The 56871-nt window shown below is 42.2% G+C and carries 61 protein-coding genes, 1 other RNA gene and 1 pseudogene (1 of these 63 only partly in view); 12 read left to right on the top strand and 51 right to left on the bottom strand.

Annotation, left to right across the window (positions count from 1 at the left end):
- A protein-coding gene (locus ACH0QE_RS22925; protein WP_415802740.1) for a carboxypeptidase M32 crosses the window boundary here: on the bottom strand, window positions 1–894 show its 5' portion. It extends 615 nt beyond the left edge of the window; 894 of the gene's 1509 nt are visible here — the first part of the coding sequence; it begins with the start codon at window positions 892–894; its stop codon lies off the left edge, out of view.
- Window positions 895–1018: 124 nt separating this feature from the next.
- Entirely contained in the window at window positions 1019–1252 is a 234-nt protein-coding gene (locus tag ACH0QE_RS22920; RefSeq protein ID WP_415802739.1) for a DUF2249 domain-containing protein, read from the bottom strand.
- A gap of 195 nt (window positions 1253–1447) precedes the next feature.
- On the opposite strand from ACH0QE_RS22920, the gene ACH0QE_RS22915 reads away from it, so the two are divergent.
- The gene (locus tag ACH0QE_RS22915; protein ID WP_415802738.1) at window positions 1448–1582 is read left to right on the top strand and encodes a hypothetical protein; all 135 of its coding nucleotides are present in this window, start codon (window positions 1448–1450) and stop codon (window positions 1580–1582) included.
- Window positions 1583–1617: 35 nt separating this feature from the next.
- On the opposite strand, the gene ACH0QE_RS22910 is transcribed toward ACH0QE_RS22915, so the two are convergent.
- Window positions 1618–3981 (bottom strand): nitric-oxide reductase large subunit, encoded by a 2364-nt coding sequence (locus tag ACH0QE_RS22910; protein ID WP_415802737.1) that lies wholly within the window; start codon window positions 3979–3981, stop codon window positions 1618–1620.
- Between the two features lie 222 nt (window positions 3982–4203).
- Between ACH0QE_RS22910 and ACH0QE_RS22905 the strand changes: the two genes are divergently transcribed.
- The 5 genes from ACH0QE_RS22905 to ACH0QE_RS22885 all read left to right on the top strand — a co-directional run bounded on the left by ACH0QE_RS22905 (window position 4204) and on the right by ACH0QE_RS22885 (window position 7041).
- The gene (locus ACH0QE_RS22905) at window positions 4204–4893 is read left to right on the top strand and encodes a Crp/Fnr family transcriptional regulator (protein ID WP_415802736.1); all 690 of its coding nucleotides are present in this window, start codon (window positions 4204–4206) and stop codon (window positions 4891–4893) included.
- 122 nt (window positions 4894–5015) lie between these two features.
- On the top strand, window positions 5016–5255 hold the full coding sequence (locus ACH0QE_RS22900) for a DUF2249 domain-containing protein (RefSeq protein WP_415802735.1): 240 nt from the start codon (window positions 5016–5018) through the stop codon (window positions 5253–5255).
- A 1-nt stretch (window position 5256) separates the two neighbouring features.
- The gene (locus ACH0QE_RS22895; protein ID WP_415802734.1) at window positions 5257–5472 is read left to right on the top strand and encodes a DUF2249 domain-containing protein; all 216 of its coding nucleotides are present in this window, start codon (window positions 5257–5259) and stop codon (window positions 5470–5472) included.
- A 5-nt stretch (window positions 5473–5477) separates the two neighbouring features.
- Window positions 5478–6722, top strand: a complete 1245-nt coding sequence (locus ACH0QE_RS22890; RefSeq protein ID WP_415802733.1) for a hypothetical protein — start codon at window positions 5478–5480, stop codon at window positions 6720–6722.
- A gap of 13 nt (window positions 6723–6735) precedes the next feature.
- Window positions 6736–7041 (top strand): metal-sulfur cluster assembly factor, encoded by a 306-nt coding sequence (locus tag ACH0QE_RS22885; RefSeq protein ID WP_415802732.1) that lies wholly within the window; start codon window positions 6736–6738, stop codon window positions 7039–7041.
- A 131-nt stretch (window positions 7042–7172) separates the two neighbouring features.
- Here the strand turns inward: ACH0QE_RS22885 and ACH0QE_RS22880 are convergent, their stop codons facing one another.
- The 8 genes from ACH0QE_RS22880 to ACH0QE_RS22845 all read right to left on the bottom strand — a co-directional run bounded on the left by ACH0QE_RS22880 (window position 7173) and on the right by ACH0QE_RS22845 (window position 14901).
- Window positions 7173–7340 (bottom strand): hypothetical protein, encoded by a 168-nt coding sequence (locus tag ACH0QE_RS22880; RefSeq protein WP_415802731.1) that lies wholly within the window; start codon window positions 7338–7340, stop codon window positions 7173–7175.
- A gap of 149 nt (window positions 7341–7489) precedes the next feature.
- Window positions 7490–8632: a THUMP domain-containing class I SAM-dependent RNA methyltransferase gene (locus ACH0QE_RS22875; RefSeq protein WP_415802730.1), complete on the bottom strand. Its 1143-nt coding sequence runs from the start codon at window positions 8630–8632 to the stop codon at window positions 7490–7492.
- Between the two features lie 133 nt (window positions 8633–8765).
- An RNA gene (gene rnpB, locus ACH0QE_RS22870) (RNase P RNA component class B) lies at window positions 8766–9154 on the bottom strand.
- 83 nt (window positions 9155–9237) lie between these two features.
- Window positions 9238–9537 carry a cell division regulator GpsB gene (gene gpsB, locus ACH0QE_RS22865; protein WP_415802729.1) on the bottom strand — a complete coding sequence of 100 codons (300 nt, stop codon included), beginning with the start codon at window positions 9535–9537 and terminating at the stop codon, window positions 9238–9240.
- 321 nt (window positions 9538–9858) lie between these two features.
- On the bottom strand, window positions 9859–10419 hold the full coding sequence (locus ACH0QE_RS22860) for a DUF1273 domain-containing protein (RefSeq protein ID WP_415802728.1): 561 nt from the start codon (window positions 10417–10419) through the stop codon (window positions 9859–9861).
- 126 nt (window positions 10420–10545) lie between these two features.
- Window positions 10546–10923 carry a CotD family spore coat protein gene (locus ACH0QE_RS22855; RefSeq protein WP_415802727.1) on the bottom strand — a complete coding sequence of 126 codons (378 nt, stop codon included), beginning with the start codon at window positions 10921–10923 and terminating at the stop codon, window positions 10546–10548.
- 408 nt (window positions 10924–11331) lie between these two features.
- Window positions 11332–12609, bottom strand: a complete 1278-nt coding sequence (locus tag ACH0QE_RS22850; protein WP_415802726.1) for a ribonuclease H-like domain-containing protein — start codon at window positions 12607–12609, stop codon at window positions 11332–11334.
- A gap of 15 nt (window positions 12610–12624) precedes the next feature.
- Window positions 12625–14901 carry a DEAD/DEAH box helicase gene (locus ACH0QE_RS22845; protein ID WP_415802725.1) on the bottom strand — a complete coding sequence of 759 codons (2277 nt, stop codon included), beginning with the start codon at window positions 14899–14901 and terminating at the stop codon, window positions 12625–12627.
- 198 nt (window positions 14902–15099) lie between these two features.
- Here ACH0QE_RS22845 and ACH0QE_RS22840 point away from each other — a divergent pair, with 198 nt between their 5' ends.
- Window positions 15100–15792 (top strand): Crp/Fnr family transcriptional regulator, encoded by a 693-nt coding sequence (locus ACH0QE_RS22840; RefSeq protein WP_415802724.1) that lies wholly within the window; start codon window positions 15100–15102, stop codon window positions 15790–15792.
- A 92-nt stretch (window positions 15793–15884) separates the two neighbouring features.
- On the opposite strand, the gene hcp is transcribed toward ACH0QE_RS22840, so the two are convergent.
- Window positions 15885–17186, bottom strand: a complete 1302-nt coding sequence (hcp, locus tag ACH0QE_RS22835; RefSeq protein WP_415802723.1) for a hydroxylamine reductase — start codon at window positions 17184–17186, stop codon at window positions 15885–15887.
- Window positions 17187–17409: 223 nt separating this feature from the next.
- Between hcp and ACH0QE_RS22830 the strand changes: the two genes are divergently transcribed.
- The gene (locus ACH0QE_RS22830) at window positions 17410–17883 is read left to right on the top strand and encodes an Hsp20/alpha crystallin family protein (RefSeq protein WP_415802722.1); all 474 of its coding nucleotides are present in this window, start codon (window positions 17410–17412) and stop codon (window positions 17881–17883) included.
- An 89-nt stretch (window positions 17884–17972) separates the two neighbouring features.
- Here the strand turns inward: ACH0QE_RS22830 and ACH0QE_RS22825 are convergent, their stop codons facing one another.
- Window positions 17973–18551 (bottom strand): YppG family protein, encoded by a 579-nt coding sequence (locus ACH0QE_RS22825; RefSeq protein WP_415802721.1) that lies wholly within the window; start codon window positions 18549–18551, stop codon window positions 17973–17975.
- A gap of 191 nt (window positions 18552–18742) precedes the next feature.
- Here ACH0QE_RS22825 and ACH0QE_RS22820 point away from each other — a divergent pair, with 191 nt between their 5' ends.
- Window positions 18743–18940: a YppF family protein gene (locus ACH0QE_RS22820; RefSeq protein ID WP_102263371.1), complete on the top strand. Its 198-nt coding sequence runs from the start codon at window positions 18743–18745 to the stop codon at window positions 18938–18940.
- A gap of 43 nt (window positions 18941–18983) precedes the next feature.
- Here the strand turns inward: ACH0QE_RS22820 and ACH0QE_RS22815 are convergent, their stop codons facing one another.
- The 3 genes from ACH0QE_RS22815 to ACH0QE_RS22805 all read right to left on the bottom strand — a co-directional run bounded on the left by ACH0QE_RS22815 (window position 18984) and on the right by ACH0QE_RS22805 (window position 21160).
- On the bottom strand, window positions 18984–19355 hold the full coding sequence (locus ACH0QE_RS22815; protein WP_415802720.1) for a YppE family protein: 372 nt from the start codon (window positions 19353–19355) through the stop codon (window positions 18984–18986).
- Window positions 19356–19478: 123 nt separating this feature from the next.
- Entirely contained in the window at window positions 19479–19733 is a 255-nt protein-coding gene (locus tag ACH0QE_RS22810) for a hypothetical protein (protein ID WP_415802719.1), read from the bottom strand.
- Between the two features lie 440 nt (window positions 19734–20173).
- Window positions 20174–21160, bottom strand: coding sequence for a DUF2515 domain-containing protein (locus ACH0QE_RS22805; protein WP_415802756.1), 987 nt, complete (start codon window positions 21158–21160; stop codon window positions 20174–20176).
- 123 nt (window positions 21161–21283) lie between these two features.
- On the opposite strand from ACH0QE_RS22805, the gene recU reads away from it, so the two are divergent.
- The gene (gene recU, locus ACH0QE_RS22800) at window positions 21284–21901 is read left to right on the top strand and encodes a Holliday junction resolvase RecU (protein ID WP_415802718.1); all 618 of its coding nucleotides are present in this window, start codon (window positions 21284–21286) and stop codon (window positions 21899–21901) included.
- A 32-nt stretch (window positions 21902–21933) separates the two neighbouring features.
- Complete coding sequence (locus tag ACH0QE_RS22795; RefSeq protein WP_415802717.1) at window positions 21934–24474, top strand: PBP1A family penicillin-binding protein; 2541 nt, start codon at window positions 21934–21936, stop codon at window positions 24472–24474.
- A gap of 30 nt (window positions 24475–24504) precedes the next feature.
- Here ACH0QE_RS22795 and ACH0QE_RS22790 read toward each other — a convergent pair whose 3' ends face one another.
- The 19 genes and pseudogenes from ACH0QE_RS22790 to ACH0QE_RS22700 form a co-directional block, all read right to left on the bottom strand.
- On the bottom strand, window positions 24505–24882 hold the full coding sequence (locus tag ACH0QE_RS22790) for a YpoC family protein (protein WP_415802716.1): 378 nt from the start codon (window positions 24880–24882) through the stop codon (window positions 24505–24507).
- The gene (nth, locus tag ACH0QE_RS22785) at window positions 24882–25532 is read right to left on the bottom strand and encodes an endonuclease III (protein ID WP_415802715.1); all 651 of its coding nucleotides are present in this window, start codon (window positions 25530–25532) and stop codon (window positions 24882–24884) included. Before nth ends, ACH0QE_RS22790 begins: the two co-directional genes overlap by 1 nt.
- A 105-nt stretch (window positions 25533–25637) precedes the next feature.
- Window positions 25638–26345, bottom strand: a complete 708-nt coding sequence (locus ACH0QE_RS22780; protein ID WP_415802714.1) for a DnaD domain-containing protein — start codon at window positions 26343–26345, stop codon at window positions 25638–25640.
- A gap of 175 nt (window positions 26346–26520) precedes the next feature.
- Window positions 26521–26637: pseudogene (locus tag ACH0QE_RS22775) on the bottom strand (amino acid--tRNA ligase-related protein); the annotation flags it as partial.
- Between the two features lie 6 nt (window positions 26638–26643).
- Complete coding sequence (locus tag ACH0QE_RS22770; RefSeq protein WP_415802755.1) at window positions 26644–27825, bottom strand: pyridoxal phosphate-dependent aminotransferase; 1182 nt, start codon at window positions 27823–27825, stop codon at window positions 26644–26646.
- A gap of 106 nt (window positions 27826–27931) precedes the next feature.
- Window positions 27932–28417, bottom strand: coding sequence for a DUF5590 domain-containing protein (locus tag ACH0QE_RS22765; RefSeq protein WP_415802713.1), 486 nt, complete (start codon window positions 28415–28417; stop codon window positions 27932–27934).
- An 84-nt stretch (window positions 28418–28501) separates the two neighbouring features.
- The gene (locus ACH0QE_RS22760; protein WP_084135367.1) at window positions 28502–28672 is read right to left on the bottom strand and encodes a YpmA family protein; all 171 of its coding nucleotides are present in this window, start codon (window positions 28670–28672) and stop codon (window positions 28502–28504) included.
- 263 nt (window positions 28673–28935) lie between these two features.
- The gene (locus ACH0QE_RS22755; RefSeq protein ID WP_415802712.1) at window positions 28936–29766 is read right to left on the bottom strand and encodes an ATP-dependent DNA helicase; all 831 of its coding nucleotides are present in this window, start codon (window positions 29764–29766) and stop codon (window positions 28936–28938) included.
- A gap of 92 nt (window positions 29767–29858) precedes the next feature.
- Window positions 29859–32654, bottom strand: coding sequence for an ATP-dependent DNA helicase DinG (dinG, locus tag ACH0QE_RS22750; protein ID WP_415802711.1), 2796 nt, complete (start codon window positions 32652–32654; stop codon window positions 29859–29861).
- 261 nt (window positions 32655–32915) lie between these two features.
- On the bottom strand, window positions 32916–33302 hold the full coding sequence (panD, locus tag ACH0QE_RS22745) for an aspartate 1-decarboxylase (RefSeq protein WP_415802710.1): 387 nt from the start codon (window positions 33300–33302) through the stop codon (window positions 32916–32918).
- A gap of 23 nt (window positions 33303–33325) precedes the next feature.
- Window positions 33326–34174, bottom strand: a complete 849-nt coding sequence (gene panC / locus ACH0QE_RS22740) for a pantoate--beta-alanine ligase (protein ID WP_415802709.1) — start codon at window positions 34172–34174, stop codon at window positions 33326–33328.
- A complete protein-coding gene (panB, locus tag ACH0QE_RS22735) occupies window positions 34171–35007 on the bottom strand; it encodes a 3-methyl-2-oxobutanoate hydroxymethyltransferase (RefSeq protein ID WP_415802708.1) in 837 nt (278 codons plus the stop codon). Before panB ends, panC begins: the two co-directional genes overlap by 4 nt.
- A 244-nt stretch (window positions 35008–35251) precedes the next feature.
- Entirely contained in the window at window positions 35252–36247 is a 996-nt protein-coding gene (locus tag ACH0QE_RS22730) for a biotin--[acetyl-CoA-carboxylase] ligase (protein WP_415802707.1), read from the bottom strand.
- Window positions 36208–37416 carry a CCA tRNA nucleotidyltransferase gene (locus tag ACH0QE_RS22725; protein ID WP_415802706.1) on the bottom strand — a complete coding sequence of 403 codons (1209 nt, stop codon included), beginning with the start codon at window positions 37414–37416 and terminating at the stop codon, window positions 36208–36210. Before ACH0QE_RS22725 ends, ACH0QE_RS22730 begins: the two co-directional genes overlap by 40 nt.
- Window positions 37413–38552 (bottom strand): N-acetyl-alpha-D-glucosaminyl L-malate synthase BshA, encoded by a 1140-nt coding sequence (bshA, locus tag ACH0QE_RS22720; protein WP_415802705.1) that lies wholly within the window; start codon window positions 38550–38552, stop codon window positions 37413–37415. The genes ACH0QE_RS22725 and bshA overlap by 4 nt, the downstream gene beginning before the upstream one ends.
- Window positions 38549–39265, bottom strand: coding sequence for a bacillithiol biosynthesis deacetylase BshB1 (bshB1, locus tag ACH0QE_RS22715; RefSeq protein ID WP_415802754.1), 717 nt, complete (start codon window positions 39263–39265; stop codon window positions 38549–38551). Before bshB1 ends, bshA begins: the two co-directional genes overlap by 4 nt.
- Entirely contained in the window at window positions 39246–39677 is a 432-nt protein-coding gene (mgsA, locus tag ACH0QE_RS22710) for a methylglyoxal synthase (protein ID WP_415802703.1), read from the bottom strand. The genes bshB1 and mgsA overlap by 20 nt, the downstream gene beginning before the upstream one ends.
- 10 nt (window positions 39678–39687) lie before the next feature.
- A complete protein-coding gene (gene dapB / locus ACH0QE_RS22705; protein WP_415802702.1) occupies window positions 39688–40488 on the bottom strand; it encodes a 4-hydroxy-tetrahydrodipicolinate reductase in 801 nt (266 codons plus the stop codon).
- Between the two features lie 14 nt (window positions 40489–40502).
- On the bottom strand, window positions 40503–40817 hold the full coding sequence (locus tag ACH0QE_RS22700) for a nucleotide pyrophosphohydrolase (RefSeq protein WP_041964555.1): 315 nt from the start codon (window positions 40815–40817) through the stop codon (window positions 40503–40505).
- Window positions 40818–41110: 293 nt separating this feature from the next.
- Here ACH0QE_RS22700 and ACH0QE_RS22695 point away from each other — a divergent pair, with 293 nt between their 5' ends.
- Window positions 41111–41983 (top strand): YitT family protein, encoded by an 873-nt coding sequence (locus ACH0QE_RS22695; RefSeq protein WP_415802701.1) that lies wholly within the window; start codon window positions 41111–41113, stop codon window positions 41981–41983.
- A gap of 29 nt (window positions 41984–42012) precedes the next feature.
- On the opposite strand, the gene ACH0QE_RS22690 is transcribed toward ACH0QE_RS22695, so the two are convergent.
- The 16 genes from ACH0QE_RS22690 to aroC form a co-directional block, all read right to left on the bottom strand.
- Entirely contained in the window at window positions 42013–42690 is a 678-nt protein-coding gene (locus ACH0QE_RS22690; protein WP_415802700.1) for a zinc metallopeptidase, read from the bottom strand.
- A gap of 61 nt (window positions 42691–42751) precedes the next feature.
- On the bottom strand, window positions 42752–43549 hold the full coding sequence (ypjB, locus tag ACH0QE_RS22685; protein WP_415802699.1) for a sporulation protein YpjB: 798 nt from the start codon (window positions 43547–43549) through the stop codon (window positions 42752–42754).
- A gap of 69 nt (window positions 43550–43618) precedes the next feature.
- Complete coding sequence (locus ACH0QE_RS22680) at window positions 43619–44221, bottom strand: DUF1405 domain-containing protein (protein WP_415802753.1); 603 nt, start codon at window positions 44219–44221, stop codon at window positions 43619–43621.
- Between the two features lie 253 nt (window positions 44222–44474).
- A complete protein-coding gene (locus ACH0QE_RS22675; protein WP_415802697.1) occupies window positions 44475–45233 on the bottom strand; it encodes a menaquinol-cytochrome c reductase cytochrome b/c subunit in 759 nt (252 codons plus the stop codon).
- A gap of 68 nt (window positions 45234–45301) precedes the next feature.
- Window positions 45302–45976: a menaquinol-cytochrome c reductase cytochrome b subunit gene (qcrB, locus tag ACH0QE_RS22670; protein WP_102263395.1), complete on the bottom strand. Its 675-nt coding sequence runs from the start codon at window positions 45974–45976 to the stop codon at window positions 45302–45304.
- Window positions 45977–45979: 3 nt separating this feature from the next.
- Window positions 45980–46486: a ubiquinol-cytochrome c reductase iron-sulfur subunit gene (locus ACH0QE_RS22665; protein ID WP_102263396.1), complete on the bottom strand. Its 507-nt coding sequence runs from the start codon at window positions 46484–46486 to the stop codon at window positions 45980–45982.
- A 156-nt stretch (window positions 46487–46642) separates the two neighbouring features.
- Window positions 46643–47098 (bottom strand): YpiF family protein, encoded by a 456-nt coding sequence (locus ACH0QE_RS22660; protein ID WP_415802696.1) that lies wholly within the window; start codon window positions 47096–47098, stop codon window positions 46643–46645.
- Between the two features lie 465 nt (window positions 47099–47563).
- Entirely contained in the window at window positions 47564–48118 is a 555-nt protein-coding gene (locus ACH0QE_RS22655; protein WP_102263398.1) for a ReoY family proteolytic degradation factor, read from the bottom strand.
- Window positions 48119–48160: 42 nt separating this feature from the next.
- Complete coding sequence (locus ACH0QE_RS22650) at window positions 48161–49426, bottom strand: tetratricopeptide repeat protein (protein ID WP_415802695.1); 1266 nt, start codon at window positions 49424–49426, stop codon at window positions 48161–48163.
- An 85-nt stretch (window positions 49427–49511) separates the two neighbouring features.
- Complete coding sequence (locus tag ACH0QE_RS22645) at window positions 49512–50417, bottom strand: hypothetical protein (protein ID WP_415802694.1); 906 nt, start codon at window positions 50415–50417, stop codon at window positions 49512–49514.
- Window positions 50418–50563: 146 nt separating this feature from the next.
- Entirely contained in the window at window positions 50564–51856 is a 1293-nt protein-coding gene (gene aroA, locus ACH0QE_RS22640; protein WP_415802693.1) for a 3-phosphoshikimate 1-carboxyvinyltransferase, read from the bottom strand.
- Window positions 51857–51873: 17 nt separating this feature from the next.
- On the bottom strand, window positions 51874–52980 hold the full coding sequence (locus tag ACH0QE_RS22635) for a prephenate dehydrogenase (protein WP_415802692.1): 1107 nt from the start codon (window positions 52978–52980) through the stop codon (window positions 51874–51876).
- A gap of 13 nt (window positions 52981–52993) precedes the next feature.
- The gene (hisC, locus tag ACH0QE_RS22630) at window positions 52994–54097 is read right to left on the bottom strand and encodes a histidinol-phosphate transaminase (protein ID WP_415802691.1); all 1104 of its coding nucleotides are present in this window, start codon (window positions 54095–54097) and stop codon (window positions 52994–52996) included.
- Window positions 54098–54201: 104 nt separating this feature from the next.
- Window positions 54202–54558, bottom strand: coding sequence for a chorismate mutase (gene aroH, locus ACH0QE_RS22625; RefSeq protein ID WP_415802752.1), 357 nt, complete (start codon window positions 54556–54558; stop codon window positions 54202–54204).
- Window positions 54551–55645, bottom strand: a complete 1095-nt coding sequence (gene aroB, locus ACH0QE_RS22620) for a 3-dehydroquinate synthase (protein ID WP_415802690.1) — start codon at window positions 55643–55645, stop codon at window positions 54551–54553. Before aroB ends, aroH begins: the two co-directional genes overlap by 8 nt.
- Window positions 55646–55647: 2 nt before the next feature.
- Window positions 55648–56820 (bottom strand): chorismate synthase, encoded by a 1173-nt coding sequence (aroC, locus tag ACH0QE_RS22615; protein ID WP_415802689.1) that lies wholly within the window; start codon window positions 56818–56820, stop codon window positions 55648–55650.
- Window positions 56821–56871 lie beyond the last annotated feature (51 nt).

Genomic DNA, 56871 nt, shown 5'->3' with positions numbered 1-56871 from the left:
CGACTGTGATTCATGGATTCCCATCGATGTACCTGAACTCAAAGGAGTACCGACTAGCTCTTCAGAAATATTTTGTTCATAAAGAGCGTGGCCGCCTTCATGAATTGTACCGAAAACAGCAGTCCTGAAATCTGATTCATCATATTTCGTCGTAACCCTCACATCTCCAGGGTTAAGCCCCATCGCAAACGGATGGACCGTTTCATCAAGACGTCCAGCATCAAAATCATAGCCCATTTGTTTCAGGATTTCGAGGCTAAATCCACGCTGCTTGTCTTTAGGAAAGTGCTTGAACAGGAACTCTGTTTCAGGTTTAGCTGTCGAACTGGAAATTTGCTGTACGAGTGGGACAATTTTTTCACGGAGATCTCCAAATACCTGATCCAGGACCTCGGCAGTGACACCAGGCTCATACATATCTAGCAGAGTATTATATTTATTGCCCTCATATCCCCAGTAACCAATGAATCTCTTAGTAGTCTCTACTAGTTTTTCAAGATAGGGTCTGAACATTTCAAAATCGGACTCAGCCTTCGCTTCTTCCCAAACTGATTCTGCCTTTGATTGAAGAATCACAAAATCACGATATTCATCTGCAGGAATTTTTTTATTACGGTCATAATCCTTCCTGCACTCATCCAGTGTTTTACGGGTAATTTCAGATAGACTTTGTTCATTTGATAACCTTGCTATGTATGATGCCATTTCTTCTGAAGTTGACATGTTAAACAGTTCGGAAGAAAGTACCCCGATCACTTCAGAACGCTGCTCTGCTCCTTTTTTCGGAGCTCCTGTCCTTAAATCCCAATAAATCAATGAAAGTGCCTCACCATAGGCAACCATTTTTTTGACATAATCCAAAAATTTCTTTTCTGTCTGCTTTACTTCACTCATCAAATTCACCCCATTTTTCTCTTTCCTGTTTATCTTATCATACTTTTCTGAAATTTAGTTTTACGAAAAACAAAAACAACAGGCGAACCTGTTGTTTCAGAATCAGAAGATGTTTTTTTATTTGTTACTTCGTTTTACCGATTGCCACTCGCCATGTTTCTGGGCCTTCTTCAAGATACTCCCATGAAAATGCTTCCGGACGCTCCATCATGAATTGGTATTGCAGCGGTCTAGGGTCATGATCATTGACGATCTGCATGAATTCTCCCTTTTCCAGAGAATCAAAGTTTTGGAATATTGTAGGGTGTTTTTCCCGTGGTGCATAATCAGGTACATTGATAATAACGTTGAAAGTCATTTCCCTCTCTCCTTTAAGTTCTGATTTTCTTTACATTCACATTATAAATCTCCTATATTCCCCTTGTAGTGAGCGTGGTCACTGTTTAACTATGACTTCTTTCATTCAAGAAATAAGCGTCCTACAGAGATCTTGCCCCAAAAAAAGAGGAACTTCTCCTTCAAGAGAGAACTCTAAAATGAGGAGGGGATTTTTGTGAAAGAGTTAGTAGGCAGGTGCGATCGTTGTGGAAAAGAGATTTTTTGCATGGATGGTTTTTTGAATGGGGTACATATAGATGGAAAAGTGCTTTGTTTTGAATGTGAAAAAGAAGAGGAACAAAAATCATAATAAAAACCGCAAAGCGATGCTTTGCGGTTTTCCTATTATTCTTCATCAACAGCCAAATCTTTTACTGGCAGCTGTTCTCCTTCTTTATGTGTCACTTTACGGAGGTTGAAGAGTGCTTTTACGCTGAATATTGCTAGTGCAGCAACACCAATCAAGAAGATTGTATCTGGGATTGCTCTCAGCGTCAGAAGCATTTCAACCGTTTCCTGCTGCAAGAACTGAGATGAACGTGAAGCTGCATAACCGTTGAAGTATGCCTCTTTTAACTGTAGGTATCCCACTGGCAGCAAGGACAGGAATACCATGCCAGCCAAGCCTGCGTTCAGCATGATAACGATGAATTTAACCCACCTGTCACTCCACTTTTCAGGCTTAACGATATTGCGCAATGAGTAAATCAATACTGCGCCTGCGAACATACCATACACACCCATCATTGCCGCGTGGCCGTGGGCAGGTGTCAGGAATTGTCCGTGCTCAAGGAAGCTGACTGCAGGCAGGTTGATCAGGAAGCCCAGTACCCCTGCACCAACCAGATTCCAGATTGCTACTGAAATCAAGAACCAGAATGTACCTTTGTAAGGGAAATCCACTCCCCCATCCCTCATCATTTTGTACTGTTCATATGCTTCCAGAATGAGCAATGTCAACGGAATGACTTCAAGGGCTGAAAATACAGAACCCAGTGCGATCCAAGCCTCTGAAGAACCATTGTAATAATAGTGGTGACCGATACCGATGACACCTGCTCCCATCAGCAGGATCAACTGGAAGTATAATGCTTTTATTGTTGATTTTTTCGTGACAAGCTTCATTTGGACCATCAAGAAACCAATGACGACTACTGCAAAAACTTCGAAAATACCTTCTACCCAGAGATGAATGATCCACCAGCGCCAATAGTCAGCAAAGGTATAGTGAGTACCTGGATTGATCATGAAAGCAAAGAAATAAAATGCTGGTACGGCAATCGCTGAGTAGAACAACAGGTGAATCAAGCCGCCTTTGTCGGATTCCCTCTTCAAACCACTCTTGATGCCACGGAAAACTATGAATAACCAGATCAGCATTCCGGTCGCAAGAATGAACTGCCATATGCGTCCTAGCTCAAGGTATTCCCAGCCCTGGTGGCCCAGCAGGAACCAATTGTTTCCCAAGTAACCGTTAGCACCGAGCCACTGGCCAATCATACTGCCTGCTACAAGAACAACCAATGCCCAGAAAAGGATGTCAACAAGTAATCCCTGGCGCTTTGGTTCATGACCGCCCACGAGCGGAGCAATGAAAATTCCCATTCCGAGCCATGCTGTCGCAATCCAGAAAATAGCGAGCTGCAGATGGAAGCCTTTTGTAATGTTGAATGGCAGGATATCATGGACCCATTTCATTCCAAAGAAGCTATCAGGCTCGATATAATAGTGCGCCAGCAGCGCTCCAAACATTGCCTGAACAAAGAACAGCACAGATACAACTGCGAAATACTTACCTGTCTTCAATTGTGAAGAAGTAAGCGGTAGCTTCCTCAAGTCTATTTTAGGGAAGTTCCCAGCTGTATAAGCTTCTTGCATCCCCAGGTGATAGCGATAGAAGACAAACAGGATTAAGCCTACGAACAGAATCAATATGGTTACGCTCGCACCGCTCCACCAGATTGCGGAGAATGACATTGTGTTTCCTGCGTCTTCATAATATGGCCAGTTATTTGTATAAGTGATTTCATCATTGGGTCTTTCTGTACTTGAAAGCCAAGCTGTCCAGAAAAAGAAATCAGCGATTTGTTCAATCTGGTCTCCCTTCGAAACCCAGGCGCGCTCACCGTCCGGCATATGCTTTTCCTGGATTAACCCTGGTTTCAGACCCCACTGGTCACCTTCAGTAAAAATAGTATGATAGAATTCCCTTACCTTTTCATGTCCATATATTTGCGCATCTGTCAGCACCAGCTTATCAGTATCCGGCATATAACGGTTTTCACGCATTTCCTTCATGACATTGTCTCGGATGATCGTTTGTTCATCCTTAGTCAAATCTTTATACTTTTTACTGTATTTTTCTTGTGACCTGAAGTCATGCATACCATCAGTATAAATCTTCAGGGCCTCTGCCGTATAATCAGGCCCCATATAGGATCCCTGCCCTAATACAGTTCCATAATCCATCAAACCATATTTCTGGAAGACAGCCTGCCCTCCCATGATACTCTCTTTTGTTAAAATGACCTCTCCTTTTTCGCTTGTGACTTCAAGCGGCCGCGGAGCCATATCTTTAAAGATCCAGTATCCTCCTGTCAGGAGGACTGTAAAGCTAAGTAATAATGTAATGATAAGTACGGATTTCAACAGTGAGTTTCTATTTCTTTTGACCACTGCCTTCGTGGATGTTCCATGCTGGATTTCCATCTACCATACATCCCCTTTCCCTGTTTAATTTACAACTTAAGCATAAAGAGAAACAGATGTTGAGTTTGTGAAGTTCCTCATTTGTCAGGTGTGATTTTTCCCACAGGAATGATAATTTTTTTCATAAAAACGTCAAAATATGATTCAGGTCACTTAGCCTTCCTGGATAGCTTGGTAAAATTCATGTAGATAGTAAATCCAAAATATAGAGGAGCAGATTGAATGCATATATCCCAAATCAGACAGCAATTGCAAGAAGTTCCTATTTTCAAAGAATTATCACCAGAGGAGCTGGATCCGATTATTGAAATCGCCCAGCCAAGATTCTTTAAAAATAAAATGTATGCATTCATGCAGGGAGATCCGCTTGACCGGGTTTTCTTCATCTATTCAGGGAAGGTGAAAATTTATAAAACCGACTCCTCAGGAAGAGAACAAATCGTTTCAGTCCTTGAATCCGGTGAAATGTTTCCTCACGCTGGTTTCTTCAGGAAAGGGCAATACCCTGCACACGCGGAAATAATGGAAGACACACAGATGATCATCGTGCCGATCTCAAAATTCGAGGAAATCCTGGTTGCCTACCCCGAACTTTCTATTAAGTTATTCCGAGTACTTGGCGAGAAAATCGTCGACCTGCAGGCCAGACTCGAGGAGCAGATTCTTCATAATACGTATGAACAGATCATCATGCTGCTGCTCCGCCTTTGCAAGACAAATGGAGAAAAGAAGGAACATGGATTTAAATTAACGACCCATTTTACCAATAAAGAGTTCGCCAACATGATCGGTACTTCTAGAGAAACCGTCAGCAGAACCATCAACCATTTAAAAAAGAAAGATTACCTAAGCACGGATCCTGAAGGCTACTATTTGATTGACCATGAAAAATTGCATCAGGAATTGTTTTAGCCGGAAACCATAGGAGCTTGAAGGAAATTTTTTTGCTGTTAAGTGACGCGTATCACGGAAGAAATGAATGAAAATGATTATCATTTAATCATACCAACTATAGTATCGAGGAGCTGAATGATATGGAACACAGAACGATTGAATTGGATGTGCGTGAGGATATCAATAACAAGCTGGAGCCCTTCCAAAAAATCATGGAGGCTATTGGCGAACTGCAAATGAATGACAGCCTGGTCCTCCATGCTCCGTTCAAGCCTGTCCCGTTATATGGTGTGTTAAAAGCAAAGGGTTTTGAACACGAAGTCGAAAAAATCGAAGCAAAACATTATAAAATCACTTTTACCAAAAAGGGAGGGAAATAAGATGATACTGGACAACAGAGGCCTAGAACCGCCACAGCCGATGATGAGGACGCTGTCAAAGCTGGAAGAGCTTGAGGAAGGACAAACGCTTATCATCATCAATGACCGCAGACCGATGTTTCTGTTCGAGCAGCTGGATGAGCTAGGTTATCTTTATTTGACTGAACAGCAAGAAGATGGCAGCTATCGAGTGACTATTTCCCGAAAAGCGGGGTGATTCAAATGTTTCAGCAAAGCAGTGGTAACGAAACAAATATCAAGCTTCCTTTTTCATTCATCGGCTTCAGCATGCTGGCGTTAATCCTTTCACAGCTATTGATCCTGCTGAACGGAGACCTTCTTGTTTCCGGCGTGTTCCGATTGCCGGCAATCTGGTCTGCTGCACATCTGTTCGTACTTGGCTGGGCCCTGATGGTCGCTATGGGCGCTATGTACCAGCTGGTACCTGTCGCCTTTCTGACACCGATTTGGAATGAGAAGTTCGGCTTCTGGCAATTGGCGGTAACGACTGCAGGCATCATATCTTTCGCAGCAGCACTGTACCTTAGCCCACAGGATGCCCTAGTTCCAGGAATCCTGACATTGTTCGGAATTTTGATGTTCATTTTCCAGATGTTCATGACGCTTAAAAGCCAGGCAAAACCAAATATCTTAACTTTGTTCGTCGGCACTGCACTTTTTTCTCTCCTGGCTACAATTTCTCTTGGTATCACACTGGTCCTGAGTATGAAGACAGGATTTGCTTCGGAATATTATCAAGCTATTTTTAAAACCCATATCCTGCTGGGTACAGTTGGCTGGTTCTCATTCTTGATCTTTGGCTTTTCTTATAAGATGGTGCCGATGTTCTCACTTTCACATGGTTATTCCATGAAACCTGCACCATATGTATTCGGTGTTTATGTTGTTGGAATGATCATTTTGATCTCTTCGTTCATAACGGGCAGCCATCTGTTTGAAGTGTTGGGAACTCTTATGCTATTTGCCGGGTTCATGCTTTTCACCTGGCATGTCAAAATGATCATTGAAAAGCGTGTGAAGAAGAAGCTTGACCGCCCCTTCATGTTCGCCTTATTCGCGATTGGCTGCGGGGCTTTAATCCACTTTGCCGCTTTTGCTGGAAGTGCCGCAAATCTACTTTCAAAAATGGCAGGGCCTATCATTTTATTATATCTAGTCGCCTGGATTGCATTCAGTATCATTGGTTATCTATATAAGATCGTTCCATTCCTGTGGTGGACTCATAAATACAGCAAGGAAATCGGCAAAAAGAAGGTACCTGCGTTAAAAGACATGATGGATGAGAAGCTGGCACTGCCGCTTTTCTTCATGTTCACTTCCGGTACGATCCTTCTATTACTTTCATTCATTGTCAAGCTGATGCCTGTCTTTTACATCGGCCAGGGATTGATTGTTTTCGGGGCTGTCCTGTTCAGCTATATTATCGCCAAAGTGGTAACTATATAAGGAGGAGTTAGAAATGACTGAATTAAAGGAAAAAATCAGGGAAAATTTAAAAACTGTAATCGATCCGGAATTGAATATCAATGTTGTAGACCTAGGTTTGATATATGAAGTAGACGTCCCAGAACCTCGAACAGCAAGAATTTTAATGACACTTACGACTCCAGGCTGCCCTCTTCATGACAGCATTGCCAGCGGCATTAAATATTGCGTACAAAGCATGGAAGAAATTGACCATGCAGACGTGCAATTGACGTGGGAGCCAGCCTGGACACCAGACCGGATGACAGAGGATGGAAAAAGATTGCTTCAAGGGTTTTAATGGAGGGGATACGCCCACAAATAAATGTTGCTCCAAGTTCGGCTGCTTTTGCAAAAAATATATGATGAATTCACATCCAAACAGGAAGTTAAAAAGAAACGCTTGGACCCCAAGCGTTTCTTTGCATTTGGTTATTTAGGGGTTGAAAGGCCAAATGACAATGCCTGACGAAAGTTGTTTTCTGCTTCCTGCAATTCTGCCAGCTGGAGTTCATCAGCCTGGAATTCATTACGTAAAGCCTCGGTACTAGTTGAAAGAGCTTTTGAGATACGTTGGAAGTCGATAAAAGAATAATTCATTGCCATCCCTCCATTCCATACAAAATTCAAGTATAAATGTATTTTATTCCACTGAATCCTTATTTATTCCAGCAAAATAATTGGCCGTTGTTGTTCGAACATGTGCATAAATACAAACAAAAGCCTCCTGCTCAGCAGGAGGCTACGTCTTATTTATCAACTCTTGGAGGTCGTTTGCCCCAATATTGGTAGTAGTCTGTTCGGATAAACCCATTGAACAGCTTCCGTTTCTTTGTTGCCGGTTTTCCATATACTTGTTCAAAGTCCTCATTGGATGTCAGGATATAGATGGACCATGTGTCAAGCGGAGCAAAGGCTTTGCCCATCTGGCTGTACATTTCTTCAACAGCTTTCTTTTCACCCAATCGCTCACCGTACGGGGGGTTGCCAACAATGACGCCATACTCTTTTTTGGTCGTAAAGTCCTGGACACGCATTTGCTTGAAGGAAATCAAATCGCCAAGCCCTGCTTCAAATGCATTCTCTTCTGCGATTTTCACCATCCGGTGGTCGATATCCATCCCGCTGATATCTAACGGCTGGTCATAATTTGCAAGGTCTTCTGCTTCCATTCTTACCTCGTCCCAAACTGAATCAGGGAAAATTGGCCAGGCTTCTGAAACAAATTCTCTGTTAAACCCTGGTGCGATATTTTGACCGATTAACGCAGCTTCGATTGGAATTGTTCCAGACCCGCAGAACGGATCAACGAAGGGCTTGTCCGGATGCCAATTCGTCAGCTTGATCAGGGCAGCCGCAAGTGTCTCCTTCAATGGAGCCTCCCCCTGGCCAGATCTGTACCCGCGCTTATGCAGCCCGCTTCCGCTGGTGTCGATCGTCAGAGTCACGACATCCTTTAGAAGGGCAACCTCTATTTTAAACAATGGTCCGTTCTCTTCAAACCATGTAGTCTTTTTATAAGACTTTCTCATTCTTTCAACAATCGCTTTCTTGACGATCGCCTGGCAGTCGGATACACTGAAAAGCTTGGATTTTACTGATTTACCCGAAACAGGAAATTCAGCATTTTCAGGTAAAAATTCTTCCCATGGTAGTGCTTTTGTTTTTTCAAATAATTCATCGAACGTATAGGCTTTGAATTCGCCAATCTTAATCTTGATTCTGTCTGCTGTACGGAGCCACATATTGCTTCTGGCTATTGCCCTGACATCGCCTTTATAAGTGATCTTCCCATTCTCTACTTGGCATTCGTACCCAAGGTCACGGACTTCCTTTGCGACGATTGCTTCAAGACCCATCGCTGAAGTCGCGATTATATCAAAATTCTTCATCGTTTCACCCTTTATATCCAATATCTTATGTATTTCATTATTAAGTTGCCCAATAACACTTAATATACATAAAAAAAGCTCTCCTGGCAAAAGGAGAGCTTTAGTAAACACTCATACAAATCCATTAATAACGTTCTGTAAGCCATGTTTTGTACCTTTGTACTGCAAACGACCAAAAGTCTCGTACTCCGGTGGTAATCATCTATCTACAGATGAGAACTCATCTGTCCTTCCCTTTGTTCAGTTCCTCCAGGAAGGTGCCCCTACCATCGTTTGGGTTTCTCGCTCGTGGGGTTTACCTCGTTCCACCCTTCCGATTTCTCGGAAGGCTCCGTCACTGTGGCACTTTTATAGGTATTCATGCCATATCGTTGCCGACTTAGGCATTTTCCCTGCCGTCAGCCGAGCGTTAGCCCGACTGCCCTGGCTTATGAATTGGCCAGGCACGAACACTACAGGCATCTCAGCCTGTGCGAGCATGGACTTTCCTCTGCAGCAGAACTGCAGCGATTACCCGAACGTTATTAACAGCTACAAGAAACATTATATGAAATATAGATTTGAAAAGCAATGGTAATACATTTCAAAAACTTGCAAATGCTGGATTAATCGTAAAGTTTATCCCCGAAAACATGCTTTTCTAGATTCGAAAGCCTCTTAAGGATGTCGAAATTCGTTGTACCAGCAGCCTGTGTGCTTGGCCGGCGTGAAGCTTCATCAACCTGCTTCTTAAGACGAAGATTGTCCTGTTGAAGCTCTTCAATCTCCTGCTGCATCACTTCATAATCCTTAATGATCATATCAAGGAATTTATCAACATCTTCTGGTTTGTAACCACGCATCGCTGTTTTAAATTCTTTTTCCAAAATATCTTTTGCAGTTAACTGTATTTTATCGGATAGCATTCCATTCACCTCAATATACCCCAATCGTCACATTTATTTTTTCAAAAACAAGGCGATTTGTCAATTTTTCTTTTATAAGGCTTATTACATGTTTGTAGAAATATGAAATTTACGAATAAAACTTTGTTAGTTTGGTACTTTTAAAAGTGTGTTGATTTTCGTTCCAGGCGCTTCGTCTTCCGCGGGCTGACGCTGAGCCTCCTCGTCGCAAGCTCCTGCGGGGTCTCACCAGGCCAGCTGATCCCGCAGGAGTCTACGCGCCTTCCACTACAATCAACAGGATATAAAATCATTATTTACTTATAACAGAGTCAGATTTAGTTAAAAACCCTGCTGTTTCAATTGTTCCTCTTCAACCGCCATTTGTAAATCGTACAATGTAATTAATCTTATATCATAATCGTTTGCTTCTTGGTATTTTTTTGCTGTTTCATATATAAATTTTGGACTGCCTTCTTTTTCAGGATCATAAAGCAGGACCAACAAGTCGCTTTTGTCTATAAAAAATTGATTCTTCAACCTGAACTGCCAGGGTTTTTCGTAAGGCTTTTTAGTGATGGAATCAACATGGTCAGCTCCAGCCAACACTGATTCATACCATTCCTTATTTGCTTCTTTCCAAGTTTCCTCCTGATTCAGGAAAGGAGTGAATACAGAAAGTTTCAGTTCGGGATATTCTTCCTGGAGCTCGAAAACTGCCTCACCAGCCCATAATTCGACACCTAGCTGCCCGCTTATCATTACCCATTCCAGGCCTTCCTCAATTAAAGGAATCAAGCTTTTTTTTATAGCATTTTTTATGTATTCTGCTGACGGATGATTATGCTGGAATACGCCAAGTTCAAAAGGTTTATAACCAGATATCGCAGCTACTTTTACCATATAATCTCCTTTGAAACTTTTATTTAATCAGAACTCCATATTGAAGGTATTCCCTAAATACAGGAATTATTACACCTAAGAGTCTTAAAAAAACAAGGGCTGCAGGAGCCCTTGTTTAAAGTCATTTTATCGACCAAATCCTGGACCGCCAAATCCTGGTCCACCAATTCCTGGACCGCCAAATCCTGGACCGCCAATTCCTGGACCGCCAAATCCTGGTCCACCAAATCCTGGACCGCCAAATCCTGGGCGCGGTCTCGGGCCAACTGGAGCCACTCCGCCTGGTACCGGACCAGGTCCGCCATAATGATTCTGGTGTGTCACCTGATTAACCGTGGACTGTGTCTGCGGGAAATAATGGACATGATCGTAATTGATGTGGTTTACGTTAGTAGTGTGTGTTGGATGAACATGCGGAACCACATTGTTTGTAAAGTTATGGTTCGTACAGCACTTAGTAGGATGAACTACTGTTGGCAATACATGTGTCGGCTTGCAGTGCATAGTGCATAACTCCTTTCATTTAGACTTATTGTTTACATTATCAGCCTATGAAGAAGTGATGCGTCTTGTACTAATGAAAACACCTATTTTTCAAGAGAAATTGCAGTGCAGACACCTAGCGATTTTAAAAAATCACCTAGTGAAATTCTTAGAGGAATGTGTAAAAGTTGTCCTTCAAACCACTGAAAATAACAGCGATGAGAGTAATCACCACAAAATATAGAACTAATACCGCTTTATACATCAAACCAGCCCCGTAAAATTATATTGTTTTAAAACCTCATACAATTTTACATTTTACAACGTCGAAACCATACATACAACAGGATATTACAGGTTTTGAAAGGATAAATGTTAAAATTTTGTTACAATTCAAGATTTCTTGACGAAATCTAGCATAAAACCAGTTTATTTTGGTGAATTTTGCGCTTGCCCGGGAAATTCTTTTTTGGAAATCCTTTGAATCCTTTTTGCGAGCTCCTGATTAAAAATCATGTCTTTTTTTGTTGCACCCTTTTCTTCCTGATGAATTTCCTGAGCAAGGCGGCAATACTTCAGAGCCAATTCATGCTTTTTTTCACGATGTTCGAAATGTTTGGCCAGTTCAATACATGCTTCTTTACGCTGCATTTTTGTTCCTTTGGCCGCACTTTCTTCCCATAGAGCAACTGCATTATGCCAATCTTTATTCTTTTTATACTCAAAAGCCAGTGCATGCTTTGCTGAAACTTCTTCTTCATTTCCGCCATCCAGCAGCCCAGTAAATGTTTGCTTTGCTTTATCTGACTCACCAAGATAGGAAAACCAGCGTCCCACCTCGTAAGTCTCCCGTGGTGTTTGCGTCTGGTCCCTTCCGAGAATCTGGAAGGTTAAATGTGTATAGAGAGTCAATAATGACAGGATATCCGTTTCATTATGCTTAATGACACCCAGCAATCCTTCTGGGTTTTTCCTCTCTAAGAAGTCAAAATAAATCATTGGGGCCAAAAAGCCAGGAATGTCATCCTTCCTTTCCAGACCCAATATCTCCTGTTCCACTATGCTCAATTTCATCCGCTCAATCTTATGCTTCCATAACCTTCTTGCTGCATGGTACAAGTCAAAATGGCCAAAGGAAGGCAGCTTGGGCACATGGTCTCGGACAAGGGTGTGTCGCGTTTTGACTTGAGGCCAATCGAAAGCCTTGCCATTGTATGTAACCAATGTCGTGTAATCGGCATTCATCAAAAAGCTCTGGTAAAGAGCAACTTCTGCTCCAGGATTCGGCAGGATATGCTGTTTCAACGTCACGGTATCCCCTGAAATGGAAGCATGGCCAAGCAAGAAGATGGTGTTCCCTGCCCCTCCCCCAAGTCCGGTTGTTTCGGTATCAAAAAACACCAGGTCGGCAGGACTGTGGCCTACTGCAGAAAGAGGATGCTTCGTTTCCTCCTTGTTCCAGAGCGAAACAGCCTCAAGCAAATCGCCGAATCGGTAATGCCCATGCTGTTGATCAAGCGGATAACTCACTTCCCTGACTAGACAATATTGTCCATCAAAATAGAAGGGGGAAACCTGTTCCTGCTTCCAGACGTCAAGAAACGGGATTTCTGGTGCTTGATCAGCTATTACCGGTTCAGCCTTCGGCTTATCAATCCCGTTTTTTATATGGGGTTTCAGCCTGTTCAGTTTATTCTTGAGACTCATATTCCCCCTCCTTTCCTAAATTGCAGCTTCAAGGAATAAATCCAGTAATTTTACTACGTCATTTTTAGAATGGATAGATGCAGTATCCGTTCCGATGCAGGACGGGCACCCATCGGAACACTGACAATTCATGACCATTTGCTTTGTTTGGTTCAGAATTTCTTCTATTCCTGTGTATATTTTTTCACTTAATCCTATCCCACCAGGATAGCGATCATAAAAAAAGATGGTTGGTTTTTCATTATGGGCAGCCTTGACCTGAGGGACTACATGGACGTCAGAAGGGTCGCACATCACGAATAACGGTGCGATATGTTTTAGTGCCTGAGAAGTCCCTATCAATCCTTCCTCAAGACGGTCATGGCCGAATTCGGATAACTCTTTGTTCAGTGATATCCATGCTGAACTAGTATGAAGCTCCTCTTCCGGAAGATAAATCGGTCCAGATCCGATATTCTCATGTGTTTCAAACCTGATCTTCTTGAAAATGGTTGCCATTGCTCGTACGCTGACATCTCCATAGCCGATTTCTGTTTCATCATTACCCCTATTTTTATCTTCCTCAAGAACGCTAAGCTGGACAGCAAGATTGGCATCGGTAAAATAATCAACATCGACTTCACGGACATACGCTTTTTTTTCTTCCCAATCAAGCTCTTCCACCTGGAATTGGATTCCTTGATGCAGATAAATAGCTTCTTCATGCAGCAGCGTCATGGCTGAAAAAGTATCCATTTCGCCGATCACCCTGACATTTGCTACATCTGACTGGTCGATGATCACCACATTTTCCTGTGATGCTGAACGGAGACTGATATTGTGAGCCGGGAATGCATCATTCATCCAGAACCATTTGTCTCCGTTTTGGTGAAGAATACGCTCCTCAGTCAAATATTCCAGTATCTCCTCAATTTCAGCAGCACCAAAAGTGTCGCCCTTTTTGAATGGCAATTCATAGGAAGCACACTTGATATGGTCGATCAGAATAATCAAATTATCCGGATTGATCCTTGCCGTTTCCGGACTGCGGTTGAAAAAGTAATCAGGATTCTGGATAACGTACTGATCCAGCGGACTGGAGCTAGCCACCATGATGACAACCGACTCCCCATGGCGCCGGCCTGCCCGGCCTGCCTGCTGCCAGGCACTTGCGATTGTTCCCGGGTAACCGTTCATGATGCATACCTGAAGCTGACCGATATCAACACCAAGTTCAAGAGCATTCGTGCTAACTACTCCATATATGTCACCGGAACGGAGGCCCTTTTCGATTTCGCGCCTTTCTGTCGGAAGGTAACCGCCACGGTATCCCCTGATTGCTTTTGGTCCCAGCTTGTGTTTGACCAAATCCTGGAGATAAGTCAGCAAGATTTCGACCCTCACTCTGCTTCTTGCAAACACGATGGTCTGGATCTTATTTTTCAAAAACTCACCTGCGAGCCTTCTGGTTTCAAGTGTCGCACTCCTGCGGACATTCAACGGGATATTGACAACTGGGGGATTATAAAATAAAAAGTGCTTCCTACCTGAAGGAGCTCCATTATTATCGATCAGAACCATTTCCTTTTCAGTCAGACCCTCAGCCAGTTCAAGCGGGTTCGCAATCGTCGCTGAAGTACAGATGAAAACGGGATCGCTTCCATAATAATTACAGATTCTCTTCAGTCTTCTGATGACATTTGCTACATGGCTGCCGAAGACTCCCCTGTAAATATGCAATTCGTCGATGACAACATACTTCAGATTCTCAAACAGAGAAACCCATTTTGTATGGTGCGGAAGAATCGCAGAATGGAGCATGTCCGGATTTGTAATAACGATATGCCCTGCCCTCCTGACTTTCTGACGGATATTGGAAGGAGTGTCACCGTCATATGTATAGCTATTGATCGCCAGCTCCGCCTCCTGGATCAGCTCGTTGATTTCACTCTTTTGGTCCTGGGCCAGTGCTTTTGTTGGGAACATATACAGCGCTCTAGCATTCGGATCATTTATGATTGATTGAAGTACTGGCAGGTTATAGCACAGTGTCTTTCCCGAAGCAGTCGGCGTGACAGCCACAATGCTCTGCCCTTTCATGATTTGATCATAAGAAGACTTTTGATGTGTATATAGGCGGGAAATTCCGCGTCTTTCTAAAGCTCTTTTCAGAATCTCGCTTAATTCCTCTGGCATTTCTTCAGACTGCGCTTCTTTTTCATCTATCGTATGCCAGTGGACAATGTTTCTCTTAACCGATTCACTAACCTTTAATTCTTGCAAAATCTCTTGCATACTTTTCCGGACTTTCATAGCGTTCACCTCGTTATCCTTATTTTATCGAATAAACGTTCGTTACAAAAGATAAAAGTTTAATAAATCAAATTGCTATTTTTTGGCATACACCTTTTGATATCCGTAATTCTACCACCATCGGGACAATCAGTTATGTCATTTAATACAACCATTTGCTAAAATAGAAAGGACAAACAGCTAATAGAGGTGTTTCTTTTGGATAAAAATGAAATTAAAAGTGTCCTGGCCAGTTTTTCTTTGTTCAGGGACCTTAATGACCATGAACTTGAAAAGATTGTAAATATATCAATTTCACGAGATTGGAAGAAAAACAGTCATATTTTCATGCAGGGCGCTCGGCTTGAAAATGTGTATTTTATTAATGAAGGAAAAGTGAAGATCTATAAAAGTGATGCCAATGGACGGGAGCAAATAGTGGCTATTTTGAAAAAAGGAGAAATGTTCCCGCACGTAGGGTTTTTCAGGAAAGGGGGCTATCCGGGTTATTCTGAAGTATTGGAGCAGGCAAGTATTGTTGTTGTACCGATTTCACAATTCGAGAAAGTTTTGGTTGATAACCCTCACTTAAGCATCAAGGTGTTCAAGGTACTTGGTGAAAAGATCGTTGACCTTCAAGAAAGGCTTGAAGCACAAATCCTGAACAACACATACGAACAGATCATAAAGCTTTTGATCAGGCTAGGTGAAATTCATGGAGAAAAACAGGAAGATGGCACGATTTTGTTAAAGGCTGATTTCACTAACAAAGACCTGGCCAATATGATTGGGACGACCAGGGAAACGGTTAGCAGGACGCTGACAAAAATGAAAAAAGACGAATTGATAACGACTGATTCTAATGGGAACATGATATTAGACCCGGACATATTGATGGATGAGCTTGTTTAATTTATTAGTAGATGGGCAAACTTTCTTACTAACAAAAGATTAAGGAACCATAATAAAACGCCCGGAGCATAATGCTTCGGGCGTTCATATTATTATTCAGTTTTGCTTAATCCCATCATTGTTTCCAAATCTTCCTGCGCGGTTGTGATCAACTTCAGGTTGAAGGTTTCCTGAAGTACTTCCATCACACCATCAGAAATGAATTCTGGCGGCTTAGGTCCAATTCGAATATCCTGGATTCCTAGACTGAACAATCCAAGCAGGATCGCTACAGCCTTTTGCTCGAACCAAGAAAGGACAATACTTACAGGCAACTCATTTACATCGCATTCAAACGCATCAGCTAATGCCTTCGCAATTTTTACAGTAGAGACAGAGTTATTGCACTGGCCAAGGTCCAAATATCTAGGGATGTTTGTTCCAGGAACCACACCATAATCCACATCATTGAAACGAAACTTTCCGCATGAAGTTGTCAGGATAACAGCTTCTGGAGGAAGTGATGTTGCAAGCTCCCGGTAGTATTCTCCGCCTTTACCAGGTGCGTCGCAGCCAGCAATAACGAAGAAGCGCTTAATTTTACCAGATTTTACTGCATCGATAACCTCTGGCGCCAGGCCGATCACTGTTTCATGGTGGAAGCCTGTCACTAATGTTTCTTCAGATTCCATATTTGCTTCTGGAAGCTCCAAAGCTTTTTCAATAAGCATTGTGAAATCATCATTTTCTATTTTTCTTACATTCTCTAGGCCTGTAACCTCATAAGTGAACATACGGTCTGCATATGAACCTTTGATTGGCATTACACAGTTTGTCGTAGCCAGGATTGCTCCTGGGAACTTTTCAAACAGACGGCGCTGGTCGAACCAGGCTTTTCCGATGTTTCCCTTAAGGTGCGGGTATTTTTTCAACGCCGGATAACCATGGGCAGGAAGCATCTCGGAGTGAGTGTAGATGTTGATTCCTTTTCCTTCTGTTTGTTTAAGCAATTCTTCAAGCGCGAATAAATTATGACCTGTTACGACGATGCATTTTCCTTCAATCTTATTTTGGCTCACTTTTACCGGCTTAGGGATACCAAGGCGGCTCGTATGCGCTTCATCAAGAAGCTCCATTACGCGAACTGCTGATTGCCCTACCTTCATTGCCATATCGATATGTTCTTGTACATTAAAGTTTGAGTTGGTTAATGTCATATATAATGCTTCGTGGGTTGTTGCGTCAACAAATGGATCAGTAAAACCAAGCTGGTTGGCATGCGTCCTATATGCTGCGATTCCCTTTAAAGCAAAAATCATTGTATCCTGTAGACTTGCGATTGTTTCATCTTTTCCGCATACACCAACAACTGTACATCCTCCTGTTGGCGTTTGTTCACACTGGTAACAAAACATAAGTGTATTCCCCTCTTCTGCGTTATTTACTGTATCAGCATACCGAGGATGTAAATATGGTTATGTGACCTAAATCACACTAAAGGCATTTTTCACAAAGTGTTCAAAAAGGTAAGGCGAAGTAATGAACCCTCACCAAGGTAAAAGTATTTCAATCTTGAACAGGGACATTCTTCTCTACATAACCTATTATAAGAATTTCTGCAGAGGAGGATGTGCATCGATGGCAACCAACCATCCTGATCGCCCAAAAAGACATGAAGCCCTTGAACAATGGTTTAAATCCATGAACCAGCTGATGCAGGAGAAGCCGGTAAAAGGCATACTGCAAAGCATTGATGATTTTTTCAGACACCCATTTCCACATTCACCCTTCAATGTTGGAGTGCATGAAACAGAAAAGGAATATATTGTGACAGCAGAATTGCCAGGGGTTAAAAGAGATCAGATTTCCATAAATATTATTAATAACTCCCTTACAATACTGGTCAATCAGACTGACGTCACTTCGGAAATCAATGATGTCGCAAAGACGGAGAGGCACACGGCTTCAGCGCGGCAATTAAGCAGAACGATCCCCTTTTCAGTGCCGGTCAATGAAAGAAAGACCCGCGCTTCCTATCGCAACGGCCTGCTTGAAGTCAAAATCGCAAAAAAACAAGGAAAGAAGATTGATATTTTAAGTGATCAAGATTGATGTTCGATCTGATGAAAATGAACAAAATAAACAAGCAGGCTGCAATACATTGCCTGCTTGTTTTGTTTATCCCTTTGGATTCTATTTAGTTAGACCTTAAACATACCGCCGAGACCTTTGACGAGTGAAGACACCTGGGTCACGGCATTCATCATCTGTCCGGCAGTATCCACCATTTTGTTGACATCCAAATTGCCATCCTGGCTTTTAAAAGAGTTCATAATGGACTGCAGGCCAGAGGGCTGCTTAGGCATGAAAGCGTATTGTGGATATGGATTGAAGTTCTGATAATCTGCTTGGGGATTATAGTACCCGTAGATAGGGTCACCCTCAGGTTCAAGCGGGTTTTGGAAAAGCATCTTAGAATAGTCATTCTTGCTTCCAGCAATTGGATTAGGCTGATTCCAATAAGGGTTCCCTTGTTGCATATATGGATTCATTGGGTTGCCCTGCTGCATATATGGATTCACAGGTTTCTCCTGCTGCATATATTGGTTTGGCCAGTTTCCAGCATTCGCATTCCAAAATGGAGCGTTATATTGTTGAGGGAGCGGTTGCTGCCGGTTCAAACCTTGGTTATTCCCATATAAAAAATTCGGATCGTGATTATACTGATATTCCCACCATTGTGGATGATTGGTATTGGTCTTATTCCTTCGGCCAAACATGGCGAACATCCTCCTCCAAGTTTTCATTACGATATTATATGTTATTGCCGCCCAGTTGGTGATAAGGCTGGAAGGTACTTCCGATTTTGTCTAACGATGAAATATGTTGTCGGAAGTTTCAATTTTTGAAAAATAGATGGCAATTCGATTTTCATGATACGATTAATTCAAATGATGGAGGAGGATGAAAAATGAACGTTCACGAACTAAAAAATCTATTTGCTGAGACAAAAGAATACACTCCGGAACATGTAAATGAATTGCTCGATTTTACTAAAAAATCGTACATTCAGAATGAAATTACCATTATAGAATACCGGAACCTGGTTCGTGAGCTGGAATTGCAAGGAGCTTTCATTCCCGAGGATCAGAAAGAAATATCCATATAAAAAGATGGAAGCACCAGAGTCGCTCTCTGGTGCTTCTTTATATTCACTGCCTTGCTTTCTCTACGGCAATGATCATGCTATTCAATATGAATTCAACGGATTGAATTTGATCTAGGAATCTTTTCTTGCTTGTTTCAGGAAAGAAAGCTTGGACAGAAATGACTTCCAAATAGTCTGCCGCTGTTTCAATTTGATTAGCATGAAGATTCTTTGGTCTATTCTCCCTAATCCATTGGCCTGCAGATACTCTCCATGCATCTGCAGCAAGTTTTACCTCATCAGCAAATGGCTTTACTTCTGAATGAAAGTCGCCCCTTACTCCCTCTTCCTTTGAGTGTTGAAATCGTTTATGAGCCGTCTCCACATCAACCAGCAGTTTTTTGGATAATGTAAGAATGTTATTTTCCAAATCCACTTTAATCACACTTTCTATAGATCTATTTTATCTTTGTTCATTGTTGTTATCCTTCTTAATGAACTTATAAAAAAAGCAGCCTTCTAAGAAAGCTACTTTAAGATGATTTCATTCTAATATAAATTAAAAACTCAATTCAAGTTTTAGAGAGGATTGCTCTGACTTTGCTTGTAATTCAGATTTTATCAATTGAGGCAGTTTCCCTTCCATTCTATCTAAAAAAACGCCAGTTTCTTTCAATTGTGATGAATGTGACAGGCACAGCTTTTCCCGGATTTCCATTAAAGATTCATGCAGGTTGATATCGGTCTCTTCAAGGCTATGGGCCATATCAGTCAACATCCCTAAAATCTCTTCTTTATCAATTCCTGGTCTCATCGGTCAATCTCTCCCAACTATAGTTATTTTAAGGTCTGGCAGTATGCACCCTGCAGAACGACAACGAATCCTCTATTAGGAAATTGGAACTTTACTTGTAAATTCTACTTCTTGCTGAAACCTCCTTCACTGTTGACAAAACTAGAAGGAATTCGCCAAACAAAGTGTTTTTCAGCATCATCCTTTACAGCCTTCGACATTCAATTACCGAATGAAAAAACAGCAAATGAACAAACTAATCTCGGGAGGTGTTCACATGAATAAAAAACAACAGAAAACTGCCCAGCAGCCTAATAAAACTGCTGAAAAGAAAACAGGTTATGGTGACAAAAAGCTCGAAGGACCAAACCGTCCAGCAGAATGATGGCCAAAAGGTTGAAGGGCTAGGCTGGAGCTGGATAAGACAAAAAGCAAGGAGCTCCCTTGCTTTTTTGTTTGGATCAATCTGAATTGAATAATTCCTTTACGGATATCATGGCATGTAACTGTTTTTGCTTTATTTTGTACCACTTCGTCAAGTGAACAGGATGTCTGTGGTTAAGTTTCTGACTAAACCACTTTTTGTGAAATTTCCTCTCCTTATACCAGTCACCTTGTTGACGAAAATGATGCTGAATGATTGGATAGGTACAGCGAAGAAATGGCGTATCTCTTTTTTTATCGCAAGGAAAGTACTGTTCATAATCATGTCTTGAAGCAGTATGTTCTGTTTGGAGCGCGAACTCCAGAAATAACGGATAGTGCCTGTGGTCAAATAAAATTGACGCAAGCCGCTTCCCGAGGTTTATTCTTTTGCTGACGGATTTAAATCCATTCACACTTGCCCCGTAGAGTTCTCCCTCACACGTTGGAAAAAGGACTGTACTGAAATGCAGATAATCTTCGAAGGAAAACATCATTGTGTTAAATACTCTCTTTTTATAAACCGGATGCTTTATAACAGGATTATGGATCACATTCTGTTCATTTATGATCAAAGCAGTCATTAGCCTTTTTTTATCTCCAAGCTCCCAAAACACCTGCCATTCTTTTTCCATAAAAGTTGAAACATCCAGGAATTTCAGCAAGTGAAACATTGGTACCCTTTTTTTCGTCGAATAAAAGTATAAAAGAAGCTGCGAAAAGGCATCGCGGAAAATCAGCCAATTGGCCCTTTCATATGTGAGGAACAACCGCTGCCGTAAAGGAGGATCAAGCATCTTTGGGAACCAATTTCCCTCAAGGTCGCACATATTATAGCCGCCATTCCTTGAAACCATGCTGGCCAGGAACGACCAAATCATTTCGGGATATTCCAGATAAAAATCAAGATACGCTCTTGTTCTTGAGATATTGTCCAAATTCTTGTTATGTGTTTCCAGCCTTATTTTTTGTATGATCTCCGCTTCATGGTCAGGAAGCTGATGAAATTGAGGATTTTGGGTTATTGACACACCTTTTCTCTTCCTTTTCTATAGGTTCTTTATAGGGTGAATTGAAATGAGGCTTTTTATTCAACCAAAAACCGTTGTTATTTGGTATGATATAGAGTAGTCTGCGAGGTGGTCAGCTTGATATTCAATTATCCAAATGGGAAGAAATATACGCCCAATACAAATAAAGAGCCGGCAAAAAAAGCCAGGGTGCAAAAAAATGCAGCCTATAGCAATAGAGGAATGACATTGGAGGAGGACTTGAATGAAACAAACTCCTACTATGTTGACCGGGGTATAGCAGTCATCCATAAAAAACCGACACCCGTTCAAATCGTTAATGTGGATTATCCGCGCAGGAGTGCAGCTGTTATAAAAGAGGCATACTTTAAACAAGCTTCTACTACAGACTATAATGGAGTTTACAAGGGAAGGTACATTGATTTTGAAGCGAAAGAGACCAAGTTTTCAACATCGTTCCCATTGAAAAACTTCCATGAACATCAGATTGTCCATATGAAAGCTGTGCTTGAGCAAGGAGGTATATGTTTTGTCATCCTCCGTTTCTCCTCGGAAGAAGAGATATACATGCTGGAAGCGAGCCATTTGCTGACTTTCTGGGAAAGAATGCAAAATGGCGGCAGGAAGTCAATCACAAAGGAAGAAGTCATTGAATTCGGCCATCAGATACCTCTTGGCCTTCACCCAAGGATTGACTATATTAATGTTATCGATTATCTTTATAAACTTAGTTAGTGTTTTTATTGCGAGAAAGGAATGAACTATAAATGGCACAAAAACCTCAAACTAGAGAGGAGCGCCGAAGACAACAGGCAGCCAAGACTAAGAAAACAAAAGGCAAGAAAGCGAATAAAGGAATGTTCAAGAAAATTTTCCTTACGCTGATTGCTCTTGGCATCATCGGCATGTTGACCGGAATCGCTACCTTCGCATTCATGATACAGGATACACCAAAACTTGATGAGTCCTTGCTTAAAGACCCTATATCTTCTAAGATCTATGATAAAGATAAAGAGCTTGTAACAGAAGTAGGTTCACAGAACAGGGATTATGTTGCCTATGAGGATATACCAAAATTAGTGGAAAACGCCTTTTTAGCGACAGAGGATGTACGATTCTATAAACATAATGGTATTGACGTCATCCGTCTTGGAGGAGCCGTTATAGCAAATATAACTGAAGGCTTTGGATCCGAAGGGGCTTCCACCATTACACAGCAAGTTGTCAAAAACTACTTCCTTGGCTTTGAAAAGACGGTATCAAGGAAAGCACAAGAAGCATGGCTAGCTTACCAGCTCGAACAAAAGTATACAAAGCAGCAAATTTTTGAAATGTATGTCAATAAAATATATATGTCAGAGAATATGCACGGTGTCCTGACTGCATCAAAGACTTATTTCGGTAAAGACTTAAGTGAGCTTGAGCTTCATGAAGCCGCCCTGCTTGCAGGAATGCCTCAGAGCCCTAATAATTACAATCCTTTTACGAATCCAGAAAAAGCAGAGAAGCGCAGGAATATTGTTTTATCCCTGATGAACCAGCATGGATTCATATCAAAGGAAGAGATGGAAAAAGCACAAAAGATTCCTGTGGAATCCAGTCTCGTCAAGGAAGAAAACAGGAAGAACAAGGATGAAGAGCCATTCGATGCGTTTGTCGATATGGTCATCGAAGAAGTAACCGAAAAAACTGATTTTGATATTTTTTCCGATGGACTTGAGATTTATACAACACTGGATCAAAATGCACAAAAACACGTAGAGACCATCCTTAATACAGATGCTGCTGTACAATTCCCTAATGATGAAATGCAAGCTGGCATCACGCTGCTTGATACGAAATCCGGGGAAATACGCGCAATTGGCGGTGGCAGGAAGCAGCAGGTCAAACGCGGCCTGAATTATGCGATTGATGTAAAAAGACAGCCAGGATCAACCATCAAACCAATCCTTGACTATGGTCCGGCGATTGAGCATTTACGCTGGGGTACCTACCATATGCTTGAAGATAAGCCGATGACCTATTCAAACGGCGAACCGATTGGCAACTGGAACGACAAGTATAACGGAGTCATGACCATGAGAATGGCTCTGGCAAAATCAATCAACATCCCTGCCCTGCAAGCCTTCCAGGCAGTAGGTAACGAAAAGGCAAGAGAATTCGGGGTCAAGCTCGGTTTAACACTAAATGATCCTATTTTTGAATCTGCTTCAATTGGGGCTCATGAAATAGCTCCAATTGAAATGGCTGGTGCATATGCAGCCTTTGGTAACAATGGTTTCTTTACAGAGCCATACTCAGTCAAAAAGGTTGTACTCCGTGACAAGACGGAAATTGATTTGACACCTGAGACGGAAGTGGTCATGAAGGATTACACTGCATTCATGATCTCCGATATGCTTAAGACGGCGATCAAGCAAGGTACAGGAGCAACTTACGCAAACATTCCAAACCTTCATGTTGCTGGAAAAACAGGAACAACGAACTACACACCGGAAGATATCAAAAAATGGGGGATTAAAAATGGCGGTGTCCCTGATTCCTGGTTTGTGGGCTATACAACAAGATATACAGCATCCGTCTGGACCGGTTATAGCGACAGAAAGACGGCACTGTACGGTAATGAACAAAAAATATCACAGACTCTGTTCAAGAACCTGATGACCTATGTATCTAAAGACATAGATACACCTGATTTTACTGTTCCAAAGAGTGTAGAAAGAGTCAAAATCGAAAAAGGTACGATGCCTGCAAAGCTTGCAAGTGAATATACTCCAAAGGATGAAATTCTTTACGAGTGGGCTGTAAAGGGCAATGTTCCTAAGGAAACTTCCAAGAAGTTTGAAAAGCTTGAAACACCTTCAAAGCTTGAAGCAAAATACGATGAATCGAAAAATGAAATCATCCTGAGCTGGGAATTCAATCAGGAGAATAAAGAGGGTATCCAATTTGAGGTTACTGCTTCCCTTGATGAAGGTCCTGAGCAAACTCTGACCACTACAGCAGAGACAGGCTTAAAAATCGCCAATGCAGTTCCAGGCGGAATTTATTCTTTCAAAGTCACAGCGATACGTGGTGAACAGCGCTCCGACCCGGCCAACCTTAAAGTTGAAGTTCCAGAACCACTCCTTCCTGAACCAGAAGATGGCGAGAATGAAAATGAAGAAGATGAGAATGAAGAAGGAAATGAAGATGGCCAAGGAAATGATAACGAAAACGGGAACGGGAACAGTAATGGAAACGGCAATGGTAATGGAAATAATGATGGTAATGATGACGGTGATGAGAATGCACTCCCTGGCACATAACCAGTTCTAAAAAAAACAAACGTCCTGATTCTAATCAGGACGTTTGTTTTTTGCTCTATTTAATGCCGCTTGTTTGGCAAACTGTTTTTCCTGTTCAGCGAACAACTCAGCAAGTTGTTTATAAGAATGAAAAAGTTTGGGTCTTGAAACAATAAAATCAAGCCTTTCTTCTACATTCACCGGTTTGATTTTACAGTCATTAATCGAATATAAATCTTGATTCAGGCTATTTGAAAGAAAAAGAAACTGTTCAAATAAATCTATCGCACTCTTCATCAATGGCAGTGCCCTATCGCTATCCCTGTTCTTAAAGTGAATATCTAGTTCAACCTTGCACTGCACCCATTCACTGAGAACCATCTCCACTGCTTGTACAAAATCCTGGGAGGAACTATCTGTTCTTTCCATTACGCTTTTGCTCTCATTCTTTTTTTGCCCTCTCTGCATACCTCCAGTAAAGGACATGTTTCACACTTGGGATTCTGGGCTTTACAATGGTATCGTCCAAAGAAAATCATCCTGTGATGCGTAATGGACCATTCTTCCTCAGGAACCTTTCTCATCAATGTCTTCTCAACCTCAAGAACTGAATCCTTCCAGCGGCAAAAAGCCAGGCGTTTGCTGACCCGCTCCACATGTGTATCAACTGCAATGGCAGGTATCCCGAAAGCGACTGAAACCACGACATTAGCTGTTTTTCGTCCAACGCCAGGAAGCTTTGTCAATTCATCCCTGTCCCGCGGCACCTCCCCGCCATACTCATCAATAATCATCCTGCAAAGCTTTTGGATATTTTTTGCTTTATTGCGATATAATCCAATTGACCGAATGTCCTGCTGCAGTTCTTCCAATGAAACACTCAAAAAATCCTCAGGACTTTTGTATTTTTGGAATAAGTTTTTGGTCACCTTATTCACCAGAGCATCAGTGCACTGAGCAGATAGGGCGACAGCAATGACCAGTTCAAATGGGTTAGAGTGAACCAGCTCGCAATGCGCATTAGGAAACATCCTTCCCATTTCATCAAGGCAAAACCGGATTTGCTGTTTATTTAACATATATCTCACCACATTTCTAAATTTACGACTTTCAATATAAATAAAGACATCACGTATCGAATAGAACCTAAAAAAAGAGAGAATAGATGCATTCTCTCATTACAATTACTGTTCAAGCCAGTTATAAAATGGAACAGGATTCGCAGAAACTTTCGTTTCTTCCTTCCCTGTCTTTTGAGCACTTTGGTGCTGCCTGAATTTCCTTCCATAACTTTTGGCTTGTTCGATCGTTTTGATCCCATTCTTCTTCCATTCAAAAAGAATCCGGTCTATGTACCGAAAATTCAATTTGCCAGAAATGACAGCTTCTCTTAATGCAGCTTTAATAATGATAGGGTCATGGTGATCATCATCCATCCACATTGCCAGTGACTCGCATTCAAAGGGTGATAACGGCCGGCCGAATTCCCTTTCAAACGCTGTATATAAATCCGTTTCTTCCTTCTGGTTGGTCATCTCTTTTTCCTGTTTCCGTTTGAGCATAAACTGATCAAACAGCTTTTCCCACAGCGGTTCCAGGGAGTATTTTTCATATCTGATTCCGTCCGTAGAATTCCCGTCACTTATCGATATAAACCCTCTTTGAATCAGTGCTCGGAGCAAATCTGTACATTCGAAAGCCGATATCGTCATGCGGGCTGCAAGTTCCGTAGGCGTAGGAAATTCATTTCCTTTTTCAGAAAAATAGAATACATGAAGTAATAATGCTAATTCTTGTTCGTTCAATCTCATTTCTTTGTACTGCGTAAGCAATACGGCAGGAATTGTAACATTCCCCTCTTTCAGCCAATCTAACATATCTGCTTTTTTCATTCCGGACACCTCTTTTCATAGTATAGCATGAACAAGCCCGGCTGGTAATAAAATAGAAAAAGATTAAAAAGGGAAATTAGTCGAAAAATAGCGATAAAGAAAGCTAAACCAGACAAAATAAAACAAGCTTCCCTAAAATACAACAAGGCCCGCAATGAACGGGCCTTTTCGTTTTTTATGGGTAAAGACGGTTCAGCAAACGTGGGAATGGGATCGATTCACGTACGTGTGCTACCCCGCTGATCCTCGCTACTGTTCTTTCAAGACCAAGCCCGAAGCCCGAGTGCGGGACTAGAGATTAAGACTTGCTGTCAATAAATTGATGAATTCTGCTGATCGCTTCCTCTAGGTGGTCAAGGGATGTCGCGTATGACAGTCGCATGTAGTCTGGAGCTCCAAATCCCGATCCAGGAACTACCGCAACATTCGCTTCTGTCAGCAATACTTCTGCAAACTCATCCACATCCTTGCAGCCCGTCATTAGAGCGGCTTCTTTTGCATTTGGGAACAGGTAAAATGCTCCCTGAGGCTTTATACAGCTGATTCCCGGTATTTCATTCAGCTTGCCATGGATGATTTCAAGTCTTTCCTCAAACGCCGTACGCATTGTTTCTACAGCATCCTGGGACCCTGCGTAAGCTGCAATCGTTGCATACTGGGCAGGTGTCGTTGGATTTGACGTGCTATGGCTTGCCAGGTCAGTCATTGCTTTGATAATTTTACTGTTACCAGCTGCATAACCGATTCTCCAGCCTGTCATTGAATGGGACTTGGACACGCCGTTGATGATGATCGTCTGCTTTTTAAGCTCTTCTGAGAGTTCAGCAATTGAGTTATGCTCAGCATTGCCATAAATTAATTTTTCATAAATCTCATCAGATATAATCAGGATACCCTTATCAATACATACATCACCAAGAGCCTTCAATTCCTCTTGGGAATATACCATTCCTGTAGGGTTGCTAGGGGAATTAATGATGACCGCCTTTGTTTTGTCGGTGACCTTTTCTTCTAGTTGTTCAGGGGTGATTTTGAAGTTGTTCTGTTCAAGCCCTTCAACATAGACAGGATTTCCTCCTGCAAGCTTCACCTGCTCAGGATAGCTGACCCAATAAGGAATCGGTATGATCACTTCGTCACCTTCATCAAGGATGACTTGGAAAAGGGTGTACAAGCCATGCTTAGCTCCACTTGTTACGATGATTTCATTCAACTGATATTCGAGCCCTTGATCACCTTTTAACTTCGCTGCGATTTCCTTTTTCAACTCCGGCAGCCCGCCAGATGGGGTGTACTTAGTGAAGCCCTCATTCATGGACTTAACAGCAGCATCAATAATATGCTGCGGCGTATTGAAGTCAGGTTCTCCCGCTCCTAGTCCTATCACGTCTTTCCCTTGCGCCTTCAATTCTTTTGCTTTCGCGGTAATTGCCAAAGTTGATGAAGGAGTGAGTGCTCCCACTCTGCTGGCTAATTGGATCTCCATCCCTTTACCTCCTATTTTTTGCACGTGGCTATGATTAAATATTTAATAATATCGTATTGTCCAACATTTCATCTTGATTCAAAAATTTGCCGAATGAGAATCACAAATTATCAATGGCTCTCAGTTTTTCACCGGTATCGAAATCGACATAATAATAATTTATTGTGTCGTTGTTGTTTCGGTAAAAAATTTCCCATGCCGGCCTGTCCGTCTTTTGGATTCTGGCCATGCCTAGCCTTACTTCAATAATTTCATTCGGATTTTTTTCCTGATATAGTTTATTTAAAGCTTCTTTTTTCGTGATACCATTTTTCGCATTTCTCGTGATAACTTCGCTGTTTTTTTCATTGATCCAAACATAAACATCTTCCTGTTTGGCATTTTTCCCCGTCATCACATAATAAGTCTCTTCACCACTATACAAACTGAAGTTTGTAAAATCTGAAAGGTTAGTTTCATTTGACGCAATTTGAACAGCCTCTTTTTCTGCTGCCTTCACTGGCTCAACCGCATTTAAGTATACATTGACCAGAATCCCCACAATTGTAACAACAATGAGGATACTGAAAAATATCCATTTCTTCACATGTATCCCCTTCTTTATGTATGTTTAATTCACTGCTTTAACAATTATTAAAAACAGCAGCTCAGTCCATTTATTCCTTCTTAATCATGTGCGGTAAATCGTAAAGATTGCTTTTTCTTTATCATCCTGATCCAATGCAAGACCGAACATGAGGTCATCACGCTTTAAAGTCCTGTTTAGTGCATCTACAATTTTATACAAATCAGGACTATTCTGGACCTTTACAGTCGAAACTACTTCAATTTTGCTTTCCATGCCCGCTTCCTCTCCTCTCACACAATTTTTGTCATTTATATATGAGCGTTCAGCTGGCAACAATACAATTAACACCACTCATTATATCAGGAGATGGTCCTCACTGGTAAGAGTATTGCTGACACACAAAAAAACTTTTCTAGTCCAAACATCAAAAATGGCTGCGCAGAATATGCGCAGTTTTTCTTCAGCCCGTTTTATGTTTTCGACACCTGCATCTCCAGCTGAAAATTGTAGTAAAATCACCTAAATCAAACCAGCTATTATTCTTCACTCAAAATCGTGATGACATCATAAGTTGAATCAGTAAGCTTAATTGTAACAGTACCATGCTGCTTTGTGAAATAAACATCAATCCAGGCTTCATGCAGCATCTCCACTAAATCCGGATCCGGTTTAATTGAATTTGATTTGAAGATGACTGCCAGCTGAGGATCAAGATGCTCGATCAGCAAATCTGAAAAAGAGCCTTTTGCAGCAAAAAACGGCAATTTGACAATATTGACATTCTTCAGTGGTTCGGCAAGAAAGGCTTGTTCAGAAGCATGACTAGCTGAACTAACATAAAAAATTTGATGATGAAAAAATTGAAAAGAAATATCTGTGCCTTCTTTCTCTTCACTGCCATCGAAAATGGCTTCTGCAGTCAACCCTGGCATTAGCTTTAACAAATCTCCCTGCTTCCAGGTTTGAACCTTCACTTCAGTCGGAATTGATGCTTCTGCAAGAATCTGATTACCAGCTTGTCCTGTTAATATCCTGCGTACATTGTATTTTTGGATTATTTGATTAAGGTTTTCCTGCCCCGCATTTGAGGTCAAAATAATAGTCGATAAATCATTAACATGAAAAAGAGTTAGCAGCCGTTCAAGTTCTTTTAATGTTTCCTTACCACCCGTATTCACCAGTATATTCTCACCATTAGCGTGCTGAATCAGCGCTGCCTCTCCATCGCTTAATGCTAAAAAAGTAAATGCCAATTCATTTCTTTTCAGATTTACATCTACCCCTTCAACCTCCACTGGAGCAGAAGGTGATTCATAAGGGAAATAATACCAGTTCATAAATGCCAGGATTGCTAATAACAGCTTCATGTACACTCCTCCAATTACTTCTAGCTATAGAGTGTGTCATTTAGCTAAAATTATAAAAGGCTTTTAAAAAAAGCGTCTTCCTCGGAAAAGTACTACAACCAATCATGAATCATATCGACTATTTCTGTTATAGATCCTTTCTCAACTGGAACGCCAGGTACCGATTGTAAAAATGCACTTCCGTATGAGGTGGTAACAAGCCTTCGATCAAAGATTAGAATCAGGCCTCTATCGTTTGATGTACGGATTAGTCTTCCAAACCCTTGTTTAAATCTCAGGACGGCTTCAGGGAGAGACAATTCAGAGAAAGGGCTGCCACCGTTTTCCTTGATCAAAGCACATTTTGCAGCTGTTATTGGTTCATCTGGCGGTGTAAATGGCAGCCTCACGATTATCAAACATGATAGATCCTCTCCCGGAATATCAACACCCTCCCAGAAACTGCTGGTCCCGAATAAAATCGCTTTGTCGAACCGTTTGAAGTTTCTGGTCAGTCTTGTCCTGCTGCCTGCAGTAATCCCCTGGGCAATCAAAATAAATTCTTCAAGGAGGCCGCTCTCCTTTATTAGTTCATACGTCTTTTTCAGCATCTCATGCGATGTGAACAAAATCAGCATCCGGCCCTTAGTTGCTTCTGCAATCGAGATGATATGTTCCGTAATGGCTGCCACATAGTCATCATTAGATACAGACTTTATATCCGGCAAGTCATCTGGGACAATGAGCTTGACCTGAGACTCATAGGAAAATGGCGATGGAATTTGCTTTTCCATCAGCGTATTTCGCAGTCCTAATTCCCTTTTAATAAAGGTGAAAGAATTATTAACAGAAAGGGTTGCTGATGTAACGACTACACTTCTTTTTTTCGCAAAAAATTGTTCTGACAAATAATCAGATACATAAACAGGTCGTGAAAAGATTGTCGTTGAATTTTGCAAAGCCCTCATATCTGCCTCAATCCATCTCACATAACCACTTTCGTCCATAAAAAGAGTCCTAGCCGTAATGCGGATTTTTTCCAAATCTTCTTTAACTGACACAACCTCTTCAAGGATTGATTGCTGCACGCCTGTATAGCGATGAGTGCTTTTCCCCGCCTCATCCAGCCTTCCTTCCAGAGCGGTGATTAAATCCTTTAAGTGGAAATAAAACCTTTCTGCGGTTGTTTTCAATGCGGTCCAAATCCGGTTATCCCTGTCCGGAACCATGCTTGCATTCAATTTGCTGCCATAAGATTTATTCTTCAACGCTTTTCTTGCATATGTTCCCGCAAGCTTGAAGAGCTCTTCTGTTTCATATACCAAATCAGATATCAACTGATTGATTTCAAACGTATGGAGCCTGCTGCTTCCCAGATCACCGTTATTATTGTTAAGCAATGTCTCCAATTTATAGAACAACTGGTTTTGGTCATATAAACCAAGCTGATTCAGTACGAGCCTGACAGCAAGATAATCCAGTGACTTGCCAAAATACTTTCCTGCCGCCTTTTCGAATTGATGACCTTCATCAAGTACTGCATAGTCATAATTCGGCAGCGGCCCCTTCTCTGAAACAAGGTCGGCAAGCAGCATTGAATGGTTAGTGATCAAAATATCCGCATTATGGGCTTTTTCGATAGCCCTTTGATAAAAATCATGATTCTCCCAGTGCTTCGTCTTGAGGAAAAGCGAGCGTTCATTTTTCACTTTACTCCAGAAGAGCATGCCCCCGCTGGACAAATTGAGTTCATCAAAGTCTCCAGTTTCTGTTTGCGTAAGCCAAACAAGGATTTGCATTTTAGTAAGGGCTGTATCGTAATTCTCCTCTACCTCCCTCAGAGAGTGCTCAAACCGGGCCATGCTGATATAGTTGTTCCTGCCTTTAATTAACGATGCATTTATGGTTGTTCCCAATACCTGTGCAAGTTTTGGGATGTCATTGAATAAGAGCTGTTCCTGAAGCTGTGTTGTGTAGGTACTGATCACAACCGGGTCATTACTCTCCAATGAAAAAATTGCTGCAGGAATCAAATACCCGAGGGACTTTCCTACACCCGTTCCCGCTTCAATCAAAGCATGGCCATTGTTCGAGAATGCTTCACGTACGCTGTCCATCATCTCGAACTGTCCGTGCCTGATTTCATATCCAGAAAATGCCTTTTGGAGTAAAGTCACCTTTTCCTTTACTGATTCCGGATACGCAATAGCACTTTGGATAATCTTGCTGATCACCGCTCTCTTTTTCAAGGCAATCCCGCGGTAGACCTCAATATGTTCAGGTAAGATCTCCAGTCTGCTCTCCATCACATTCAAGACATCATCAAAAATTAAGTGAAGATCACTCTTCAGCCCCTCTGAAAGCTTTGCCAGCTCTTTGACTGTGACCAAAGGCAACGCATTTATATCCTCAAGCATAATCAGAAGCAGTTCTGCTGTCACTTGTGCATCACTATCAGCCTGATGAGGGCGGTCATGGTGCAAACCCTCCCTTGCGGCCAAATCAGTCAGTTTATAACTGTCAGCAGTCGGATACAGGATTCTTGCCATTTCCACAGTATCTATAACAGGACCATAAAACCCTTCCTGTCCTGAATTTAATAATTCTTCTTGTAAAAAGGAAAGATCAAATAAGACATTATGAGCCACAAAATAAGCATCTTCAAGCATATCAGAAACCTGCGGAGCGATTTCCTTAAATAATGGAGCATCCTTTACCATTGAATCAGAAATTCCTGTCAACTCTTCAATGAAAGCAGGAATCTCCCGCAATGGATTGACAAGCGAGGAGAATCGGCCAGTAATCTTACCATCTTCAATGATCACTGCTCCAAATTGTATAATACTGTCACCCTTTTTAGGGGAATTGCCCGTTGTTTCTAAATCTACAACCACAAATTTTTGGCTCATTCTTCAATACACCTCTAACATTCAGTCAAACAAAACCGTATCATAAAAAATATGAAAGTGAAAGCGGCACAGTGCGTGCATCGCCCATCTATTAGATTTAATCCTTTTAGTCCTACTTATATTATTGCCATTTTGAATACTTTTGGATATCTTTTTGTCGTTGGTTATCCTTTTGAGTATACTCTTATATCATAGACCGACCTTGAAACCTGTTGAAAAACCGTATGAAAAAACTCCCGATGGTTCGGGAGTTTTCTGGCTTTATAAGAACACCGATCTTTCAGGTTCAGCATGAAGCATTTCTACTATACGGTTATTCTCATCCATCAACGCTACTTTTGGCTGGTGAGACGAAACCTTCTCTTCAGGAACAAGCGCATAGGAAATGATGATCACTACGTCACCCTCATGGACTAGACGGGCTGCTGCCCCATTCAAGCACACTACTCCGCTCCCTCTTTCCCCAGGAATAATATAAGTTTCGAAACGTGCGCCATTATTATTATTGACAATTTGAACCTTTTCATTAGCTACCATTCCGACTGCGTCCAGAATATCAGTGTCGATGGTGATGCTGCCGACATAGTTCAAATTGGCTTCAGTTACTCTTGCTCGATGTATTTTAGCATTCATCATGGTGCGGAACATGGTATAAAATCCCCCTATATAAATTATTCTACTTCTAAAATGGCATTGTCAATCAGTCTTGCTTTAGAAAACTTCACCGCAAGGGCAATGATCACTTTCCCCTTCAATGTCTCCAACTCTTGCAGCTCAGGATAAGAATAGATTTCAACATAATCAACTATACCTGACGTATTCTCATGTATATGATGTTTCACCATTTCAACAAGTTCACACGGATTTCTTTCGCCTCTCTCTATGGCGATTCTCGCCATATCCAGGCTTCTGCTAAGTTCAACTGCCTGTTGTCTTTCATCTTCACTTAAATAGACATTTCTCGAACTTTTTGCAAGGCCATTTTCTTCACGTACTGTTTCAACCGGAATCAATTCTATCGGAAAATTGAAATCCTTGATCAGGCCATCGACCACTGCGACCTGCTGGGCATCCTTGAGGCCAAAATATGCCCTCGTTGGCTGGATGATATTAAAAAGCTTGATTAAGACAGTTGCTACCCCGTCAAAATGCCCTGGCCTTGATTTGCCGCAAAGGACATTTGTCCGGTCGACAACAGATATTCTAACTGAAGCATTATCCGGATACATTTCTTCAGCAGAAGGATAGAATATAAAATCTACCCCCTCAGCCTCCGCAATCTTATGGTCGCGCTCAAAGTCCCGAGGGTAGGCATCCAAATCCTCTGTAGGACCAAATTGGAGCGGGTTCACGAAAATGCTCAGGACGACAAGGTCATTTTCCGGACGAGCCCTCTCCATCAATGATATATGGCCTTCATGCAGGAAACCCATGGTTGGTACATATCCAATGGATTTCCCTTCAGATTTTAATTTTTGCATCTGTTCCTGCATCTCGGTGATTGTTCTAATGATCTTCATTCTTTTCCCCCGTACAGTGCCAGCAATTCTTCTTCTTTCATGGTAAAGCTATGTTTATCTTCTGGGAAAGCCTTGTGTCTGACTTCGGATACATAGGCATTGAGCCCTGAAGAGATCAATTCATTTACATTCGTATACTGTTTTACAAATTTAGGGACACGGTCCACGCCATAAGTGATTATATCGTGGTATACAAGCACCTGGCCGTCCACCTCAGCTCCAGCCCCGATTCCAATTGTCGGGATTGCCAGGGCCTGGCTGACTTGTTCTGCAAGCTGTTTAGGTACGCATTCGAGCACAACAGCAAAGGCGCCTGCCTCTTCGCATTTTTTTGCGTCATCAATCAGTTTTTTGGCCGCATCCGCGCTCTTCCCCTGCACTTTATATCCGCCAAGTACGCCTACAGATTGCGGGGTGAGGCCAAGATGTGCTACGACAGGAACTCCTGCCTTCGTCAGTGCTTTTATATGGTCAATAACCTCATCGGCACCTTCTAATTTCACAGCGTTTGCCCCTGTTTCCTGCATGATTCTCGCACCGTTTATAAGCGTGTCTTTGATCGACAGATGATAGCTCATAAATGGCAAATCGACAACAATGAATGTATTGCCTGCTCCCCGCCTGACAGCTTTCGAATGGTGAATCATATCCTCCATTGTCACTGGTACAGTCGAGTCATAGCCAAGCACGACCATTCCAAGGGAATCACCCACGAGGATCATATCAGCTTCAGCCTGTTCTGCATGCTTGGCTGAAGGATAATCATAGGCTGTCACCATGACGATCTTGTTGCCCGTTTGCTTCATTTTTAAGAAATCAGTTGTTTGTTTCATTACCATTCCTCCCTTTTTTTGAAGAGGAGATAAAACAATCCATCAATGCCAGACACTAAAAAAAGGACCCATCTATACCAGAAGGACCCTTTGAAGCCTGTACTTGTTTCATCCCTCTGTCCCAGTCCGCTATCGGATCCAGGCAGAACTATTTTTTTATAAAATAAATCAACAAGGTGCAGTTCTCTCGATACCGCCCAGATTGATTATAGCAAATGACTGCTTTTTTGGCTACATAACTGAGTTAACCTTCTATCTGGATATCCGCGGAGTAAATGTTATGAATTTCCCCTGCTGAATCCTCTATTAAAAGAACTCCGTCTTCAGTAATCCCGGTGGCTTTCCCTTTGATCTCCCCAGTTAGGGTCCTTGCAGTGATCTGTTTACCGATGCTTATAGCGTAGCTTTCCCACATCAGCTTAATCGGAAAAAAGCCTTTTTCGAGATAAAGTAAATACAATTTCTCCAAATTTTCTAGTATTGTCCGAATCAATTTTTCCCTGTCTATTATATTGCCGGTTTCTATAGCGAGCGACGAAGCGTTTGTTCGGATATCTTCAGGAAAATCTTCTATACTTGTATTTACATTGATGCCGATTCCGATAATGATTGAATTAATTCGATCTGATTCAGCCTGAAGCTCGGTAAGGATTCCGGTAATTTTCTTGCCGTTAATGAGAATATCATTCGGCCATTTTATTTCAGGCAATAAGCCTGTTACTTCCTCTATAGCCTGCACAACTCCTACTGCAGTAATCAACGTCAGCTGCGGAGCCTTCGGGATAGGGATTTTCGGCCTGAGGATGAGGCTCATCCATATACCTGTATATTTGGGAGAATGCCACTTCCGGTCCATTCTCCCTCTGCCCGCAGTTTGTTCTTCGGCAATCACCACAGTTCCCTCTTCGGCATTATCATAAGCTAGTTTATACGCAATTCTTTGAGTGGATTCCACGCTGTCATGATAGTGCAGATTCCTGCCTAAAATTTTTGTGTTTAAGCCAAGATTTATTTTATCTGCAGACATATTGTCAGGGATTGAGATAATTTTGTATCCTTTTCTTCTGACCGCCTCAAATTCAAAACCTTCCTTTCGAAGCTCCTCAATATGCTTCCACACCGCAGTACGTGTACAACCCGCAATGTCAGCCAGATGTTGACCGGATAAATATTCAGTTTCATTTTTTGTAAAAGCATCTATCAATTTTTTTCTGATCTCAGATTGGACGCGTTCAGCCATTCCTTTATTTTCTCCTTCTCATTTGGCACGATGCCATAGATTACAGAACGTTCGATTTCCTCAAGAAACTCGCGCAGCCAGGGACCAGGCTGTTTATCCAGCAAGTCCATAACATCAACCCCCGTTACGCTCAATTCTCTTCGTTGCTTGATCGGAAGCCGCCCATGCAATTCCCTGATTTTTTCGATGCTGCCAACAATATTTTGCAGGGACGCAAACACCATTTCAGCGCTAATTGCATTTTCCAATCCTGCGTTATAAACCAATTCCAGATTCCATTCATTTTTAAGGCGATGTAATAACAACCCATGAATTTGTTTAATCCGTTTAATCTTCTGGACTGGCAGCTTCCATTCTCTCAGGAACCCTTCAATTTCTTTGTCTTTCAAACCTAATTCAAATACCAGCAGTACCCATGATTCCGCCAGTTGGAAATTCTCTCTTAGATGTCTTGAAAAGCGTATTACTTCATCACATTGACCTTTCAATCCTGGCAAATATTGAATCATGCCACTATTCGCCAGCAATTGGACTGCTTCGCTCCTGGCTGGCCCCTTAAGCAATTTTTCGAATTCAACAGTTTTGCGTTCTACCGCTATGTTCTCCAGTAGATGACAGTGACCTGTGAGCGATTCTAAAGTCTGCTTTTCAATCGAAAAAGATAATTGTGACTGAAATCTAACAGCCCTAAGCATCCTCAATGCATCTTCACTGAAACGTTCATCTGGATTACCTACTGTCACAATTTCTTTTTTGTTTATCGCTTCTTTGCCCGAGAAAGGATCGATAATGTTTCCTTCTTTGTCCATAGCCATCGCATTCATCGTGAAGTCACGTCGCTGCAGGTCCTCATTTAATGACCGAATGAAAGAAACCTTATCGGGTCTGCGGAAATCTGTGTAGTTTTCTTCGGAACGGAATGTCGTTATTTCATAATGTTCGCCTTTATAATGGACGAGAATTGTTCCATGTTCAATTCCCACATCATTGGTTTTAGGGAAAATCAGTTTTAACTCCTCAGGTAACGCTGAGGTTGCGATATCAACATCGGATATTTCCCGACCGAGGATTTGATCCCTGACAGAGCCGCCGACAAAATACGCTTCAAACCCAGCTTCTTCGATTAATTGAAGGACAGGTACTGCCTGTCTGAATGGCTGACCAATCATAGTTGACCCTGCTCGACGATACTATAGTAGATACTTTCATATTCTGATACGATTCGTTCAGCGCTGAAGCTTTTTTCTGCCCTTTCTACCGAGTTCTCAGCAAAACGCTTGTGGATTTCAGGATTTGATAGTATATTAACAGCTTTTTCTGTTATCTCTTTGATATTTCCTAATTCACATATGTAACCCGTCTTACCGTCCAAAATCACTTCTGGAATCCCTCCTACATCCGTACCGATACATGGTACGCCGCAAGCCATAGCTTCTAAAGCTACCAATCCGAAGCTTTCTTTTTCTGAGAGGAGAAGCATCAAGTCACTTAAGGAATATAGTTCTTCTACCCTTTCCTGTTTTCCAAGCAGCAGGACTTTGTCTCGAATCCCCAATTCACTTGCAAGATTGCATACAATCTTCATTTCTGGTCCATCCCCAACAAGCAAAAGCTTAGCCGGCATTTTTTCTGCGATGCCTGCGAATGCTTTGATCACATCTGGTACTCTTTTAACAGGCCGGAAGTTGGATACATGGATGACCACTTTCTCTTCAGGAAGGATTCCATATTCCCTCCTGAGATCAGAAGAATCAATGCGTTTGTTGACACGAGTGTCTATGAAGTTGTACACACAGCCAATTTCTTTGTCCGGTTTGATCAAGTCATAAGTCTGCTGGATAAGAGAATTAGACACAGCTGTAACGTAATCCGATTTTTCAATCCCGAACCGTATGGCATCAGTGAGTGATGGATCGTATCCAAGTACGGTAATATCCGTACCATGAAGAGTAGTGACAATCTTTAGATCTCGGCCGCTCATCTGGCGAGCCAAAATAGCACAGACAGCATGTGGAATCGCGTAATGGACGTGAAGAACATCTAAATTCTCCAAAACTGCGACCTCGGCAATCTTGCTTGCAAGAGCAATATCATATGGAGGGTATTGAAAGACAGAGTATTGATTGACCTCAACCTCATGCGAATAAATATTTCGGTACATTTTTTTCAGGCGAAAGGGAAGGCTCGAGGAAATGAAATGAATCTCATGACCTTTCTCCGCCAGCAGCTTCCCGAGTTCTGTTGCGACAACACCAGAACCACCTACCGTCGGGTAGCAAGTGATGCCAATTTTAAGTTTCTTCATTTTCCTTCCCCTAACAAATCCTTGTGGATTAACAATGGTTTTTTGGACATGAAGCCTTCGGCATATGCGACGCCGGCTTCCTTGCCGAATAATTTCTCGCGTGCTTCGACTGTTTCGATGTAGCCGTTCACAAGAGGGGTGTCAAAAGTGCCTGCCCCTTGCATGAACTGGCTTTCATAAGCATTTAGTGCATTGATTTTTAAATGGATATAATCCGATACATCAACTAAAAAATCAGGTTTATGGAATCCATTGATCATATAAAAATATAAAGCTTTTGGCCTGTGTGGCTTCAGCCCGTTCTCTTCATCATATTTTCTTACTGCTGCCGAAAAGACCGCCTCCTCAACAAGGCGGGCACAGCTGCCATGGTCAGGATGACGGTCATCAAAATATGGTGCAAAAACTATGTCCGGAGTATTTCGCCTGATCACTCTAACAATTTTCCTTATGTATTCTTCTTTTAAAAATAAGCCTCTGTCTGGCATATCAAGTGCTTCCCTCATCTTCACTCCGAGAATGCCGGCTGCTTCATTTGCTTCACGGCTCCTAATCTCTACTGTTCCGTTTGAAGACATTTCCGCTTTGGTCAAATCACAAATCCCGATAGATTTTCCTTCAGCAGCATATTTTGCAATTGTACCGCCCATCCCGATTTCCACGTCATCAGCATGTGCACCGAATGCCAGAATATCAAGCTTCATTTCTTCCATGTTCATCACCAGTTTCTTCTTTCACTATATTTCGCCAATCAAGGTCTCCTCTTTCAATCCCTTTTACGAGAATCTCCGCTGTTCCCATATTGGTCGCAAGCGGAACAGAATATACATCACATAGCCGAACGAGAGCAGTCACGTCAGGTTCATGCGGTTGGGCAGTCAATGGATCCCTGAAGAAAAATACTGCATCCATAAGATTATTGGCAATCCGTGCACCAATTTCCTGGTCACCACCAAGAGGACCGGATTGAAACCTTGTTACTTCCAAGCCAGTTGCTTCAATAATCCTCAAGCCCGTTGTCCCGGTTGCGAATAATGTATGCTTTTTAAAAATCTCCTTATAAGCGACAGCGAAACCCACCAGATCATCTTTCTTTCTATCATGTGCAATTAAGGCAATGTTCATGGTTTCTCCCCTATTCAATGATATTCTCTAATCCGTAAACAAAAGCATCCATTTTCATTACAGTATCTACTGCAAGTTTGACTCCAGACATAAAGGAACTTCGATTGTATGAATCGTGGCGGATTGTCAATGTTTGTCCATCAGCACCGAATAATACCTGCTGGTGGGCAATCAGCCCAGGAAGCCTTACTGAGTGTATGTGCATACCTTCATAATCCGCACCGCGGGCACCTTGGATAGTTTCCTTTTCGTCAGAATGTCCCTGTGTTTTCGGCTCACGCACATCAGATATCATTTGTGCCGTTTTCACTGCTGTACCAGAAGGCGCATCGAGCTTCTGGTCGTGGTGCAGCTCAATGATCTCAACGTCATTGAAATACTTGGCAGCCATTTGCGAGAATTTCATCATTAAAACGGCTCCGACTGCAAAGTTTGGGGCGATAATACAACCTGTTTCCTGTTCAGTGCACAGTTGTTCAAGTTCTTCAAGGTCTTCCTTACTGAACCCTGTTGTCCCTACTACTGGGCGAACTTTGTATTTCAATGCGGTCTTTGTATGGAACATGCCTACTTCAGGTGTAGTCAGGTCAATAAGTACATCTGGCTCAACTTCCTGGAGACATTTCTCGAAATCTGTATAAATTAAGGCATCACTCGCTGGAAAGCCCTCGAGCTCACCAACTTTCTTTCCTTCAAATTTTCTGTCAACTACTCCTACGAGTTCATATGTATCCGTCCCAAGCACCATATTGACAGCCTCTTTACCCATTCTTCCTCTTGGTCCTGCAATAACTATCTTTACTTTCTCCATATATTTAGTCTCCTTTAGCTGTCTTTTCTCGTCCAGCGGTCTTTGTCCCTTGTATTGAACTTTTCCATGACCATGTTATGTGCTTCTTCAAGGTCTATATTTAAAGAGTTGGCAAAACAAATCATCACAAATAGCATATCTCCCAACTCTTCTTCAATTGTCTTTTCTTTTTCATCATTTTTCTTCGGCTTCTCGCCATAATAATGGTTTACCTCACGAGCCAGCTCCCCGAGCTCTTCGGTCATGCGTGCAGTCAAAGCCAGGGGACTGAAGTAACCCTCTTTAAATTGGCTTATATATGTATCCACTTCCTGCTGGAGTTCTTTCATCGTTTTCTTTCCACTCAAGAAACTCACCCAACCTTTTTATGTATGTTTATCTATATCGATGTTAGCTTAATGGAGGTACTTTGACAAATATTTTTATTTCAAACTATTCATAGGCAATCACTTATAAAGCTTTTTTCCACCAAATACTCTCAACACAATACATGGCTTGGAACATAGAAAATTGCGACTCTTTATGCCCTCTTCTGTAAAAGATTGCCCTTGTTGGTTATATTTTATATAATATAATCGCTTTACCAGGTAATTTTAGTCGTACTAATTAGGAGGAATAAATCGTGCTTAACGGCTTAAAAATCAAAAACATCTTATTCATTTTGCTTGGTGCGGCTATTTTCTCATTCGGCCTCGTTCATTTCAATATGCAAAATAACCTCGCAGAAGGTGGTTTCACCGGAATTACACTTTTGCTTTATTTCGTATTCGGATGGTCTCCTTCCATTACTAACCTGTTATTGAACCTGCCGCTTTTTTTCATAGGCTGGAAGCTGCTTGGCCGGAGTGTATTTATCTATACAATTATAGGCACAGTAGCCGTCTCTATTTTTTTGGGCATATTCCAAAAATATCAAATCGAGATGCCATTATATGAGGACTTGTTTTTAGCGGCCTTGTTTGCGGGTGTGTTCATTGGCATTGGTCTTGGTATCATATTCCGTTACGGCGGAACTACGGGTGGAGTCGATATAATCGCCAGACTGGCACAGAAGTATTTTGGTTGGACAATGGGCCGGACAATGTTCATGTTTGACTTTGGTGTCATTACACTTTCACTTATTACATATTTGAACTACAGGGAAGCGATGTATACACTTGTGGTCGTTTTTATAGGGGCCAGGGTGATCGATTTTATGCAGGAAGGTTCATACGCTGCTAGAGGCGCGATGATCATCTCGGAAAAAAATGAGGATATTGCAGCGAAAATCATGAAAGAAATGGATCGCGGAGTCACGAGCCTGAAGGCTGTAGGCTCTTATACGAAAGCGGAAAGAGATGTTTTATACTGCGTGGTCGCCAAGAATGAAATCGTCCGATTGAAAAGTGTCATTAATTCAGTGGACCCACACGCATTTGTATCGGTTACCGTTGTCCACGATGTACTGGGAGAAGGATTTACGCTCGATGAAAACAAACTTCCTTTGGAAAGATAAAAAAAAAATCCGGATATCCGGATTTTTTTTTATTCTTCACTAGTCATGCCTGTGTAAATCATTAGTAAACGAACAAGTTCAAGTACTGCAACAGCTGCAGCAGCTACATATGTCAAAGCAGCAGCATTCAATACCTTCTTCGTTTCCCTTTCTTCATCATTCCTGATGATCCCTGCTGAAACCACTTGGTCCATTGCCCTGTTAGAAGCATTGAATTCAACCGGCAAAGTAACCAGTTGGAACACAACAGCCGCGGCCATGAAAAGGATACCAAGTAATAGCAAGCCGCTTAATTGAGCAAACATCCCAATCAAGATCAAGATCCAGGAAAAGTTTGAACCTAGGCTTGCCACTGGAACAAGCGCATGACGGAACCTGAGGTACGAATAGTCTTCAGCGTCCTGAATCGCATGTCCTACTTCGTGAGCAGCAATTGCAGCTGCTGCTACTGAATGGCCGAAAAAGTTATCTGAAGATAAACGTACAACCTTTGAACGCGGATCATAGTGGTCACTTAAGTAACCTCTGGTTTCCTCGACGCCAACATTGTATAAACCGTTATCATCGAGAATTTTACGCGCCACCTCTGCACCCGTCATTTGGGACGATGATGCCACCTGTGAGTATTTCTTGTATGCTCCTTTTACCTTGAATTGAGCCCATAATGGGATCAAAATAATAAGCGCAAAATAGATTATTATAGACATCCAGTACCTCCCCTAACATCTCTTGCTGTTATCACTATTTTATAAATACTAGGATAAGGTGTCAATTCTTTCGTTCTTTTTGGACATTTTTCTTTTTATCATTATCACCATTATATTTTCTCCAGCCCACATAAGACAATGTAAGAATAATGATGCTACCAGTAGAAATCATTACCCACCACAATGATGGATCTGCTTCATCCTCCGTCATATCATCAAAGATATTCTGCAAATCCGATTCAAGTACTTCAAGTTCCTCCTGGCTGGAAGCTTCCTGGAGAACCTGGGGCCGATACTGATCGATAAAGCTGACTTTCGCATCAACTTTTTGGATTCTTTCCGGTGTGATGTCAATCTTCATACTTGGATAAATGACGTTATATAAAGACAGAAATGAATTAAGGTTCGAATGAAATTGATCATTGTCCCCTTCGTAAGCCGCAGTCTTCATATCATTGAAAACCGTCATGATCGGTCCTTCCATCTCAGTCCATAGAGGCTGGTGAGTGGAGGCAATCGCATCAATTACGAGCCTGAACTTTGTGACCCTGTTCATCCTCTCAGCATGTCCCAAATCAGTGTTAGCCACCGCTTCAACTGCTTCATCATGAGCCACTGTAATGATCCGCAGTTCATCCATAGTAAATGGGCGCCCATCTCCAGTGACTAACAAGAATTCTTCCGAGAAATGATTCAACAATCTGTTTGCATCATCATAACGGTGAAGTTTGACCATTTGCAGCGCTTGGTCGGATATATTGTCCAGTTCTTCAATAGGCGACTGTGGTTCTGCATATGCTGCAAACGGCGCAATCAATACCAAAAGCACCGAAATGAATATAAGATATTTTGCTCTCATTCCTGTCCCCCCTCTAAATACTATTAAAATGTATGAGAAGGTGGACAAGGTTAGACCAAAATTCAGGGGTTATCTTGACCTTTTTAGTGAAAGTGTGAATCGATCTGGCCGCAGCGCGAAGTAATACCCCACGGCGATTGAGAAAATACTTAACCAAAATGTAAAGTACCCAATCTGGTCCATGTACAAATCTAGTGTATGGTACCTTGGCATCATTTCAAAAACATAATCAACGATTTCATTATGAAGAAGTACAACCGCTGCTACAATCAAATGCCATGGTTTTATTCGATAAAAAGGAGCATATAAGACACCTTCCACTGCCATCGCAAAATGGGATGCCATAAGCATAAGCCCAATCCAATCGAGCTGTCCTGAAACGAAAAATACCATTAAATTCATGACAACCGCCCAAAGGCCATATTTGACTAAGCTAACGATAGCCAATGCTTCCATAAGCGGCCAGTTTTTTCCCATCAGGAATGCCCCTAAAACGAAGACGAAGAACAAACTTGCAGTAGGACTATCAGGTACGAAGAGAAGAAATTTCGGTGGCGTATCGACAAGCTGCCACTTGTACCAATAATACCCATAGGCTGTCCCTAAAACATTCACCCAAAATAACAGCCACAATACGGATCTATTCCCTAGCAAAGGGTATATTTTTTTAATCATTTTGATGATCTCCAATCCAAAGTTTTCTATCACTATTATTACAGTTTATAGAAAATTAGCCAAGTTTTCCTTGCCTGTTTTTTCAAAGGGTTTTTACTCATTCCCTGTCCAGTGGTTATCTCCCAAGATCACAATTGCGAGCTGGAGCTGATTTAAAAATACTAAATGTAGATATCCACAACTAAATAATTTTCTAATTTCCAAAACAATAAAAAAGAACCTGCAAGTTTTATGCAGGTTCTTTTAAATATTATTTGCTAAGGCCGTCGATGAATTCAGCAAGTGTCTTGAGTTCTTCGTCCGTACCTTTGAAGACTGCAGGCATGTTTCCTTTACCATTCTTGGCAACGTCAGCGATTTCTTCAGCACTCATTTTTGAATCTAACAAACTTGGTGCTGCAGCTCCACCGGCAAGTTCGCCGCCATGGCAGGAAATACATGTTTGAGCCTGTGCAATTTTGTATCCATCAGAGTTCTTGTCGATTTCGACATCCACAATCTGTCCCTGTTTCTTGGCTGCTTCCCAGTCATGGGTGGCAACAGATTCCCAAGTAAGGTAGAAAACTGCAGCGATTGATAACAGCATAAAGCCTGTCGCAAGCGGACGCTTAGACGGGCGACGCTCAGGTCCACGGTCAATAAATGGAGCAAGCATAAGCGCGCCAAATGCAAGACCCGGGATGACAAGAGCTCCAATAACTGTATAAGGACCAGAAGCATATGAATATTTAAGCAGTTGATATAAGAATAAGAAATACCAGTCTGGCAATGGAATATACCCTGTATCAGTCGGGTCGGCAATCCTCTCAAGCGGAGACGGGTGAGCAATAGTCAAGCTCAAGTATCCGATTAGGAAAACAGCACCAACCATCCATTCCTTCAATAGGAAGTTAGGCCAAAACGCTTCCGTTTTGCCAGGGTATTCCGAGTAATCTTTCGGAATATTAGGCTTACGTTCTGCAGGGACACGTGAGTCACCCACGAACTTCATACCTTTACCACGATGCATCGAGCAATCCCCTCCTTTTTCCGTTTCATTGGGCGAAATTCAATTCGCACAATCTTTTCATTCGAATTTTACAATGGACCAGAAATACCTTGCTTTCGAATCATCAGGAAGTGCGCTCCCATCAAGCCTAGTAGTGCAGCAGGCAGGAAGAATACGTGAATCGCGAAGAAACGAGTCAAGGTTTGAGCACCGACGATCGTTGAATGTCCGGAAAGCAATATCTTAATGTATGGCCCAATCAATGGTACAGCTTCTGCAATCTGCAATGTAACCTTTGTTGCGAATAATGCTTTCATATCCCATGGAAGCAAGTATCCTGTCAATCCAAGAGCTAACATTACGAAGAAAATTAAAACTCCGACAACCCAGTTCAATTCACGAGGTTTCTTATAAGCGCCTTGGAAGAACACGCGAAGCGTATGTAAGAACATCATAACGATGACTAGGCTCGCACCCCAGTGATGCATTCCGCGGACAATTTGTCCAAACGCTACCTGGTTTTGAAGATAATAAACAGATTCCCAAGCATTCTTGATGTCCGGCACATAATACATTGTCAGGAACATACCGGATAGAATCTGAATGACAGTGATGAAAAACGTCAGACCGCCAAAGCAATACACGAACGCAGAAAAGTGGTGCGCCGGGTTAACGTGCTCAGGAACCTCATGGTCTGCGATATCGCGCCACAAAGGCGTAATATCTAAACGCTCATCTACCCAATCGTAAATTTTGTTCAACAAAGATTACGCCCCCTTTCGTGGTTCGGCTTTTCCTACATAAAGGAACCCGTCTTTTTCTTTTGTTGGATATACATCCAATGGTGCCAACGGCGGTGTGCCCGGCACGTTTGTACCGTCCTTTTCATAAAGACCGTAGTGGCAAGGACAGAAGAACATATTCGGATTTTTCTTATCAGTATTCCAGTCTACAACACATCCAAGGTGTTTACATACTGGTGACAGGGCAATGATTTCCCCGCCTTCGTTCTTGAATACCCAAGCAGTTCCAGTTTCTTCAGATTCATACCATGCATCTTTTTGTGTGAAGCTAAAGTTTACTTTTTGCGGCTCATTAGTAATATCTGCGATCTTCAATGGAGTCGCGATAAAATCTCCCGCATCTTCACCCTTTAGTACAGGATCAACGGCAAAACGAACCATTGGCATCAGCATCCCTGCAGCCATGAAACCGCCTACACCTGTTAGAGTATAGTTTAAGAATTGACGTCTTGAAACACGATGCTTACTCACGCTATTCCCCCCTCTATTCCCAAGTTAAGTCCCCAACGGACATAATTTAAACACATTTTAAAACTAGGACATAACCATGATATATCAATCTGATTACAAAATCAATATAATACTATGTTGAAAACATTTTTTGCAGTGATAAAAATAACATCAAGATTAATCCTCTTGCCATTTCTCAGTGAACAAAGATAATAGCTGATTCACCTGGTCTTCTACAATGGCCACCTTTTGCTGCTCCTGCATATGCTCCAAAGACAATGACGGCAGCCATAACAGGTTACCGGTTAACTCCTTCTCTTGCTGTCTCCAGCTGCTGTCAGAGGTAACATAAAACACATGCTTGAACTGCTTGTCCAATAAAGTGGTTTCCCATTCCTCCAGGACTTTTATACTAGCTTCATGTCCTTTTATGTACACAAAATCAGGAAATAGGAAGATCCGTCCCTTAAACTGCTTTTCCAGCTGTGCAGTAAGGATTCCTATGAACTCTGCCATCGAGGCATTTTGTTTCATGTCATCCCCGAAAGAAACTGGCAATAGCGGCACGATTGCCGTGTCTACATATTCCGCAGCTTTCTGGTACATCTCTACATCTGCTGCCACCCATTTCATAAAACCAACTCCATCATTCTATTAGGCTCTTGTCGTTTCTACTTAAGTAAGTAATATAAGTACTCTATGACTGAAAGCCCCGCCATTCAATCCATCCCTATAATATCATGATTAAAACTCGTTTTCGAATGGTTTGTTAGGTTTGGACATTTCCGTGGTTCTACCTTTTGGTTTTGTCCGAAGTAAGGGCGGGTCGGACATTTCCACGGCCATTCCCTTGGGCTTTGTCCGAAGTAGGACCAGGTTCGGACATTTCCGCGGCTCCTCCCTTATGTTTTGTCCGAAGCAGGACCAGGTTCGGACATTTCGACGTCTACTCCCTTGGGTTTTGTCCGAAGCAGGACCAGGTTCGGACATTTTCCGAACCCCCCGTTCAGTTCTTGTCCAAAAGAAAAGGGTTTTGACCCAAACCAACGACTCAGCCACAAAACCAGGCAAAATAAAAAGCCTGCTATCAAAAGCAAGCTATAACGAATTGACTGCGCCCAATCTTTTTAATTGTTCTGTAAGATGTTCGAAGGCTTCCTGGTCCTGGCTGTCCAGTGCTTCATCAATCAAGGTAAGCAATTTGTCTTTTTGGAATTTTTGAATACTCTCCTCAAGAAATCTCTCTGCTACCATCTTGTCACTTTCGCTGATTTGGAGCTGGCCTGGAACATAAGGGTTTTCTTCCAGCACGGCCGCAAACTGGTGGGCTTTGTTTGAAGCGTGGAAATTTAGTTGGATGTAAATTTCTTCTTCCCTGTTCAAACGAATGTCGTGGAAAGACTTTTCAGCGTCTGTCGTCATCACGTTTTCTTTAAAGAAGCGGAATGGTACTTCATCCACGCAATGGGTCGACATCACTAATCCCCTTGGACAATATTGTGCATTTTCCACAAAGTGCACCTTTTCCATCAGCTGGTCATGGCTCATCAAGTAGTTAAGGATCCAAACGCATTCCCGCCTTTTAAGCTGGTAATGGTTTAAAAACCAGCGGATAAAATCCTTTTTCTCGTTGACAGATACAGGGGTTGTCATTTTTGAATCCCTCCTCTGCATAACTCAAATTTTTTGTTAAGGTTACTGATTCTCCGTCATGCGTTCCAACAATTCACGAAATTCTTCATTGCCAGGTTCTTTTTCAACTAACTTACTAAAAATTTCGGCGGCGTCGGCCATTTTTCCTTCTTCAATTAAAAAATATCCGTAGTCTGTCAAAAATTCTTTGTTGTCTTTAAAGAAAGTATATGCGAGCTGGTATTTGTTTAATGACTGTGAAAAATCTTCAATTTGCTGGTAAGCAACTGCCTCATCCCAAAGAATCTGTGGTTCCTCTTCTTCTTCGTGTATGTCTGCTGCACGTACAAGCTCAAGTACATCTTCATAACGTTCCTGCTTGAGCAGCAGTTTGTTCAGGACAAGGACTCCTTCCATGAACTCTGGATCAAGAGCGATTGCTTCACGAAGTAATTTTTCGCCCGCTTCCTCATCGGGCATTTTCAAAGCTAATTTGCCACCATGAAAGTATAAGTCTTTATTGAACTCATCCTGCTCAATCCCCTGCTTCACTGCATCGAATGCCTCTTCGACCATTTCTTCTCGCTCATAAGCTTTGGCAAGATAGAGGTAAAGGGAATGGTATTCAGGATCAAGAGCTTTTAGTTCCTCGAACTTATCGATCGCTGTTTTATTATAGCCCGCCTGCAAGGCTGTAAAAGCAAAGCCGAACAATGTATTAATTTCCAGCTTTTGCTCAAGCGCTTTTTCATAAAAATGGAGTGCTTCCTCAAACGATCCGCCTGCACTTAACGCTTCGGCCATACGCTGGTTAATGTTCACCCCGCCAATCTCTTCATGTGACTTAAGCACCATTTCGTAATACTGGATGGCTTCAACAAGTTTCCCCTGGGAAGCGTACAGCTCACCAATAGCAAAATCGATGACTGGCTCCTCCGGTAAAAGCCTTTTGGCTTCAAGCAGCTTCTTTTCACTCACTTCAAACAGACCTTCCATCTGATACAGGTCAGCCAATAGAAGCAGTGCTTGAGGAAAAGAAGGGTCCTCTTCGTCTACCTTTTCAAGCGAAAGCATTGCCTCTTCCTCTTTGCCCATTTCGATCCGGGTCTCAGCGAGCAAAACATGTAGTTCGCCCTCATCGGGATAATTCTTCAATAAACTCTCGATTAAGGCCTCCGTTTCTTCCATGAAACCAAAGCGGAATAACTCCTCTGAAAGCAGGAATTTTTCTTCGTCGCTGCCATTTTCAAGTATTCTTTGATAAGCAGCCATTGCTTTTTCTAGCTGTCCATTTTCAATATAATTTGTTATTTCTTCTACTCCGACCATTTCAATCATCCTATCCTTACTTTAGGCAAATCTATAATTGCCAGTTTACATACAGCTGATTAACCAGCAATGCCTGAAGAGTTTTTTAGTAATTGTCTGTAAAAAATCCTGGTGTCTTAATTATAACATTCTCTCCCTTTCCTGGCCGATAATAAACCTCGGCACCCGCGCGAATGACTTTTCCCTTGTCCACAGTCACTGCAAGATGCTTCGATTGAAAAAACAACCCGTGCTCATCACGATATTTTGTTTCAGGGCTTATAGTGTAAAGATTATAGCTGAGTTCTCCGCCACTATGCAGATTTGATTTTTCAGGGAAGATTCCAGTCTTCTTTAAAATCGACCTTGACACAGGGCCTGGATTCGCTAAGTCTTCATACACCGCAGGAACCTTCTCTTTTTTCATCAAATCGCTCCAGGCATTGAGCTGCAGCTGCCTCCCTTTTTTATGCTTACTTTCAGGAAAGATTGGAATGATTGGACAGTTATAAGGAAACAGCGCTTCCTTAATCCATCCCCAGGGCATCCTATTCAAAGTGTCCATCTCGTCGATTTCCAGAAAAATCGCTGGGACTTTCATCTTCTTACACTTCCGAATAAATCCGGGATTCAATAATCGCGGCGGGATGCTGACCCCCAGAACAAAATCGATTGGGCTGTCTAACAAAGCACTTTGCACTTGCTTAAGCTTTTCTTCGAGCTGCCGTTCAAATTGAATCTTTGCTGTTGTAAATACAACCGTGCTGCCCTTTAGAATAAAATTATTCAGGTAATATTCTTTTCTCACTTTATAAGATTCTTTTATAGGGAGCTTCGTATCAAAGAGAACATGGGTTGGGGTCATTATATAGTTGTCTGCATCCATCCTCATGTAGTTATAACGTTCAAATTTGGAAGTTGTCGATATGATTCGCTGGTCCTCCACCAGCATACTTGTATCTGTGAAAGCTTGTCCCTTCAAGAGATGGACATTTTCTATAATGTATGCCATAAAACCACTCCTTTATCGGTCTTATGACAAACTATGCAGAAATTCCGAGAATATAACGACGGCAGTCCTTTTTATAGCGAAGGCAACATTTTTAAAAGGCAGAAGGCCATCATTTATCATGATTGGCCTTCAAAGCAATACTTTATTTATTTTCGCACCAGTGAATATAAGTCATCAAAAAAATCAGGATAAGAAACGGCGACCGCTTCACTTTGTTCGAGTGTGACATCCCTTTTGCAGAGCAGGGCAGCGATGGACAGCATCATTCCGATCCTGTGGTCCCCATGTGCTGATATAGTTCCGCCATCAAGGCTTTGTTTTCCCTGTATAATCATGCCATCATCTGTAGCCTCAATGTTTGCTCCCAGTTTCTTGAGTTCATTCACAACAGTATCAATTCGATTTGTTTCCTTAACCTTTAATTCTCCTGCATCCTTAATGACCGTCTTTCCCTCTGCCTGCGTTGCCAGCAAAGCAATGACCGGTATTTCATCGATTAATCGAGGAATCAGATTTCCTTCGACTATTGTGCCCTTGAGTTTAGAATGCTTAATTCTTATATCCCCAGCAGGTTCAGCAAATTCACCTTCGTATGGTTCGATAATGAAATCTGCTCCCATTGCTCTAAGCACATCGATTATTCCTGTTCTTGTCGGGTTTAAACCAACATTCCGGAGTAAGATGTCACTCCCCGGAACGATTGCGCCAGCCACCAGAAAAAAGGCGGCAGATGAAATATCACCAGGAACATTTATTTGTGCACTTTTCAGCTTTTGTCCGCCAGTTACCTTTACAGCGTCACCATCACGCTCAACTTTGCCGCCAAACTGCTTGATCATACGCTCAGTATGATCCCTTGTTTTCACTGGCTCAACAACGATTGTCTCACCTTCAGCCTGTAATCCGGCAAGCAAAATCGCAGATTTCACCTGCGCGCTTGCTACTGGCAGTTCATATGTAATTCCATTTAACTTTTGGCCTTCCACCGTCAACGGAGTGAATTCCCCATTATTCCTTCCGGTAATACTCGCTCCCATTTTGCCGAGAGGAAGAGTCACTCTAGTCATCGGCCTTTTGGCAATCGATTCATCACCTTCAAGGCTGGATTTGAAAGGCAATCCCGAAAGGATACCCATCATTAGCCTGATGGTTGTTCCAGAATTCCCGACATACAGCGTTTCCTCTGACTGTGCCAACCCATCCACACCTTTTCCGGTAACCGTTACAATGGATCCGTTCTGGGAAATATCAACACCGAGCTGGCGGAAGCAGGCAATCGTACTTAAACAATCTTCTCCGGGCAGGAAGTTTTCGATACGGGTGATTCCATTGGCAATAGAGCCGAACATGACTGCTCTATGGGATATTGATTTATCGCCAGGTACTTTAACCTGACCTTCCAAAGAGATTCTATTTGTTAAAAGTGTTTTTACGGACATATTTCTGCTCCTTCAGTCTACTTTGCAAGAGACATATCATAGTCTGTATTTTTCCCGATAGATTCCTTTGCCCTGGCACGGTCTTCAGGTGTCTGGAAGCTGATCACCAGGACGCCATAAATATCTTCACGAGTTTCTATGATTCTTATATTCGTTATACTGATGTTTTCAACCGCCAGGTATCCCGTGATCTCAGAGATCACCCCTGGATAGTCAGGAACATCCACGAACAGGTCATAAAAACTGGGGATAGCTCCTTTGTCGCTTAAAGGAAGACCATCCCGGTATTTTTTTGCCGAATCAAAGAAATCATAGATGCTATCTCTATCTTTAGTAACCAATAATTCTTTTACCCGTCCCATTTCATCTTGCCAGTCAGTTAACAGAGAAATAAGGACTTCCCGGTTCTGAAGAAGGATATCTCTCCACATCTGCGGATTGCTTGATGCGATTCTGGTGATATCCCTGAAACCGCCAGCCGCCAGGCGGTTGACAAGAGGATTTCCTTCATCCGCCCTTGACGCCTGGTGGACTAGGGAAGCAGCTATGATATGCGGAAAATGGCTGACCACCCCTGTAAGATAATCATGCTCTTCGGGTGATACATCCAGGAACTTTGCCCTCGTGCCAGAAAGCCATTCTTTTAGTCGTTCCACCGTCTCACTTCTGACTATTGTATCAGGTGTAAGAAGATAGAATGCATTTTCAAACAGAATTTTCTTTGCTGCAGCTACTCCGCTTTTATGAGAACCAGCCATAGGATGGCCGCCAATGAATGCAATTCCTTTTTCTCTCAAACTGGATGCCTTCTTTGCAATGTACCCCTTTGTACTGCCGGTGTCGGTAACAATGACTTCATCTTTAAGCTGCAATGATGCTAAAGATTCAATAATGCTTCCGGTGGTCAATACTGGTGTCGCTATAATGATTAAATCCGCCTTCGGAGCTTCCATTTCAATACTTCCAGCTGCCCGGTCAATGACACCGAGCATCATGGCCAGGTCCATTTGATCTCCGTCCGCATCAAATCCGATGAGCTTTGCCCCCGGATGCTGAGCTTTAATACACATCCCCAGAGAGCCGCCAATCAAACCAAGACCAATGATCAATACGCGGCCTTCCATAAATTCCACACCCTTATTTAGATATTACAGTATCAACATTCAAATATTGTTTAATAATCTCAATTACGCCTAGATTTTGTTCCATTGAGCCAATTGTAATTCTTACACATGTAGGGAATCCAAGCGCAGTCCCGGAACGGACGATATACCCTCTTTCAAGCAGGTATTGAAATACCTCTTGACCGTCCCTTTTAAAGTCAATCAGGATGAAATTCCCCTGTGAAAGATAATAACTCAATCCAGCACTATCACAGAATTGATAAAACTGCTCTAAGCCAGCCTGGTTTTCTTTTTTGCATTTTTCTACAAAATCCTGATCATCAAGTGCTGCAATGGCTGCAGCTTGTGCCAATGAGTTTACATTGAATGGCTCCCTCACAGGCTCAAGTGCAGAAATCGTGTCCTCGTGGGCAATTCCATAACCAACCCTGAAGCTGGCAAGGCCGTATATTTTCGAAAAAGTTCTTAGGATAATTAAATTTTGGTATTGTTTCAGCAATTTCAATGAATCATGATAATCTTCCGCCGTCACATATTCGAAGTATGCTTCATCCAGCACGACAAGCACATGACTTGGCACACGTGCCATAAAAGCTGTCAATTCTTCTTCGGTTATATAGACCCCCGTTGGATTATTCGGAGAGCATAACCAGACAACTGTGGTCCGATCATCAATAGCAGCAGCCATTCGATCCAAATCATGTGCACCATTTACCAATGGGATTTCTGTTATTTCACAGCCCTCAATAATACCGTTGTGTTTATACTGAGGAAATGTTGGTGCAGCCATCACAGTTTTTGTCTCAGGTGTGAGCAGTCCACGGGCAATCATCTGGATAATTTCATCTGATCCGTTGCCAAGAATGATCTGCCCTTCTTTTACACCCAGATGGTCTGCCAGACGTGTACGAAGTTCGGTAGCATAACCATCAGGATAAACTGAAAAATTCCCAGCATATCCTGCGATTTCGTTTTTTACTTTTTCTGAAGATCCAAACGGATTCTCATTTGAAGCTAATTTCACAATCTCTGATAAACCATACTGCCTTTTCACTTCGGAAATCGATTTACCAGGCTGGTATGGTTTTAACTTTAAAAGCTGCTCTTTCCATCTCATCTTATCCACCTCGACTATTCTACTCTTTAATCCACTATCTAATTAAAGCGATAAAGAACATGTATTTATCATACACTCTTTGGCTTTGCAGAAAAAGGATAAATTTATAAATCAGGTCTAAGTCCAGCAGCTCCCTCAAGATAAATGTGCTTGACCTCTTCCTGTGTTTTTTCAGTGTTGAAATGGATCATGACTCTGATACACTTCTGCAGCGAGCCGGGGACGGATAATTCTTGCATGCACATAACTGGAACATAGGTCCAGCCTTCCAAATTCCTTAAGGCCCTTGCCGGAAAGGCTGCATCCACATCATCAGTTGCAGAAATAAAAATTGATGCAACTTGATCTGGAGCGATATTATTGGAAACGATAGCATCTTTTAAAAGCCTTTCAGTCGCTGAAATAATTTCCTGCTCATCATTCCCGCTTACTGTAATAGCTCCTCTTACTCCCCTAATCATCATACTCCCCCTCTTCTACAAACTTCTTCAGGTTCATCATCAATATATCTTCCTTGACTTCGATGAGTGCAGGAACTCCGACCTTCTCTAGTAAAACGAAACGAATTGTATTGTTTACAGCTTTTTTATCCTGCTTCATTCTTTCGATCAGCTGCTCATTAGAAAGACCTGATGGGATTGATGTTTCATATCCAAGATTCTTAAGCCAGATTTTGAATGCTTCTATATCAAAATCAAGTCCAAGCAATTGTGTGCTCAACTGAAGGGCAAATAGCATTCCAATTGCCACTGCCTCCCCGTGAGTCACCTTGCCATATCCTGCTTCGGCTTCAATCGCGTGTCCCAGTGTGTGCCCAAAATTCAAAAATGCACGGATTCCCGTTTCTCTCTCATCCTCTGTAATAACGACCCCTTTAACTTGGATCCCCTTTGTCAAGAATTCAAGCATCTGTGAGTCATTCAATTTATCCAAAGAATGGATTTCTCCCCTAAGCCAGTTATAGAAGTTTTCATCGTCTATCAGCGAGTGCTTGATTACTTCAGCAAAGCCTGATCGGACTTCATGTTCAGGGAGTGTCTGCAGGAAATCCAGATCGTAAACGACAGCTTCTGGTTGATGGAATGCTCCTATCATGTTCTTGCCTAATGGATGGTTGATCGCCACTTTCCCTCCCACCGCACTATCGTGGGCAAGAATAGTGGTCGGGACTTGTATGAAGCGAATCCCCCTCATATAAGTCGCGGCGACAAATCCTGCTAAATCCCCTACTGCCCCTCCGCCAAAAGAGATGATCAGCGATTTCCTGTCAAGTTTATTTTCAAGAGCTGAAGAAAGACACTCTTTATAAACATCGAAAGTTTTCGCTTGTTCTCCTGATGGGACAATCTTCTCAAAAGTTCCTGCTAGAAAAGTATGTTCGTGGAATGAATCAAGATGATGCTTTGCGACTGTTTCATCAGTAATGACCATGATAGATGTATATCTGTCTTCGGCACCAAGTATAATTTCACGTAATTGCTGGATAGCACCTTTTCCGATGTGTACTGGATAGGATTTTGTACTTGTTTGGATATTCACTTGCTCCATCTTTAAAAATCCCTCGCAGTCCTTCTTTGCTCTTCGATTGATGCCTTCAATGTATCAAATCGATCAGCATAAAATTGGTCCACGATAGCAAAGGCAAGCTCCCAGGCAACAACGCTTTCCGCAACCACTGCCGCCGCGGGGACAGCACATGCATCAGATCGTTCGATACTCGCAGCAAAAGGTTCCTTGGAATCGATATCGACACTCATCAATGGCTTGTAAAGAGTCGGAATTGGTTTCATTACCCCACGGACAACGATTGGCATTCCCGTTGTCATCCCGCCTTCAAGCCCTCCAAGCCGGTTCGTTTTCCGGTAGTATCCGCGTCCCTCTTCCCAGGCTATCTCATCATGGACCTGACTGCCAGGCCGTCTGGCCGCTTCAAAACCGATCCCAATTTCAACACCCTTAAAAGCATTGATGCTCATAATGGCCGCAGCAAGCTTTCCATCAAGCTTGCGGTCATAATGAACATAACTGCCCACTCCAGCGGGCATTCCCTCTGCAATCACCTCGACAACACCGCCAATAGAGTCTCCATTTTGCTTAGCGTCATCAATTGCTGCCATCATTTTCGTTCCTGCATCAGCATCGAAGCATCTGACTGGGGAGGCTTCTGTTACTTCTTTGAGCTGTTCTAACGATGTGAAATCCTGCTTATCAGCTTTCACCCCGCCGATTTCCACAACATGGGCAACCAATTCGATACCCAGAAGCGACAGCAGTTTCTTTGCCGCAGCACCTGCTGCGACCCTGACAGTCGTTTCCCGTGCAGATGAACGTTCGAGAACATTCCTCATATCGCGATGCCCATATTTAATCGCACCATTTAAGTCTGCGTGACCAGGTCGGGGACGCGAAATCTTCCTTTTCACTTCGTCAGAGGATTGGTCGTCGAGCGGTTCCTGCCCCATAATCCCGGTCCAATGCTTCCAATCGTTATTCTCTACAACCAGGGCAATCGGCGAACCTAATGTATACCCGTGCCGAATCCCTGAAGTGATCTGCACCTGATCCTTTTCAATTTGCATCCTTCTTCCGCGGCCATAACCTTTCTGCCGGCGCGCAAGCTCTTTGTTTATATCTTCTGCTACTAGCGGCATGCCTGCTGGCATCCCCTCTATAATGGTTGTTAGCTGCGGTCCATGTGATTCTCCCGCTGTTAAATATCTCATACACTTTCTCCCTTCAACTCGCTAAAGGATTTGTTTTACTATATCATACAG

The sequence above is a fragment of the Mesobacillus sp. genome (genome assembly GCF_047739415.1).
Taxonomy (GTDB): domain Bacteria; phylum Bacillota; class Bacilli; order Bacillales; family Cytobacillaceae; genus Mesobacillus.
The sequence above is the reverse complement of the archived record's forward strand: the minus strand, read 5'-3'. Positions and strand labels throughout refer to the sequence as shown.

Excerpts from the sequence above, each read along its gene's own strand:
- ACH0QE_RS22920 (WP_415802739.1), bottom strand. The coding sequence starts at position 1,252 with ATGACTTTCAACGTTATTATCAATGTACCTGATTATGCACCACGGGAA.
- ACH0QE_RS22910 (WP_415802737.1), bottom strand. The coding sequence starts at position 3,981 with ATGGAAATCCAGCATGGAACATCCACGAAGGCAGTGGTCAAAAGAAAT.
- ACH0QE_RS22905 (WP_415802736.1), top strand. The coding sequence starts at position 4,204 with ATGCATATATCCCAAATCAGACAGCAATTGCAAGAAGTTCCTATTTTC.
- ACH0QE_RS22900 (WP_415802735.1), top strand. The coding sequence starts at position 5,016 with ATGGAACACAGAACGATTGAATTGGATGTGCGTGAGGATATCAATAAC.
- ACH0QE_RS22895 (WP_415802734.1), top strand. The coding sequence starts at position 5,257 with ATGATACTGGACAACAGAGGCCTAGAACCGCCACAGCCGATGATGAGG.
- ACH0QE_RS22890 (WP_415802733.1), top strand. The coding sequence starts at position 5,478 with ATGTTTCAGCAAAGCAGTGGTAACGAAACAAATATCAAGCTTCCTTTT.
- ACH0QE_RS22885 (WP_415802732.1), top strand. The coding sequence starts at position 6,736 with ATGACTGAATTAAAGGAAAAAATCAGGGAAAATTTAAAAACTGTAATC.
- ACH0QE_RS22880 (WP_415802731.1), bottom strand. The coding sequence starts at position 7,340 with ATGAATTATTCTTTTATCGACTTCCAACGTATCTCAAAAGCTCTTTCA.
- ACH0QE_RS22875 (WP_415802730.1), bottom strand. The coding sequence starts at position 8,632 with ATGAAGAATTTTGATATAATCGCGACTTCAGCGATGGGTCTTGAAGCA.
- gpsB (WP_415802729.1), bottom strand. The coding sequence starts at position 9,537 with ATGCTATCCGATAAAATACAGTTAACTGCAAAAGATATTTTGGAAAAA.
- ACH0QE_RS22860 (WP_415802728.1), bottom strand. The coding sequence starts at position 10,419 with ATGGTAAAAGTAGCTGCGATATCTGGTTATAAACCTTTTGAACTTGGC.
- ACH0QE_RS22855 (WP_415802727.1), bottom strand. The coding sequence starts at position 10,923 with ATGCACTGCAAGCCGACACATGTATTGCCAACAGTAGTTCATCCTACT.
- ACH0QE_RS22850 (WP_415802726.1), bottom strand. The coding sequence starts at position 12,609 with ATGAGTCTCAAGAATAAACTGAACAGGCTGAAACCCCATATAAAAAAC.
- ACH0QE_RS22845 (WP_415802725.1), bottom strand. The coding sequence starts at position 14,901 with ATGAAAGTCCGGAAAAGTATGCAAGAGATTTTGCAAGAATTAAAGGTT.
- hcp (WP_415802723.1), bottom strand. The coding sequence starts at position 17,186 with ATGTTTTGTTACCAGTGTGAACAAACGCCAACAGGAGGATGTACAGTT.
- ACH0QE_RS22830 (WP_415802722.1), top strand. The coding sequence starts at position 17,410 with ATGGCAACCAACCATCCTGATCGCCCAAAAAGACATGAAGCCCTTGAA.
- ACH0QE_RS22825 (WP_415802721.1), bottom strand. The coding sequence starts at position 18,551 with ATGTTTGGCCGAAGGAATAAGACCAATACCAATCATCCACAATGGTGG.
- ACH0QE_RS22820 (WP_102263371.1), top strand. The coding sequence starts at position 18,743 with ATGAACGTTCACGAACTAAAAAATCTATTTGCTGAGACAAAAGAATAC.
- ACH0QE_RS22810 (WP_415802719.1), bottom strand. The coding sequence starts at position 19,733 with ATGAGACCAGGAATTGATAAAGAAGAGATTTTAGGGATGTTGACTGAT.
- ACH0QE_RS22795 (WP_415802717.1), top strand. The coding sequence starts at position 21,934 with ATGGCACAAAAACCTCAAACTAGAGAGGAGCGCCGAAGACAACAGGCA.
- ACH0QE_RS22790 (WP_415802716.1), bottom strand. The coding sequence starts at position 24,882 with ATGGAAAGAACAGATAGTTCCTCCCAGGATTTTGTACAAGCAGTGGAG.
- nth (WP_415802715.1), bottom strand. The coding sequence starts at position 25,532 with ATGTTAAATAAACAGCAAATCCGGTTTTGCCTTGATGAAATGGGAAGG.
- ACH0QE_RS22780 (WP_415802714.1), bottom strand. The coding sequence starts at position 26,345 with ATGAAAAAAGCAGATATGTTAGATTGGCTGAAAGAGGGGAATGTTACA.
- ACH0QE_RS22760 (WP_084135367.1), bottom strand. The coding sequence starts at position 28,672 with ATGGAAAGCAAAATTGAAGTAGTTTCGACTGTAAAGGTCCAGAATAGT.
- ACH0QE_RS22755 (WP_415802712.1), bottom strand. The coding sequence starts at position 29,766 with ATGAAGCTGTTATTAGCAATCCTGGCATTTATGAACTGGTATTATTTC.
- dinG (WP_415802711.1), bottom strand. The coding sequence starts at position 32,654 with ATGAGCCAAAAATTTGTGGTTGTAGATTTAGAAACAACGGGCAATTCC.
- panD (WP_415802710.1), bottom strand. The coding sequence starts at position 33,302 with ATGTTCCGCACCATGATGAATGCTAAAATACATCGAGCAAGAGTAACT.
- panC (WP_415802709.1), bottom strand. The coding sequence starts at position 34,174 with ATGAAGATCATTAGAACAATCACCGAGATGCAGGAACAGATGCAAAAA.
- panB (WP_415802708.1), bottom strand. The coding sequence starts at position 35,007 with ATGAAACAAACAACTGATTTCTTAAAAATGAAGCAAACGGGCAACAAG.
- ACH0QE_RS22730 (WP_415802707.1), bottom strand. The coding sequence starts at position 36,247 with ATGGCTGAACGCGTCCAATCTGAGATCAGAAAAAAATTGATAGATGCT.
- ACH0QE_RS22725 (WP_415802706.1), bottom strand. The coding sequence starts at position 37,416 with ATGATTGGTCAGCCATTCAGACAGGCAGTACCTGTCCTTCAATTAATC.
- bshA (WP_415802705.1), bottom strand. The coding sequence starts at position 38,552 with ATGAAGAAACTTAAAATTGGCATCACTTGCTACCCGACGGTAGGTGGT.
- bshB1 (WP_415802754.1), bottom strand. The coding sequence starts at position 39,265 with ATGGAAGAAATGAAGCTTGATATTCTGGCATTCGGTGCACATGCTGAT.
- mgsA (WP_415802703.1), bottom strand. The coding sequence starts at position 39,677 with ATGAACATTGCCTTAATTGCACATGATAGAAAGAAAGATGATCTGGTG.
- dapB (WP_415802702.1), bottom strand. The coding sequence starts at position 40,488 with ATGGAGAAAGTAAAGATAGTTATTGCAGGACCAAGAGGAAGAATGGGT.
- ACH0QE_RS22700 (WP_041964555.1), bottom strand. The coding sequence starts at position 40,817 with ATGAAAGAACTCCAGCAGGAAGTGGATACATATATAAGCCAATTTAAA.
- ACH0QE_RS22690 (WP_415802700.1), bottom strand. The coding sequence starts at position 42,690 with ATGTCTATAATAATCTATTTTGCGCTTATTATTTTGATCCCATTATGG.
- ypjB (WP_415802699.1), bottom strand. The coding sequence starts at position 43,549 with ATGAGAGCAAAATATCTTATATTCATTTCGGTGCTTTTGGTATTGATT.
- ACH0QE_RS22675 (WP_415802697.1), bottom strand. The coding sequence starts at position 45,233 with ATGCATCGTGGTAAAGGTATGAAGTTCGTGGGTGACTCACGTGTCCCT.
- ACH0QE_RS22660 (WP_415802696.1), bottom strand. The coding sequence starts at position 47,098 with ATGAAATGGGTGGCAGCAGATGTAGAGATGTACCAGAAAGCTGCGGAA.
- ACH0QE_RS22655 (WP_102263398.1), bottom strand. The coding sequence starts at position 48,118 with ATGACAACCCCTGTATCTGTCAACGAGAAAAAGGATTTTATCCGCTGG.
- ACH0QE_RS22650 (WP_415802695.1), bottom strand. The coding sequence starts at position 49,426 with ATGGTCGGAGTAGAAGAAATAACAAATTATATTGAAAATGGACAGCTA.
- ACH0QE_RS22645 (WP_415802694.1), bottom strand. The coding sequence starts at position 50,417 with ATGGCATACATTATAGAAAATGTCCATCTCTTGAAGGGACAAGCTTTC.
- aroA (WP_415802693.1), bottom strand. The coding sequence starts at position 51,856 with ATGTCCGTAAAAACACTTTTAACAAATAGAATCTCTTTGGAAGGTCAG.
- ACH0QE_RS22635 (WP_415802692.1), bottom strand. The coding sequence starts at position 52,980 with ATGGAAGGCCGCGTATTGATCATTGGTCTTGGTTTGATTGGCGGCTCT.
- hisC (WP_415802691.1), bottom strand. The coding sequence starts at position 54,097 with ATGAGATGGAAAGAGCAGCTTTTAAAGTTAAAACCATACCAGCCTGGT.
- aroH (WP_415802752.1), bottom strand. The coding sequence starts at position 54,558 with ATGATTAGGGGAGTAAGAGGAGCTATTACAGTAAGCGGGAATGATGAG.
- aroB (WP_415802690.1), bottom strand. The coding sequence starts at position 55,645 with ATGGAGCAAGTGAATATCCAAACAAGTACAAAATCCTATCCAGTACAC.
- aroC (WP_415802689.1), bottom strand. The coding sequence starts at position 56,820 with ATGAGATATTTAACAGCGGGAGAATCACATGGACCGCAGCTAACAACC.